Below are 55,536 nucleotides of genomic sequence, written 5' to 3'. Positions count from 1 at the left end.
CCGCGAGGGCAACCGCCTGCGGCGATTGGTGCTGGCCAACACATCGGGGTTGATGGCACCGGCGTCGGCGTGGGATGCGCGCATCGGTCTGGTGCGGGAATCAGGCATGGCACCGTTGGCACAGGCCTCGGTCGCGCGCTGGTTCACCGAGGATTTTGCCGCAACAGCGCCTGATGCCATAGCCTCCGTCCTCGCCATGCTGCGCAGCATCGACCCGCAAGGCTATGCCGGATGCTGCGCAGCGATCCGCGACATGGACATGCGGCGTACGGCCAGCCTGATCGGCACACCAACGCTGGTTATCGGCGGCGCTTTCGATCCGGCCACCCCGCCTGATCACAGCGAGGCGCTTGTCAACGCGATCGCCGGGGCACGACTGGTGATGCTCGATGCCGCGCATTTGTCGAATGTCGAGCAGCCGGAAGCATTTGCGCGCGAAGTTCTGACCGTCCTCTCGGTATAGCCACCGCGGGACGGGTCCATCGCTCCGAATATCGGGGGCAAATGTCAAAATCGGACCGCCAGGCACCGTGCGATCGCGTTGCCGTCAGTGATCGGCCCGCCACGATGTGTCGGCCATGATCCATGGCATACCCGGAAAATACGGGGCCAATTTTGGATTTCTACTGATGACTGATCATGGTTGACTGCGCCCAGCGGCTATTGACTGCAGTCCCCGCCTTTCTGCGATTGGAAGCTTGCTCCTATATCGATGCTTCACAGTCTTCGAATTGAAATCATATCGGTCGGTTTGACGGCGCCGGCATCACCCGGCCAGAGCAGTTTCAATGAATTGCCGGCGCCTTGGCAATCCGATCATTCAGAAAGACGGGGTAGGCCATGGTCGATGTGCGCGATGAGATTGGCGTCTATGAATACAGCGGCGGGATCGTGGGCCCAGGTATCACACCTGCGGCGACGATCCGGAGCGGGGGCACAATCCGAACCGGCACGCCCCCGGGCTGCTGGGGGCCGATGATTACGCCCAAGTTTCAGGGCGGGCACGAAGTGACGCGGCCCGTCATGGTCGAAGGGGCCGACATCGGCGATGCCGTGGCCATCAGGCTCAAGACAGTGCGGGTGACCTCGCTCGCGACGTCATCGGGAGTGATGGAATTCGTTGACGGACGTTATCTCGGCGATCCGTTCGTGGCCAAGTTGTGCCCGGCCTGCGGTACGACCAGCCCGTCCAGCCACATCGAGGGCGTTGGCGACGATGCCGTCCATTGCGATGCGTGCGGCGCGGAAGTCAGCGCATTTCGTTTCAGCAACGGTTATGTCATCGTGCTCGACCGCGAAAACAAGGTGTCCTTGACCGTCGGCAAGGATGTGGCGGAGAGATTGGCACGCGACGCGAAGGCAAATGCCGCCATGCCCGAACATTCGATGCAGCATTCGATCCTGTCGCTGGCGCGGGCAGATATCTCCGGGCTTTCGGCAAGGATGCGGCCATTCCTGGGCAATATCGGAACAATTCCTTCGCGTGATTTGCCGGATTCGCACAATGCAGGGGATTTCGGCTCGTTCCTGATCGATGCGCCACACGGCTACAGTTTCTCGCAGGACGAGCTGAACCGGCACAAGACCGACGGACACATGGACACCAACTCGGTGCGTGAGGGCGCGATCCTGATTTGCCCGGTCAAGGTGCCGGGGGCTGGTATCTACATGGGCGATATGCATGCCCAGCAGGGCAACGGCGAGATTGCCGGCCACGCCACCGACGTCGCCGGCGAGGTCGAATTGCAGGTCGAGGTGGTAAAAGGGCTGGAACTCGACGGGCCGATCCTGCTCCAGACCGTCGAGGACTTGCCGTTTCTCGCCCGGCCGATGAGCGCGGCAGAGCGCGCCGCAGTCGCGGCCCTGGGCGCGAAATATGGTCAGACACAGATCGAGGATAACGCGCCGATCACATTTATCGGCTCTGGAGCCAATCTCAATGACGCCACCAGCAATGGGCTCGACCGCGCGGCCCGGGTGACAGGCCTGCCATATGACGAGATCCTCAACCGGGCCACGATCGCGGGGTCTGTCGAGATCAGCCGCCTGCCCGGCGTGGTCCGCGTCACGTTCCTGTGCCCCACCCCGATCCTCGCGCGCATGGGCATCCTGCATCTGGTCGAGGAACAGTATGGCCCACGGGACAGGTAAATACCTGCGGCATGCGGATAGCAGAATGCGGTGCCGGGATAGCGCGGCGGACCCGCGCACGGGTAAGCTCGGCGGCATCAAAGTTGCGGTGCTGCGGCGGCCCGTGGGGGCTTTGTCCGCGGGCGGGATCAGATTGAGAGGAAGACAGCGATGGCCACTCAGGTAAGTTCGACTGACAAGGCGCCGGGCCGTTGGGCCAGAAAATATCCCGAACTGGGCCAGGAGCCGCTATCTGTCTCGCCTTATGTGGACCCTGAATATTACGCGAGGGAAAAGGCGAAAATATTCAAGAAGCAATGGCTCTATGTGGCGCTCGAGCGCGAGCTTCCCGAGCGCGGATCGTACAAGGTTCGGCGGCTGGATTGCGCCGATACCTCGATAATCATCATTCGCGGCAAGGATGACGTGATCCGGGCATTCCATAACGCCTGTTCGCATCGCGGCAATACGGTGGTCACGGAAACCGGGCAAGAGACTTATGGCCGCAATCGTGCGGGTGTGGTTACCTGCCGGTTTCACGGCTGGGTCTACGATGCGAAGGGCGATCTGGTCAGCGTTCCTCAGGAGGATCGCTTTTACAGCTGCTTCGACAAGAAGGAAAACGGACTAACCGAAGTTCACTGTGACACCTGGGCCGGTTTTGTCTTCGTCAATGTCGATCCGGGTCCGGTTCAGCCGCTCAAGGAATTTCTGGGCGGGTATGCCGATCATTTTGGCGGATTCGATTTTTCTGCCTGTGACTATGGCTTTACCTATCACACGACACTGAACTGCAACTGGAAGGTCGCGTCGGACGCCTTTGCCGAGGCCTATCACGTCGATACGATCCACGCCGGCTCGTTCCCCAATGTGTTCGAGGGGGCAATCGAGGATGTGCAGTTGTTTGGCCCGCACCGAACCTGTTCGGTGCGCCTGCAGGTGGAGAATCTTCCGAAAACCCCGATTGGCGATTTGGCCAACCAGCGCTCGCGCGGTTCGCTGGCGGCGGTCGGCGGGGCATCGACTCTTCCCCCGACGCTCAATCCCGATCGCGAAGAGGACTGGGCGTTCGAGTTGAGCGCGCTGTTTCCCAGTGTTCTGCTGCACGTTTCCGAGGGGATCTGGTTCACGCACCAGTTCTGGCCGATTTCCCATGACAAAACTTTGTGGGAAGGGAAATATTACCTCAAGAAACCCCGCACCTATAGCGAACTTTGGGGCTTTGAGCGTGCAATGGTTTTGCAACGCAATGCCTGGTTGGAAGATACCGCAACAATGGAAGACACCTATCGGGCGATGTTGTCGGGTGCAAAGAAATTCCAGCACCTGCAGGATGAGGAAATACTCATTCGCCACAGTTGCAAGGTCGTAGACCAATACGTTTGTTCCTGAGCGCGGGAGGGAGATTTATATCATGCAAAAAGATGCTACCGTTCCTCCGGGGTTCGAAAATCTGGCGAAGTATTCCAAGTGGTCTTTGCCGACCACGGACCAACGCGCGAAGGCACGCCGAGAGGCCACCAGCGCGGAACTGAGCGAATTCTACGACGAAGTCCTGCCGTATCTCGAGAAAATTCTCGATGAATGCGACAAGTATGAGCTCGGAACGCTTCCCGAAAGCCATCGGGGGATTTATGACATCGCCTTGTCTATGGCCGAGATCGCGCCGCACATCGAATTTTATAAAGGCGCGGTGGGCGTGCCATACGCCTTTGAGGAAGCGCGCTTTCTTGCTGTCCACGGTGCGGACGAAACCTGGCAGGCTTTACCCCCCAACGGCCCGCGTTGATGGTGATCGGCTCGATCGAGCTGCGTTTGCAGCGGCTGGAGGCGGCCGAAGCCATTCGGCAGTTGATCGCAAGGTATGCGGTCGGCGCGGATCGCAAGAACGATCCGGAGATCCTTGGGCCGCTGTTCAGCGCTGATGCCGTCTGGGAAGCGGAGGGGATCGCAAGGCTCGTGGGTCGGGCTGCGATAGCCGACGGGTTGGCCGCGCTTGCCGGAGATTTTGTCACCTGGTCTTTGCATTACATGGTTTCGCCGCACATCGTCGTGGATGATTCCGTGCAATCCGCAACGTGCCGTTGGTATCTCTGGGAACTGTGCACGATGAAGCGGCAAGACGGCACAACTGCCGATACTTGGTATGGTGGCTGGTATGACAGTCGCCTGAGTCTTCACGACGGCACCTGGCTGTTCGACCGTGTGAAGCTCGAAGCCCGACTGGCCAGCCCGAATAGTGTCCCATGGACAGGCAAGGCAGGCGGCACTCCCGACGCGCCCGTGCCTTTGACTATGAATTGAGAAAGAACCGTGCTGTTTACGCTTTGCAAGATTGAAGACGTTCCCGCAGACGAGCCGCTGCGGGTCGAACTGTCTGACGGCCACGTGGTTGCCGTCTATCACTGGGAAGGGGCATTCTATTGTACAGATGACCTGTGTTCGCACGGTGAGGCATCGCTTGCTGATGGCTATGTCGAGGACGGTGCCGTTGTTTGCCCCTATCACATGGGCTCGTTTTGCATCAGGAGCGGAGAGCCCCGCGCAGCGCCGTGCTCGGAACCGATCGCTGCGTATGCCGTCACCATCGCGAATGGAGAGCTCCGGATCGAACGCCGGGCCGATCACGATTGACGCCCGTGAAAGACGCCGAACCCTCAAGAAAGCGCTGATTTTTATAAAATTCATGTAATCGGATTTGCTGGATTCTGCGAAAATTCGGGGAATGGCTTGTGATTATGTGCATCCGTGGAAGGGCTGTCCGGTCGGCGTTCGGCGTAATGGCCTCAATCGCGACGACATGCAGGCGGATTGTCGGCAGATCGACGTCCAGGGTATCGATTTTTGCGATCGCTTTGGGCATGCAGCCTCAGCCGCGTTTGTTGAATGTGGCAGAATTCTGTGGTCTACGACGCCAAGCGCGAGGGATTGCGTTGGGATAACGTCATACTCTGCAGGTAATTTATGGAACTACGGCACCTTCGTTATTTCATTGCGGTTGCCAACGAACGCAACTTCACCCGCGCAGCCGAACTGCTCAACATCGCCCAGCCGCCCCTTAGTCGGCAGATCCGCCAGCTTGAAGACAATGTGGGTTCCGAACTGTTCGATCGTACTTCGCGTCCGCTCAAGCTGACCGAGGTGGGGCGCCTGTTTTACGAACATGCGACGAACGTCCTTGCGGGGCTCGATCAGTTGCAGGCGTTGATGAGTCAGATGGCCGGCGCGGGGCGGCGGCGCTTCGTCATCGGCTTCGTCGGTTCGACGCTTTATGGGCATCTGCCTGCGGTCATTCGCCGCTTTCGCGCCTGTGCCAGCCATGTCGATGTGTCGCTTCTGGAATGCTCGACGGTCGAGCAGATCGCCGCGCTCAAAGAAGGGCGAATTGATGTCGGGTTTGGCCGACTGCGCATCGAAGATCAGGCCATCCGGCGCATTGTTCTGGCCGAAGAGCCTCTCGTCGCGGTCGTTCCGGCGGGACATGCGCTTACCAGGGTGGGGCGGCCTTTGCGCCTTGTGGATTTTCTGTCGGAATCGCTGATTGTCTATCCTCGTCCGGCTCGGCCGAGCTACGCGGATCATATTCTGAGTGTGTTTCATGACCTGGGGCTTGTGCCAGGCCCGCTGACCGAAGTGCGCGAATTGCAGACCGCCATCGGACTCGTTGCGGCCCATGCCGGTCTGAGCATCGTTCCTGAATCGGTGCAGCGCTTGCGTCGTGATGACGTGTGTTACTTGCCCATCGCCGAGCGGGGCGCGCTTTCGCCCATCATGATGATTCATCGTGCAGGAGATATCTCTGGAGAATTGGAAGCGCTGATCGGGATCAGTTGTGAACTCCATGCCGGCGGTGCGCGCGCATGACCAACCCATCGCCATATTGCGCGCATGGCCGGACCGGGAAATGGTGAACGGTCTTCCGCCGGGGCCGGTGTGGTTCGCTCGGGCGCAAGGCTGAAAGCCGATTGCAATACCTCTGAGGTCTAATTAATTGAAGGAAGGGTATTGGACATCACGGGATAATTGAGGCCTATTTGAATCGGCCCCGTTCATTTTCCCGCGCAAATCGGGGCTCGATGCCAGTGGTCCGATTCTGACATTTGCTACCGCTCTCGGCTAGGTGGTGCGCAAATGTCAAAAACGGAAAATCCACTAGGGGCAGCCCGCTTTTTCGCGCAAGAGAGGTTGGTGACACGGCAGTATGAGAGGGGCATTCCCGGTACGGTATCGATGGCGGAGCGAGGCACTGCTGCGCGTGGTTTCTCTCCTTCGCTGTCCAAAAGCGCAAGCGGGGCGCCGTGACGCAGCGGATATCTGACTGCTTGGCGGCTGATTTCTCACAAGGTGATAAGTCAAGATAAGAACAAATCGAATGGGGAAGCGCGATGTTGATGTACGCTCAGACGAACCGCCAATGGGATGGTACTGGCATGCCGCTGCCGCGCATGGCTCGTTTGGTGACCCGGGACATCGATGAAGTGCATCATCACATGTGCAAGATGTTTTGCCCCCATGACTTGCGGATCGAGGGCGGCAATCCCCCCATCGCCTTTCGGCACCATCAGGCCTCTCTTAATTCGGTGACCTTCAATGCCACTGACTACGGCAATCCGTATGGACGCGTGGTTGTCAACATCCCTCCGATGGAGGCGCTTTACCTTATCCAGGTCACGCTTGCCGGGTCTGCTCAAATAACACATCAAGATAAGACGTTTGAGCTGCTGCCGGGATTCTTTTGTGTTCTGGACCCGGAGGCGCGCATTCGCCAGGTTTTCGGTGAGGGGTACAAGCATTTCACGGTCAAGATGCCGAAGGCGGCGGTTGAGGCAGTCTTGTCGCAAGAGCTCGGATTTCGGCCGGGCAAATTGCATTTCGCGGCCCAACCCGTGCCCATGAAGGGGGCCGCGGTAGCTTTTGCGCAACTCATTCGCATGATTTGCGATGACCTTGATAACGGTTCGTCGGCTTTCGGTCATTCGCGTGCCGCAAGCGCGATCGAGCAAACCTTGCAGCGTTTGCTGCTTGCCGCGGTTCCGCACAACCACACCGATCTATTTGATGCCCCTGCATCCACGCCCGCGCCCTATTATGTGCGCAGGGTCGAGGAGTTTATCAACGAGCACGTGCGCGATCCCATCACGCTGGATGAAATGATCAGCGTTTCGGGGATTTCGGCACGTTCGCTCCATGCCGGGTTTCGTCGTTTTCGTGATACGACGCCGATGAACTATCTGAAAAACCGCCGGCTTTCCCTGGCGCATCGCCAATTGCAGGCTGGTGCGGACGCCGAGCTTTCGGTCACCGAGGTCGCGCTTGACTGCGGTTTCACCCATCTTTCAAAATTCGCCAAGGACTATAGTGAGCGGTTCGGAGAGCTTCCATCTGCTACACTGAAACGTACCGGATCGAAATAGTATCCACTGAATCAGGCCGTCTATATACTGCCGTTTTTGGTATTATCCGCGAGGCCGCCGACGATGAGGCCGGAACGCTGGAAGGCGAGCCGGCCCAGGGACTGCGGTTGCTATCAAGGACCAGGGGGCGTCGGCACGTCAGCTCGGGTCGTTGCCATGTAACGCCCGAAAGCGGCGAGGGTCGAAGCTATGGGGGACTTCCGCGCTTCCCTTGTACAGCTCGTGGTGAGGTGCAGCCTCGGCAAATGCGCAGACCAACTGATAAATCCCGTGCAATTCAGGCGGCAACTTGTTCGGCGGATTGTGAGACAGAAGTTCCAGAAATTCGCCCAGTCTGGGCATCATTTTGGAATAGAATTCTTCAAATTCTGAAGCGCTTGCCCCCCAGCGAACCGCACTACGCTGATTTTCGGCTGGAAATGCCCACTTTTCCAACAATGGGGAAAGATCGCTGAATCGCGAAGTAATCGCATCGGATGAAGTTTTGTCCATGATAGTCAGCATCCTCAAGCGTTGATATATTTATCAATATTTTGAGATATGTGGCGGATCAGAAATTCCTGATCCATGAGCTGCATTTCGGTGATCGCCCCTGACATCAAACCTTTGAAAGTGTCTTCCATGGTGGCGGTGTCTTCGAGCCAGGCATTCCGATGCAGCGCGCTCACGTGGATCTGCGCCGCCTTTTCGGCCGCAGTGGCGGGCGGGCGGAAATAATTGGTCCCCTCCCACAGGGTTTTTCCGTGCGCCATCGGCCAGAACTGGTGCGTGAAAAAGCTCAGCCCCGGATAGCCGCAGCCGGCGCCAAGGTGAATGATCAGGTTGGGAAAGATGGTCGGCAGTTCGAACTGAAAATCGGGCCTGCCTGTTGGATTGATCGCTTTTGGTAGTTGATCCGGCCTGGGACGGTGTGCGGCCGAACCGTGCAATACGGCCGCAAAGGCGCTTGTCGCAGGCGTGGTGTCCATTCCCCCCGCAAAGATCGTCGACGAGGCGTGCGGCGACATGACCTTGAACTCTGCGTGATCGGCCCCACGAAACCCCGGCAGTGAACCTGCATGGATGGTCGGCACGTGATAGCCTTCGCTGAAGGCATAGAGGGCCACCTTCCAGTTGCAGTCCAGCACGGTGCTGTAGCGATAGGCCTGGGTCGATTCCGCATAGGGATAGCCGCCAAACACCACGCTTAGTCCGTCGAGGTAATCGGCGAGTGTCTGACTTGGTTCGGGCTCCATGTTTATGAAGACGAAATCCTGCCATACATCGCAGGCAACCTCCCTGAGCCGCGCACAGGCGGTGTCCAGTTCGCCGAAGTGATCCTGCGCCGGTACGGATTTCAGGGTTCCGTCCGTGGAAAACACCCAGCCATGAAAGCGGCAGGTGAGCACGTTGGCGCGCGCCCGAACATAAGTCTCGGTGTCGGTTTCCGGTATGATCTTGTTTCCGCGATGTGTGCATACATTATGAAATGCGCGGATTTTTCCGTCGCGACCTCGTGTTATCACGAGTGATGTATCAAGAACTGGAAGATCCTTGACTTTGCAATCGCCGATTTCAGGAATCTCCCACGTTGTGGCAACCTTGAGCCAGGTCTTGCGGAAGATCTTCTCTTTCTCAAGATCATAAATTGCGGGATTGCAAATCGATTCGGTTGACACGGGCGCAACGCCGAAGCGATCGCGCAGTTCTTGCGTCGATGAAATCCTCGGTGAAGCGGATTTTTGTTCGGAGATGCTGTCGCCGGTGTCATTCGTTATCATAGGAAACCTCAATGTATTGGATGCGATATGAAAGTGGTAATTTGGCATTGATATTAACCAATATCACCATAATCTATACGTCGTCAAAACTGGCGGGCTTTTTAGTCCATCCTTGGGCATAATGAGAAATAACTTCAGCATGAAGCTCAAGATATTTGAACTGCCATCTCTCACTATCGGGATCGCGGAGAACGTGTGAGGTATAGTGCGCACCGATCCAATAGGCTCGATCGCGAACCGAAGTCGTAATTCCCCAAAAATAAAATGTCGCATCGGCCGACGTTGCATTTTCGTTCAACGTCGTTTTTGGGGGGAGAAAGTAGTGTAATCCCCACTTGAATCCGCGACCGGAATTGGCGGAAACGCCGATGGCTATTTCCTTTCCTCCGATAAGTTTGTCAAATTGGTCAATTACAAAAACTGCATCGTCCGTAAATAGGGGGATAAGCAAATCTCTCGATGGTCCGGCGTCAAAAGCCAGCGCCAGGTCAGTGACGAGATCGTTGATGGCAAAGCGTGCCTCAAGTCGCGCCAGTCGATTGGAATCGATCATTGTGTGCGCATCCTCAAATCCATGCGCGACCGAAGACATGCTCCGGCCGCGCAATTCGGGTTAGAACTTCCGCTTGATCTTGAGGTACCATTCGCTTGGGCGGCCGTAAGCGGCCTCGACGATGCCGGTAACAGGCATGTCCCAGAAACCGGATTCGATGTAGGCTTTGTTCAAGACGTTCTGTCCGCCGGCCGACACAGTCCAGAGTTTGTCCGGTGAGTGATACGTCAGCGCCAGGTTGAGTATTCCATAACCGTCCTGATGAAGCAGGATATGATTGAGCGCGTCATTTTCAACCGATGAACGGTATGACCAGTCAATTCTCGGTGAAATAGTGCCCCATTTGAACTGCATATCGTAGCTTGCAGACAGCGCGTAAGTCCATTTCGGCGTGTCAACAAGCTTGTTGCCGAGGGCAAGACCAGCGTCGATCGCCGCCTGGTCCAGATGTTTATAGGCCGCATCCAGATAGCCCGTGCTCGCCTCCAGATGCAATCCGTCAACAGGGGTGGCCTGCGCTTCGAGTTCGAACCCCTTGATCGTGGCTGCGGCGGCATTTTCCGTAATTGGAGCAATGCCTGCAAGAGTATTTACCTGAAGATTTTTGTAATCAGTGTAAAATGCGGCGCCATTCACCTGAAGTCTGTGACCGAACGCGGCAGATTTGAAACCCACTTCGTAGACATTGGCGGTCTCCGGCGCGAAGGAGGGGGTGGCGGGAAGCGGAGGAAAGACGCGCTGCGTGAAGCCGCCGCCCTTGTACCCCTTGGAGTAGCTGGCGTAGGTCATCACATCCGGCGTCCATTTATAGGACAGATTTACGTAAGGGGTCCATTCTCGCGCCGTTGTTTCGACTTGAGTATTTGGCAGCAAGGGCGTTCCGGCAGGAATGCCGAGCCCCAGGTCCTGGACGATATACTGGTCTGGTGTGAACCGTTTGGTATCGTCCGTCCAGCGGACGCCCGCCGTCAAGCTGAGCTTGCTGGTGATTTCGTACGTTTCTTGTGTATAGACGGCGACGCTGTCGTTTTTGACAGATCCACCGCTGAGCGCGACGAACAGATCGACATCCAGAAAGTCGCGATGGGTGCCGGTCTCGTGGTCATAGAATGCCCCGATCAGCCACTTCAACCGATCGTCGAAACCCTTGCCCGACAGTTGCAGTTCCTGGGTAAATTCCTTGTCGATGAAGCGATTGAGCACTTGTTCAACTTGAAGCGGCGAGTGGTCTGTATCGCGAGGATAGACTGCATTTACGCTCCGAAAGGCAGTGATCGACTTCAGTTTGGCAGCGCCAAAATCATAGCCGATGGTGCCGCTTACGCCGTAAATGTCAGCGTTGGATTGCGGCGCAAACGGCGCTCCAAGCACGGACTGGGCAAAGGCCTCGGACACCGGGTTCGAGGTCAGATAGGTACTGTAGGTCCTGTAAGGGCCCGCCACATAGTAGGAGGAGAAGCACGCCGGGTTGGACGAGGCTGCGGCGGTTACACAGGTGCCGCCCACTTTGGCGTTGTAGGATGAAACCAGCAGCGCATTCGGATTGACAGCGATGAGTACGTTTGGCGACGTTTCGTCTCGTTGCTGTGTATAGTCCGCGGCGAGGTCAATCGACAGACGATCCGTCGGCGTGTAGGACAATTGTCCGCGCATCGACCATGAATTGCGCCCACCCTCGTCGGGCCCGCCAGGCAGCATGTTCTTTACGTAGCCGTCTTCCTTCAGGCGCTCTGCAGATACGGCCACGAGCAGGTTTTCAGCGATCGGGCCACTTACGCGGGCCGAGAAGTCAAGGCGATTGTACGAACCGGTGGTGACCTGTCCATAGCCTGTCCAGGTGGACGATGGCTTTTGCGAGGTGATGCTGATTGCGCCGCCGATTGTGTTGCGGCCAAACAGCGTACCTTGCGGACCGCGCAGAACTTCTATCCGCTCCGGGTCCAGCAGGTCGAGCAGGCCACCGATGGAGCGCGGGACGTAAACGCCATCCACATACAGACCCACGCCGGGATCAACATTGAGAAGAAAATCGCTTTGGCCGATTCCGCGAATGAAAAACGAAGCTGATGTATTGTTTCCGGACGTGGAAACAGAACTTTTTATGGTCAGATTCGGGACTGATTGGGCGATTTGGTCAATCTGGGTGATGTTTCGCGATTCCAGACCCTTCGCTGAAAAGGCCGAAATTGAAATCGGAGTTTCCTGAAGCTTTTCTTCGCGCTTGCGGGCCGTCACGGTGATCGTTTCGACCGTCGAGTGCGCGGGCGCAGAGGCGTTCGGATTGGGCTGGGGCTGCTCCTCGGCAAACGCCTTGTGAGACCAGGTCACGCTCGCGATACCAGCCAGCAGCATTGCTCTCCAGAGCGGTTTGCGATGCTTGTTATTGCTCATATTGCTCCCCTATTTATATTGAATTTTAAATTGGAAATATTGACACAGAACTTTATTATTTGATGCGTAATGAGGGGCCGAGATTGCCCGCATCTCACGGTCCGGACGTCACCATGAACCAGTCAAGGCGGCTATCCCACTGCCGCGCCGAATAGCCCTGTAGCGTGATGAAGGTGTTGTCAGAGCGAAAGGGTGCAGTCGGACCCGAATTGCCGTTTGGGCTGCCACACTCCCGGTGTATCGAAATGGGGTTTCGGGCAAAAAGCCGGGCCGATTACGCTTGACAGTGCGGGTGTTGCGCCCACCACTGGGGCGAGGGAGGGGGTATGTCGCCGGACACGCAAACACAGGTCAGGTGGGGCGTTGCGGCTTGCGTCGTTGCGATGCTTGCGGTGGCTGTCATTGCCTTCGTGCCTGATCCGCTGTTTCGCTATCGCACCGTAACTACCACACTCGACAATGTTGCAGGCATCGATGCGGGCACGCCCGTATCCTTTCGCGGCGCGGTTGTCGGCGAAGTGCGCTCGGTCGCTCTTGATCCGGCCAGCCGGACCTTTCGCGTCGGTCTTAATGTGCGGCGCGACTGGCGTCCGTCGGCTTGCACGTACGTCAGTGCCGCCGCCGCCAACCCGTTCACCCCGCCGACGATCGATCTTGTCGCGATAGAGCCGAGCCTTGCGGCAAACCCGGCGCAGTGTCTTGCCGCGATGGATGCTCAGGATTGCAGTCCCGTGCCACGACTGGATAGCGGCCCCGCGGCAATCCCGGGATGCAGGAGATCCCCCGATCTGATCACCTCTGCCGCCGTGGCGGTGCGCGAGGCGGCAAACGTTGCGCGTTCAGCCAATCAAATGGCGCAGCGCCTGCAGACCATGATGGGAAGCGGGGGCGATGGCGCCAACATGGCGCAAGTCGCAGACAGCGCTACCAAGACGTTGGCTGCGCTCAATTCGCTCAGCGACCGGCTCGATCGCAGCTTCAGGCCGGGGCAGGGCGACCTGGCCGTTTCGCTCGGCAATGTGCGGCAGATCACCGGAAAACTCGCCAGGGTCAATGTCCGCCAGGTCGATACCATCCTGCAGAACACCAATGGCGTTGTTGTCGACAATCGCGCCAATCTGGCCATTTTGATCGATCAGGCCGCCAGGAGCTCGAGCCGCGCCAACCAGATGCTGGAGGGGGCTTCCGCCTCGATGGTCGAAGCGACGGCAAACCTCAAGCGCATGACTGCCAACCTCGATGCGCTGTCCGAACGGCTTGCCGCGGATCCCACTTTTGCGATTCGCGGTCAAAACTACAAGGATCCGCCCGGTCTGAAACCAAACCTGGAACCAAAGCCATGAAATCCAATCTGGCAACGCTTGGCGCCCTGGCGATAGTGGTCATGCTGGGAATCGGTGGCTGCGGCGTGATGGGCAAGGCCGACGCGCCCATCACCTTGCGAATTGCCCCGGTATTCCCGGCCGCTGGAAAACTCGATTCACGCAGCGTTGCGGTCGCCGCCGTTGATGCCGTGGGCGAGGCAGCGAAGTCGCGCTATGCCTATGTCGATCCCGCACGTCCCGGCGAAATCAATCAGGCCAAAAGCCTGTTCTGGGAGCAGCCCCCGCCACATGTGGTTGAGCGTGCGCTCGTCACAGGGCTGCGCACGCGTTTTGCCAGCGTCACCGGGCCCGAGGTGGCCGCGCCGGCGAACATCCGGGTCCTTGCCATGCTTGACCGGTTCGAGGAATTGTCGGCCGAGCCGGGCCAGGCGGTGATCGCGTTTGAGGCAACGGTGATCGACCACGGCAAAGTGGCGAGGACGGGGAAATGGTGTGCAAGCGCGCCTTTTGCCGGGCCAGGCCCCAGCGATCGGGCGCGTGCTTTCGAGGTGGCGCTGATCGCGGCGGTGACCGCCTTTGCTCAGGATCTGGCGACAGGCGCGCCTGCGCGGTCAGACGGTTCCTGCTGAACGAGCCGTCCGCGCGACAGGCGGAAAACCCGGTCGCACAGTCGCGCGGCAACTCCGGCGTCTTGCGTCATCAGGAGCAGGCTGCGTCCGCGCGGTACGATCTGGCGACGAACTTGCGCCTCGATCGCCTCGCCGCTCGCGCGCAACCCGTCGAGCGGTTCGTCGAGAATGACCAGTTCGGGATCGCGCAGAAATGTTCGCGCGAGTTCCACGCGTTGCCGCTCGCCGGTCGACAGATCGCCGGCGCGCAAGTTTGCGGCATATTCGATGCCGAATTCGTACAGCACACGGTCGAGCCGCCGGCGCACGCGCGCGCGCGCCGAGGCAACGGTGCCGAGCGCCAGCCACATGTTGTCTTCAACGCTGAGCCCGGCCAGCAGCGACCCGCCCTGCAGGGCGAGACCGCATCGCGAACGCAGGATCCGGCGCTTTGTCGCATCGGCCCCGGATAGATCTTCGCCAAACAGCGCGATCCGTCCCGCCAGCGGATCGGTCATGCCGCAGGCCAGCCGCAGGAGTACCGACTTGCCGGTGCCGCTTTTGCCCACAACGGCCACGCGTTCGCCGCGCTGAAGGACAAGGTCGACGCCGTCCATCAGCCGCACACCCCCCAGCACAAGCGAAACCCCCGCCAATTGAAGAACCGGTGGCTCGCTCATGTCAGTATGGTCCATAGCGCTGCGGCAAAAAAGATTGCCAGCAGCCCGATGACAAAGGCGCGCCCGGCATGACGGCCAATGGCCGTCGGCACGCGGACCGGCGCGGCACCGACCGCAGCGCCCACGCCAAAGGCAATCACCGCAAAGACAATCACTTTGGCCATGCCGGTCAGCAGCGCATGGCCGGCGGCGTTCGAAAGCGCGATATTGGCCATTTCGCGCCACGATACATGGGCGGCAAGATGGATTGGCGCCATGGTGCCCGCAATTGCCGCCAGCGCCACTGCCAGCATGTGCACCGGGCTGGCGAGCAAGACTGCGAGCAGGGCAGGCCCCAGAACCCGGGGCACCGGATCATGGCCCATCGCCTCGATCGCCTCGATCTCGCGCGCCAACGACATCGCGCCCAATTGCGAGGCCAGTTCGACCGACACACTGCCCGAGGCAAACACGCCGACGATCAGCGGCAGCACATCGCGCAACAGCACTGCATCGAGCGCGCCAAGGACCAGCAGCGGCGCATCATAGGACTGCAACAACCGGCCCACCGACACGCCGGCGATCAGGCCCGTCATCGCCGCCAGCGCCATCAGGGTCGCCAAAGGCCCCCAGGTAAAGCGGGCCAGCGCCTCGGCCATGCCGTGCTCGACCAGCGGATCGCCGGTCCACAGCGGCTCCCACACGCCGGTCAGCGCCCGCCAGATCAGCCAGGCCGCAGTACCGATGCCGCGTGGCGCTGCGCTGATCCGCGTCAGCCAAGCCACGGCGCGGTCCTGATGAGCCCCTTGGCCGAAATCCGCACCGTCGGGTAGGGCACATTGTCTGCGGTTTCATCCAGAATCACCAGGTCTGCCCCGGCGAGGACCGCCTCGCGGACATTTGCAGGAGTTGCGACCCCGACAATGCTGTCCGCGCGTGCCAGCATGCCTCGCGCAATGGCCTGTTCCGCCGCATCAAGTCCTTCGATCAGGCGCCCGGCATGGCCGGGAACAACCAGCCGCACACGTTCGCCGGCAGCCGCCATGGCCTTGCGCGCCGCCGCGTGGCCCAGCGATCCCGCAATGATCACAACCCGGTCGGGCCATTGCGTCGCAACGGTGGCAAGCAGACCCGGCAAACCTGCGGCAATTTCCCCACGGACGCCGGGTTCGATCGCCACCGTCAAGACACGCAACGTGCGTTCATTGCCAGCCGCCAGCAACCGCGTCATGACCCGCACCTGTTCGCGATCAAGATCCTTCACCCGCTCGGACAGCGCGTCATAAGGCACGATATCGGGGTGAAGCCGCAGCCGGTCATCACGTTGCGGCCCATGAATCCACCCATCCGATATTTTCGCGGCCATCCAGCGGTCGTGTTCTGCGCGGGCCATGTCCTCCAGTTCATCGGGATCAAGACGCAAGGGCGGACCGCGATCGGGAACGATCCGCGCGCCGATATCGCGCAGTTTGAGCTTGTAGCAGTCGGCCACCAGACGGTTGTCGTCGCGAAAGCTTTCGGCAAGATCGTCCCATTCCTTCATCGAACCGCGAGCGCCGATCCGATCGCCTTCGGCGAAGCGGCCTTCGAGGTAGAAATCGTGGATCGATCGGGCCAGCGCGTCGTGCTGTTCCTGGGTCAGAAGATCGGGTTCGGTAAATTCCTCCAGTCCGCCAAATGCGTGGATCATGGCGGGGGCGGGCGGGGTGTCATCGGCGTCGACGCGCAGATGCACCGGCGGCGTGGCGTGGTCCTGTGTCCGGTAATGCCGGTCGACCGCCTCTGCGACAGCTCGTGAAACGACGGGATCACCGGTGTCGACCAGCACCGCGACCGGATCGCCATGGCGCGCGAGCAGATCGGCGACCGCGCGCGAGGCCTGAGCGAAATCCACGGTTTCGAACACGATCGGAGAAAGCGCGTCGGCACCGGCATGGTGGCTGCGAAACTGCTCCGCAGCGGCAGCGGCGGCGGGTGCCGCAATCAGGATGTCTGGCCGCACCCCGTCGCGGAAATGGTTGCCCGCCAATACCCGCAGCACATAGCTTTCGATCACCGGCGAAAATCCGAAAGCGATGATCCGGCGCTCGGTCTCACCGGCGCGGCGAAAGCAATCCAGCGGCCAGTCGAGACACAGCTTGCGCGCAGCGAGGCCAGCCATCGAGGCGAAGCGAAGCCGCACAATCGCCTTGCTGATCACATCAGCCTCGGCATCGAGCCGGGCCTGCATCGCGCGATCGTCGATTTGCGCGATCACGGCCAGCGGATCGCCCGCAAACCGCACCCGCGCCGCTTCCCGCAAGACCTGCTCGGCAAGATCGGCATTGTCCTGCGCCCCATCGCACAGCAGCAACACGCTGCGCGCTTTGGCAAGGCCCAGTTCGGCGACCGTCCGCGCCGGATCGCCACGCCTGACCTGGACTGCCCCCCTGCGCAAGGCCGGGCCCACCCAATCCGGGGCACGCCGGGGCGCACCGTCATCGACGCGCCACAGCAGGACCGCGCCGCCCCGGTCCAGTTCATGCGTGGCGGCGATTCGCGCCAGCGCGCCTTGGCCGACAATGACCAGGTGATCCCCCCGCAATCGCATCAGCCGCAGCCGCACCGGCCCGCGCACCAGGGTCCAGGCCAGTGCCGCAAACAGCGCCAGTTCGAGTACCGGCATCGCCAGAGCCGCGAACGCGAGCAGCGCCGGAGGGGCCGCGTCATCCGGCATGGCAGGCAGGCGCCCCAGCATCAGCCCCGCAACAGGCTCTATGCCGCCCCCGGCGTGCGCGAGGAACAGGCCTGCCATTCCGGCACACCCGGCACATGCCAGCGCCACCGCGACCGACCACACCGGCCTGCGCACGGCTGCGGCAAACAGGCCGGATGTCTTGGCGTTCATGAAACCGCCGCTCAGCCCTGAGTGAGGAGGCGCAGCGCCACAGCCGCAACCGTTCCGGGCGGGGCCTGCGTCAATCGGGCGCGCAGGCCGGACAGGAATTGGCGCTCTGTGGCATAGTCTTCCAGCTCTGACCCGAACAGGGGTTCGGCCGACGCGATGGCGATGATCATTTCGGCGCCAAACGGCCCCCCGACCTGAAATTGCAGATGACCGGATCCGCCGGTGCCGATTTCGACGTGCTGGCGCCCGCGCCGGTCGGGCGTCGGCTGACCATGGTAAAGCGTCACCGCGCCGCCATCGGCCTGAAGATAGATCACGCTCAGCCAGGGGCGGTCCGCCGTGGTTTGCGCGCTGAAGCCGAATTTTTCACCAGCCTTCATCACGATGGGATCGCCCGTGCGCGGCATGCCGGTTTCGCTTTGCGCAACGAACTGGATTCCTCCGACGCGCAATGCCGCGGCCAGCGTCATTTCGGCCTCGCATTGCGGCCAGGGGTGATAGTCCATCGACCATTTTGCCTTGGGGTCGAGCGCAAGCAGCGCCTTGTGCAGACTGTCAAGCGCGTCCTCGCTGCCGGCAAAACCGGCAAGGGTCGGATGCGTATGGCCTTCTTCCAGCCGGGCAGTGCCACAGGGAAGATTGGCAATCCGGGCTTCGAGCGCCTGGCGCGGGGTCAGATTGTCCTCACCGACCGGCTTTGCCGTGGCATCGGCGGCGCTTTGCAACGCATAGGCTTCACCAGCCAGTCGTTTGAAGGTGTCATAACCGATCCAGGCATAACCCGCATCGCCCCAGGTGGTGCCCCAACTGTTGATGGCACGAAAGGCTTGCCGGTCTTCGTCATAGCCGACCAGCGCCATGGCATGCCAGTTGCTGCTTTCAGCACTGGCATGGGTATAGATTCCAGGCCCCGTGAAAGCCATGAAGTCGTCGGCTGCCGGCATCGCGAACACCACGGGTTGCTGGCGGAACAAGGCGCCCTTGATATCATCGATCACCACCGGGCTGTGCCAGTCGCCGGACTTTTCCCGATCGATCGCCCGCCAGTCGCCAAGTTTTTGTCCAGAGTCGGCGTTCACCATGGAATGCGCCACAGGGCTGCCGCAAAGGCCGGGATTGTCGGGAAACTGGGCCAGAGACACGGTCCCCTCGGATTTCAACAGAGCAAGCGCATCGACAATGCGGGTCGCAACGGCACAACTGGATCCGTTTGGTCGCAAGCGATTGTAGACATAGGCGGGACTTGGCTCTTCGGCGGCCATTTGCGGGCGATGGCCGAGCGACAGTCCGTGCAGATAGCCAAGCCCGGAATACGTCGTTGCCCAGGCGGTACAATCGGGCTTGGGCGCCTGGTTTCCCGGCAGCGGAAACATGGCCGACAGGTCGACATGCCTGGGCAACCAGGCGCGAAACGCTCCCAGCTTGGGCAGCCGGGCGTATTCTTCTGGCGCGATCGGCGTGGCGCCGGTCGGAAACCGTGGAGCAGGCTTTGCCGCAGGCGCACCCGCCTGCGGGTCTGCGCCGGGCTGCTGCGCTTGTGCGATGCGTGTCGTTCCCGAAAGGCCCAGCGCCATCAGCGCCATGCCGAGCCAAAGTCGCATCTTGCCTCTCCTCCGCTGTAATGCCGGTGTCGATCGCAGCAATTTCAAAAGCGATAGCCCAGAGTCACCGTTCCCGCGTCGTAGCCGCTGTGCGGCAGGAACGACAGGTTGCTGTGCGTATAGAGTAACCCCACGCGCAGTTGTTCAAAACGGTTTTTCTGTTCGGCTTCGCGCGTGCGCACGCCAAAGCTCAGGCCAAATTCGTGCTCATGTTTGTAGACCACCGGGTCGGTTGTCGTGATCGTGAAAACATAGCTTGCCCGCAGTGACGTCTGACGACCAAACATACGGCTTTTTAGCGGTAACTGATACGCAAGACCGTTGCGAAACACCCAATTGACCGTCGGAGCAAAGAATTGCTGCGACGTGATGAGCTTGGCCGAATGGGTATAGGCGATGGAATTGCCGATAACCAGATCGCCGCGACCGATCTGCCGGATCTGGTAGCGGCTGGTCAGCGATCCGGTAAGCAATTCACCATTGCCGCCAAAATAGTCGCCGGCCGCGGCAACCCCGTATGACACGCGCGGAGTCACGATCCAGTTCGATTTGGCCGGCAGCTCCAGTCCGACGCTGACAGTTCCCAGAGTTGCCGTATCACCTTTCTCGGTGCCGAATGGCGAGGTGATCGTACCGGCGTGCAGGACATTGACCGGCACGTCGATGACAAGCCGGGCGCGGCTGCCTTTGAACACGCGGCGGGCATGCTGGTAATGCGCGTCATAGCGTTCGCCGGTCTGGCCGGGCACGCCCCAATATGTCAGCGCGCCCCCGATCGTGTCTGAATCGCCTTCCGGGCCCATGCGGTCCGCACCTTCGGGTTCGACGCTTTCAAGATCAAGTGCGGCCTTGACCGCCTGAAACTGGATGCTGTTGGGGCTGCCATACGTGGGGTAATAGGCCCCGCCGTAAGTCTGCGCCCGCACGCTGCCGGGCAAAAGCGCCAATCCGACAATGGCCGCCATGGTCTTTTTCATCGCACGCTCCCCTGTGGTTTTTATGGCATGCGGTGCCTTTGCAGGCCCGCCTGGTTCATTGTATGATCTCGTCGGGCCGCAGATCGCGGACAACGCGCAGCCCCATGTCGTCGCGCTTGTGTCCGCCTGGGATCGCCAGCCGGCTGGCCGAGCGCAATTCATCCGGCGCGCTTTCAAACGAGCCTCCGCGCGCGATCCGGCTTTTGCAGGCCGTATCGCCGCACCCGTCCGACCATTCCCGGACATTGCCGTTCATCTGATAGAGGCCAAACGCATTCGCCGGATAGGCGTTCACCGCCTCGGGATAGCCGCGATAGGGCGCGGTGGGGGATTTGCGATAGCTTGCGGTCTGGTCATAATTGGCATCACCGGGGGTGATCGTATCGCCCCACGGGAATGCGCTCGCCGCGCCGGCGCGGTCGGCATATTCCCATTCCTGTTCGGTCGGCAGGCGATAGGGCAATCCCGATTGGACCGACAACCAGGCGACAAACCCTTGCGCGTCGGTAAAACCGATCCCTGTCGCCGGGATCAGCGGATTGGGATTTTCCTTTGACCAGTCGGCAATCGGGCGGCACGCCTTGTCGCGCACACATGCCGCCCATTCCGCAATCGTGATTTCATAGACGCCCATGGCAAAGGCATGATCGATCCGCTCGTCATGCTGCAAGGGCTCGTCACGACTGCGACCGGCTTCTGACGGGGGCGATCCGATCGGGCCCGTTCCCGCCGGAACGATCCGCATGAAGGGGCAATTGGCGCAATCGTAGAAACGCCCGGCGCCGGCCGCATCGCACGTGATGAAACAGGGCGGTTCACCCTGCAGGCCATAATCGAACGTCGGCTTCTGGAAATTCGTACCGGCCCTGGCGGCATTCATCGCCACCCGGTCCGATGTTCGTTTGAGCGCGGTCGCGATGTTCTGCTGCGGACGGCGGATCTCTTCGGCCAGAACGCGCGAAAAGGTGCCGTCGTCAAACGCGACCTGGTCTGCGCTCGTCGAAAAGGCGACAAGATACCCCTGATCGGGGCGCAGCAGCGTGTCGGACTGCCGCACCAGACGACGAAGACCCTTGGTGCCATCGGGGCCGGTTTCGGCGATCATGGGCGTGTTTCCGGGGGCCGTATCCGCAATGGGCACGGGTGGCTCGGTGAGAACGTTGCGGCACATATCGAGGATGATGAGCACGTTTTTCGCGCCCGAACCGAGCAGGGAGCGAGTAAGCGCCGCGCGTGTCAGCCCGGTCGATTGCGCGGTCAAGGTGCGTCCGGCGTCAACCGGCAAGAGCATGACATCGCCATAGGTGCTGAGCGCGGCACCATGCCCGGAATAGTACAGCACGCCAAAGGCGTCGGGCCCTGCGGCCTTGAGCTGTTCGCGAAACGTGGTCAGCGCCGCCTGCATCTGGTCCAGCGTCAGGTCGTGCCGCACTGTTACGGGGCCGGTGCCCGACGCGTCCTTGAACCCCCCGACGGTCAGCGCGGCGGCCACCCGGCTGCCGTCCTCGCCGGTCGCGCGCAGCGGGTCGAAATTCTGATAGGCGCCGTTGGTGATGACCAGCGCGATCCTGGGTTCGCGCGCCATCGCCACCCCCGGCAGGACACCGGACAGCATGGTTGCGGCAAGCAGCAGCAGCGCGATCCGGGCGAACAGGCGCGCCGACGCTGTCCTGCCGGGCATGGTCACAGCGCCGCCCTGGGCTTGAATTCGACCTGGGTCACCACGCCGACAAGGCCGTCGACGTGGAACACCGCGTCATAGCCATCGGCTGCGCCATAGGCGTTGCGAGGTCCGCCGCCGAACAGGCCGCGCAGGAAAGAGAAGAATCCCCGGCTGTCCTGGCAATATGTGTCGACCGAGACGATCCCGCCCGATGTCTTCACTTCGCCCAGCCACGGCGCGAGGTCGACCGGCGTGCTGCTGCTGACCGAGAAGGGCTCGGCTATATCAACGATCACCGGCCCGGATTTGCGGGCAAGGCGGTCGCGCAACGCCGTGCGGAAGTTGCCGGACCCGCCAAGCGTGACATCGGTATGGGCAAATGGCCGGTCACAGGTCTTTACGACCGGCGCCGGAAGCGGCGGCGGGGTTGGGGTGGAAATCGGGGTCGGGGTGGAAATCGGGGTCGGGGTGGAAACCGGGGCTGGCGTCGGTGTCTGATCGGAGGTCGAAATGCCCGAGGGTCGCAGCACGATGACCCCCCGCGTTCCGACTGCCTGGTCGGGCGAGATTGTCCCCTGCTGCCCCGCAGGCGTCTGGCTCCACGCCGCCTGTGTATGCAAAATTGCTGTAAGGAAAGGCGAAAGTACAAGAACTGCGCCCGTAAGCGTCCGATGACGGTGTAGCATCCCGGCCCATCCCCCCAAGGCATTGCTTTACCCTTTTCGAAGAGTAGTATGTCGACAGGGTGCGGGCAACAGGCAAATGGCCTGTAACCGGCGTCGGAATGACTTTCGGGAAAGGGCTGCGTCATGAAACGGGGTGCCCTTGCGCATGAAATTGCGCATGCAGTTGTGCGCGCAACGCTTGCGCTCATGGCCATGGTTTGCGCGCCGCAACCGGCGCTGGCAGAAACCCGCGCGCTGCTGGCCGGTGTCTGGACATTCAATTCGCCGATGTTTCCCAATCTCAAAGGGCCGGAAAACGACCTTGCCGCGATGGAGGCGGTAGTGCGTGGCGAGGGCGCGAGGGACGTTACCGTGCTTCGCAATGCAGAAGTCACCCGCACCAGCGTCGAGACCGCGCTGCATGCGCTGGGCCTGCGCTCCAGACCGGGCGACTGGATCGTGTTCTACTACTCGGGCCATGGTGCAGAGGCAGACGCTGCGATCAAGGGCACGGCCGATGGTGATTTCGACCAGTTCATCCCGCTGGCCGGGTTTGACGAAGATCGTCAGGACACGGAAAAATTCATTGTCGACAAGGATTTCTACACCTGGATGGCGCGCTATGTTCCGCCGGACGTGCATATCCTGATGATTGCCGACACCTGCCATTCGGGCACGCTGAACCGCTCGATCGATCCGGCCTCGTTCCGGTTTGTGGCGCGCACGGCGTTTCGCGGCGATCGCGGGCAATTCGTCCTGATCCCGCGTCCGGGGCCCCGTTTCCCCGCAGTCACCGCCGGGGCCGGCGAGGCCGTGGGTGCCGCTGGAAATGGCGCGGCGGCCCGCGCGGTTGCCCGCCCTGTTGCCCGTCCTGTCGATCGTCCAGACCTTGCCAATCTGGTCTATATCGGCGGGGCACAGGATGATCAGCTTGCACTTGAAGCCGCCATGCCGGTCGGTGGCGCGCCAGCGCGCGGTGTGATGACCTGGTCGCTGGAACAGGGCCTGACCACACCCGGCGCCAACGGTGCGGGGCTTGCCGCCGATCTCAACCACGATGGCAGGATTACGCCGAGCGAACTGGGCATTTATCTTGGCAGTCAGGTCCGTGCGCTTACCGGCCAACGGCAGGAACCGCGCATCACTTATACCGGAGCATCAGGCGATCTGCCGCTGTTCGGCAATGGCGTGCCGGTGCCGCCGCCGGCGCGGCAAGTGCTGCCGGGGTTGTTTGTCCTGAACGGCGGGGCTGTGCAGGCCATTCATGGGGCCGATGTGCCCTGGCAAGAGGTCGGGCACCGCGAGGATGCCGATTTCATCTGGGATTCGACAAAAGGCAAAGTGTTCCATCGTTCGGGCGACGTGGTGGCGGAAGGGGTTACAACCGTCGCGGGCTTGCGCGGAGTGATTGAAAAATGGAATACGGTCGAAGCGCTTCGGCCGTTGATGAATGAAAGTACGGTGCGGATCGAGGTCGGACCCAGGCCCAACGGTGTCCGCTATGCCCAAGGTGCAAAGGTTGCGATTGATCTGCGCACCACCGGTGGCGGGGCAAACGCAGCGCCGGGCTACGCGACCATTTTCAACATTGCCTCGGATGGAACCATACAGCGCCTTTTTCCGCTGACCGATGAAGACGGTGATGGGCAACTGGGGCCGGGCGGCAAGCTGCCACTGGTCGAAAATCGCGTTGTAGCGCCCTATGGCACCGACCACGTTGTCGCGGTCGTCGTGGCGAAGCCGCCGGTTGCGCTGCGCGCGTTGCTGCGCAGCATTGACGGGCAGCGTCTCGCGGTGCGTGTCGCCGGACCGATCAAGGATCTGTTGGCAAGCGGGGGCGGATTTTCGATCGGCGAAATCTATACCGGCCAATGACGCGAAAAATGCCATGGAATGGTCTGCATCAATTGCTCAGGACGACGGTCTGGCTCGATTGTTCGCTCTTGTTCTGGATATCGACGCGAAAGCGGGCGTCGACGGTCGGTGTAAGCTGGCAGACGGGGGCATAATCCCCATGATCGTCAAGGCAGACAGTCTTGCCGAACTGATCGAGCATGCGCATCAACAGGGCTGTGCCCGGCGCGCCGATCGCACCAAGCCGCAGTCGTTCGCCCCCTTTGGCATTGACCACGAATTGATAGGCGGCGCGCGGGCTGACCATGAGCACGCGCCGCACCAGCCCACTGCCGAACGCCGAGGACAGCACCCCGCGCGCACTGTTGGATTCGGCGACAGTAATCTGCTGAAGCAAGAGGTCATTGCCATCGGCCAGCGTGCGAGCCTCGGCATAGAGTGCTTTGGGGGTAAAACCGGCATCGCCCTGATCGCCGCTGACGGGGACTTCGCCCAACATCCTCGCCGCAGTCAACATGGCCAGAGGGTCGTGGTTGCGACGGGCATAATCGGCCGTGGCGCGCGCTGCCATGGCCTGTTCGAACGGGTCGGCAGCGGCAGATGGCTGGAGTGCGGCCGTTGCGTCGGCCGGGGGCGCGGTTTGTGCGGTCGCCGGAGCAATTGCAAAAATGGTTGCCGTGACCGCAAGGCGTGCTGCTAGGTATCGGACCATGGCGCACAACTCCACTCAAACGGGAAACGTTTCACGCGGAGATAGCGCATCTGTCCCCGGCAATCCACTTGCATCGCTGGGCACGCGGATCGCCGGGATGGCGACAGGCGTTGCCGGGGCGTTCGCTCCGCGCGAATTTGCTGCTTTCATCAGTTACAGCCATCATGACATCGGCACTGCCCGCTGGCTGCACCGCGCCGTCGAAAACTTCCGCGTGCCGCGCGCTCTGGTGGGGCTTGAGGGCGAATATGGCGCTGTCCCGCCACGGTTGCGTCCTGTGTTTCGTGACGAAGATGAGCTTGCGGGCGCGACTGCGCTCGGCCCTCGGCTGGAAGAGGCGCTGGCGCGGTCGCGCGCCTTGCTGGTGATCTGTTCGCCTGCTGCCCGCAGGTCGCAATGGGTCGACAGCGAAATCCGCACCTTCAAGCGGCTCTATCCCGATCGACCGGTTTTTGCGGTCATCGCCAGCGGCACACCGGGGGAGGGAGAGCAGGCCTGCTTTCCCGATGCGCTGCTGTGGGAAAGCGATGCGCAAGGACAATCCGACCGCACCCGACCGATGGAACCACTCGCGCCGGATATGCAAACCCTTGAACGGCGGTTGGTTGCGCTCAAGCTGATCGCCGGGCTTTTGGGCGTGCCTTACGACCGGCTGTACGATCGCGAACAGCGCCGCCGCCGTACTTTCGCCGCGATCTACAGCAGTGCGTCGCTTATCATGATTCTGGTGCTCAGCGGTTTGACGCTGGCCGCGTTCAGCTATGCCCGCCTTGCGCTGCACGAGCGCAACGCCGCCGAAACAGCGCAAAAAATCGCCATCAAGGAACGCAATGATGCGATCGCTGCGCGAGACTTCGCGGAACGGCGAACCTGGCTTGCCCAGCAGGCCGCCGAACAGATCCGCAATTTCGTGGGGCAGGATTGCCCGCCCGCCCCACACAGGGGCCATCCGCGCAAGCCGCGCTGACAACCGCGGATCTGCTAGTGGTCCGATTCTGACATTTGCGACCGTGCTATCCGGATGGCGGGATGCAAATGTCAAAAACAATCCACTAGCGGCGAATGGCCCCTGGCGCCGCCTTGGCAGAATTGTCGTTGTCGGCGCATGTATGCGGCCGCCGCAATGGCGGCAACATGGGCACGGCTTGCCGAAAAGCGGATGAACAATGTGTCAATTGAAGCAGTCGCTCAGCCCTTTGCAAGCATCAGGGATTTGGGACTGCGGAAATTCGATGAAGGCACCCACGGCAGCGTCTTGTCGATACGGCTGAATTCCGGAATGGCGGCGAGGAATTCCTCGAACACGATCTGGCAGGCGACGCGCGCCAGCATCGAGCCGAGGCAGGAATGTACGCCGCCGCCAAAGCCGAGATGGCGCTTGGGCCGCCGGGTGATGTCATAGACATCGGGATCGGCAAACATGCGTTCGTCGCGGTTGGCCGAGCCATAGGCGAGCATCACGAAATCGCCTGCCTTCATGGTCTGGCCGTGAAGCGCGATGTCCTGCGTGACACAGCGCTTGAACCGCTGCGCCGAGGTGTTGAAGCGCAGCGATTCTTCCATCGCATCGGGGATCAGCGCCGGGTCTGCCGCGAGCGCCCGGCGGGCGTCGGGATAATCGGCGAGGTTGAGCGCAAACATGCCCATGAAGCCCGACAGGCTCTCGATTCCGGCCATGATCAGTGTCGTGACGGTCAGCTGAACTTCGCGGTCGAGCAGCTTTTCACCATCGACTTCGGCGGTGATGAAATTGGACAGCAGGTCATCGCCGGGATGCTTCTTGCGATCGGCAACCAGGCGCTCGGCATAGTCGGCCATCCAGCGAAAGGCGGCAAGGTGCGCCTCGGTCTTCTGGCGGGTAACCGGGTCGGTCTGCACCATCAGCACGGCATTTTCGCGGACCTGTTCGGCGCCCTCGCGCGGCAGCGCAAAGAGGTAGAACAGCAGGTCCACCGTCACTTTCGAGCCGAGGTCGTTGACGAAATCAAAGCTGTCGCCAGCCTTGACCGCCGCAAGGTGGGCGCGGATCGAGGCGCGCGCGGGGTCGAGCACATGATCGAGCGCGCGCTTGGTCATGGCCGACTGGATCAGCGCGCGCAAGCGGTCGTGGCGTGGCGGATCGGAACTGCCGAGCGTCGCTCCGGCGCGGCCGGGGAACTCGTCGATCAGATTGCCGTTGGCAGAGGAATAGAGTTTCCAGTTGGTCAGCGCGGCAAGGATGTCGTCATAGCGCGACAGCACCCACATGCCGGCTTCTTCGCTCCAGAAACACGGGTGTTCGTCGCGCAGCACCTTGTAGGCGGGGAAAGGATCGGCATCGATCAGCGGCGAATAAGGGTCGAAACGGAATGTCATGGCCTCTCCTTGGCTTATGGGCATCGTCATGCGTGAAAATCCGACGTTCGCCGATACCGATTTCGCGCAAAGAATTGGACTTTTCGATCAATCGGCACGATACTTCCCAAAGTATGACGGCTGCTGGATCTGTTACGCGTTATGCGCTTTATGGGGAGGGGAGCGGGGATCTCCGCCCCGAATTTCTGCATATCGAAACGATCTCGGCACGCTCTCGCCTGCACGAATGGACTATCGCCCCCCACGCACATCCTGGCATTTTTCAATTACTTCTGTTGGAGCGCGGAGCGGGCGAACTGGCGTATGACGGTCGGCGGTGCGACCTGGCCCCGGTTTCTCTGGTGATATTGCCCAGCGGATGCATCCATGCGTTCCGCTTTGACGATGATGCCGAGGGCTGGGTGCTGTCGCTGGCTCACGACTTGCTGCACGATCCGCGCATCGCCTGGGTTTTCGATGCCGCGCCGCTCGGCAGCGCGGTGAGCATGCAATGTCTGGGCGCGGGTGAGGGCGGGGTCGATCGGCGGGCAAGTCGTTTGAGCGCGCTGTTTGCCGACCTTGCGCAGGAAAGCGGGGACGCATGGTCGGGGCCGCTGTCGGCTTGCCTTGCCGCGCACCTGGGCCTTGTCCTGGCGCTGGCTGGTGCTGCGATGGCCGGTTCCGAGGGCGCGGCGCAGGCCAATGGGCGATCCGAAGCGCTGGCGTTGCGGTTTCGCGGACTGGTCGACCGCACGTTTCGACAAGGCTGGAGCGTCGATCGCTATGCGGACCAGTTGGGTACGACGGTGCCGACGCTGACCCGTGCCTGCCGGACCGTGTTGCTGAAGGCGCCCGGTGAAGTGGTGCGTGATCGGCTCTTGCTGGAAGCGATGCGGTCGCTGACTTACACGTCGGCCGGTATCGGCCAGATCGCGGAGCATCTGGGGTTTGCAGATCCGGCCTATTTCTCGCGCTTTTTCAAGCAGCGCGTCGGGATGACGGCCAGTGCCTTCCGGCGCGACAATGCCTGGTTCCAGACCTCGGCGTAAAGCCATGCGGCGCATCTTTCCCATGTTGAAGCGCCGGAGCGCGACATGGACGCTGTGGTGGACTTTCTGGCGGAATGACGTCATCCCGTGTTCGGGATCGACGCGCCGACGCGGGACGAGAGGGATGGCTGGCCGGATCATCGCACCTTGGTATCAGACGGATAATCAGGCAGAAACGGCTGCGGATCGGTGATACCTTGCGACTGCTTCCCCTTGGTCCCACACACGGAAAGTCATGACATGAAGCACTATAAGGTCGGCTACCTCATCGGCAGCCTCGCGCGGGAATCGATCAATCGCAAGCTTGCCGGGGCGCTCATTCGACTGGCCCCCGAAAACCTCACGTTCTCTGAAATATCGTTCGCGGAGTTGCCGCTCTACAGCTATGATTGATTACGACGCCGATTTTCCGCAGTCGGCAAGGGCATTCAAAGATGCGCTCAAGGCTGTCGATGCACTGCTGTTCGTCACACCCGAATATAATCGCTCCATTCCCGGCGGGCTGAAAAACGCGATCGACTGGGCGAGTCGGCCTTATGGCACCAACAGCTTCGCCAACAAGCCGTCGGCCGTTATCGGCGCGTCGCCCGGTGCGATCGGCACCGCAGTTGCGCAGCAGAGCCTGCGCAGCGTACTTGGCTTTTGCAACTCACCCCAGATGAACGCGCCCGAGGCCTATATCCACTTCACGCCTGGCCTGATCAACGACGCGGGCGAGGTCACCGTCGCCTCGACCGAAACGTTTCTGCGGCATTATATGGAGGCGTTTCACACGTTCGTCGCCAGAGTGGTATCGACTCTGCCGAAGGACGCGTAAACAGCAGGGGCATGTTCCATGAGCATTTCTCAGGCTGGCCTCTTGACGCGGCATCGGCAAAACCGGCGTCGCGGGCCTGTTACGCAACGGTCGCCGGCATGGAACGCGGCCGCATGACGCGTTTTGGACTTTCTTCCGATGACGATTGAGGCCCCGGCTGCGCGTGAGCTATTGGGAACGTTGGTTACCGCCCTGGACCTTGGGGGCACATTCGCCTTTGCGCTCAGCGGGGCGATGGCCGGTGTGAGGCGGCGGCTCGATATCTTCGGTATTCTTGTCCTGTCCTTTGCGGCCGCCACTTTTGGCGGGATCACGCGCGATTTGCTGATCGGCGCCGTGCCGCCCGCCGCGCTGAAGGATTGGCGCTATCTTGCGGTATCGATATCGGCGGGTGTGCTGTGTTTCTTCTGGTCGTCGGTGATCGAGAAATTGCGCAATCCGGTTCGCATGCTCGATGCTGCAGGCTTGGCCCTGTTCGCCGTCGCGGGGACGGAGAAGGCGATGTCATATGGCTTGAGCCCGGTCATGGCTGCGCTGCTGGGGATGTTGACCGGCATTGGCGGCGGTGTTGCGCGCGACGTGCTTCTCGCTGAAGTTCCGGCCGTGCTTCGTTCGGATCTTTATGCGGTTGCGGCTCTGGCCGGCGCGGCGGTCGTGGTGGGCGGCAGCCGGCTGCACCTTCCCGTCGTCATCATCGCACTTGCGGGAGGACTGGTCTGCTTTGGTCTGCGGGTGATGGCGATCCGCCGGGGATGGCATCTGCCGGTCGCGCATGGACGCGATTTGCCGGCATCTCCCGATGGGGAATGAGGCGGTCCCGCCTTCTGATTGCCCGATCCGGTCTCGAAGGCAGGGAGACAGGCGCAATCGTACTTCGGGGATCGCCAGAGGCGCTCGATGAAGATGGCGTCCATCCAGCGCTCTTGGCCATCCATACCGATGCGGACTTCGGCGTCGCGCAGCGTGCTGGCAAAGGCCCTGGTCCAGAAGCGCCCTGCAGCAGGCAGGGCGCTTCTGTCGGATTAGCCGTTCAATTTGTCCTTCACGGCCTTGGCGGGCGCGAATGTCAGCTTCTTCGAAGCCGCAATCTGGATGGTCGCCCCGGTCGACGGATTGCGACCTTCGCGGGCCTCGGTCGCCTTCACCTTGAACTTGCCGAAGCCGTTCAGGCTGATTTCATCGCCTTTGGCTGCTGCTTCGGCAATCTCGGCAAACACGCTGTCGACGAGCTTGCGCGCATCGGCCTTGGTCAGCCCGTGTGCGGCCGCAATGGTATCGGCAAGGTCATTGTTGTTCATCGCTTGAAACTTCCCTGGATAGAGGAACAGACACCGCTAGCGGCAAAGCGCGCGAAAATCCACGCACCGATAGCCCGGACACCCGGCAATATCCTGGTGATATCAACCGCAGGGCGCTGGGCTAGTGTCAATCGCCCGCCGCCTGAAGGTGCATGCATCAAATACCGCACATCGCGGCGATGGTTTCGGGCCGAATCATCGCTGTCGATGCGGCAAGGGCCACCAGCAGGAGGCCGGCGGCGATCTGGATGCCCGGATGCCGGGCCAGGGGGCGCAGCGATCCGGCGGCGATGGTCCCGACGGCGAGCAGGGGGACCGTGCCAAGGCCGAATCCCGCCATGAGCCGGGCGGCGGCGAGGGGCGAGCCGGTTGCCATCGCAAAAAACAGCGCGCCATAGACCATGCCGCAAGGCACGAATCCCCACGCCATGCCCGACAGCAAGGCCGCCGACCGCGATCCGAAGGGCAATCGGCGCTGCAGCTTGCCCATGTTTTCCGAAATGGCGAGGAAGGCGTTGTCGAGCGGCCGGATGCGCGGCGCCAGCCCGGTCATCGACAGGCCCATCCAGCCCAGCGCCAGCGCCGCCGCCGATCGCAACACGCGGTACAGCAACGGGTGATCGAGATGCCCCAGCGCGCCCGCCCCCAGCGCGCCGACCAGGCAACCGGCCAGCGTATAGGACAACACCCGACCGGCCTGGGCACTGGCTGTCAATTCGATCCGGCGCGCCAGGCCCTTGTCCGGATCCAGCGACAGGACGATGGCGGTCGAGATGCCGCCGCACATGCCGATGCAATGCAGGCTGCTGACCAGGCCCATGACGAACCCACCTGCAAAACTCAGATTTGTGAGCATGGCGACAGGCGCGTTGCGGCGCGTTGGCTCTGAAGGCGGGGGTGGCGTTGCTGATTCACGAGGTTTTACCTGGCACCAAGTTGCCCGTGATGCCAGGTGAACTTTTGCACTGCGCGGCAAGCTCCCTGTCGGAATGCCCATGGCTGCGCTGGAAAAGATCCCCCACGTGGGCTAGGTTCCGGCGATGACCAAACCGTTCGAAAGACATCGGCAGCCCTGGACTGCCGACGAGATCCAGAAGCTGCATGCTTTGGCGAAGAAGGGCATGGCGCTCAAGGCGATTGCCAAGGCCCTGACGCGCAGTGAGGAATCCGTCAAAGACCGTGCCAAGGCCGATCAATTGGGCATAGCGAAGCTGCGCTGAACGGGGCCAAGCTGCGCTGAACAGAGTCAGTCGCGGAAAAGGAGCGGCAGATCGGTCTGGCCCGACGATGCGGGCGCGGGCTGTGTCACGGCGAAAACCGCGTTTAGCGCGTCGCTGTCTTGCGGGTCTGGCCAGGCCATTGCGCCTTTGCCGCACAAGGCGTCGAGGCCGGGCGATGGCGCACCCGTCGAGCGCGCAAAGACGGGCACGAACCGCAACGTGTCAAGCTGCTCCACGGCGCCGGCCCAGGTGCCGCCCTTGTTCGGATCGGCACTGATCACCAGCGCTGCATCGGCCAGCGCATAGATCAGCTTGTTGCGCTGCATGGCGTTGCCGACGGCGAATCCGGCGCTCGGGTCATAAGGTGACAGCAGCAGCAGGCGCCCTTCGCGCAAGGGGCCGCGACAGGCGCGGTTCATGGCCGTTTTTTCCAGACTGTCGGCCAGAATGCCAAGCGCCCTGCCACCGGCTTCGAGCGCGCCGTGCATCGCGGCCTGATCGATCCCTTTGGCCCCCCCCGAAACGATCGTCCGCTCGGCGCCCGCCGCCAGCCCGCCGACCGCCGTCGTATAGCCGATCAAGGCCTCGTCCACATGGCGCGATCCGACCACGGCCAGCCCGCCCGTTTCGATCAGCGCCTTGTTGCCGCAGCCATAGAGGATGGTCGGGGCATCCTCGCGCAGACGCGCTTTCAGCCGCCGGGGATATTCCGGATCGGCGCGGCTGATCACCCAGATGGCGCGGGCTTGCCAATGCTCGACAACCTGCCCGAGCAGAAAGCCGCGCTCCAAAAGGCGTCGCAGGCGCGCTTCGTCGATCACCGCACGGCAGGCCCGCAGCAGGTCCGCCGCGTCGGGCGCGATGAGGTCCGCGGGCTGGCGTTGCAGATCGCGCAAATGACGGGCGAGGCGATTGTATTCTCCGGGTGTCAGCAGGTCCGATGACGATTTGCTGCGCCCAAGCATCAGCGGGGCGGTGAGCAGCAGGATGGCCTGGGTATTGGGGGACAATGCGCCGGTCATTGATCATGTCCCGTCTGCGCGAGCGCCACGGGCCAGACCGCGCCGCTGCCGCCCTGACGCAACAGCCAGGCGGCGACGGTCAAAGTCCAGCGGGAATCGACCAGATCGTCGATCAGGATGACCGGCCCGCCCGGCAGCGGAGGCCCTGCGAGCGCGAGCGAACCGTCGAGGTTGCGCGCCTGTTGCGTGCTGTTGGCCATGGTCTTCTGTTCGGGCCTGGGATCGGTCCTGACGATGGCCGGATGAAACGGCAGGCCCAGTGCCGCCGCCAGCCGCGCGGCAAAATCGGGAACGAGGACGGGATGGCGCAGCGATGGAACGCAGGTCACCCAGCTTGGCCGGGGCTGGGGGTTCCATTCGCGGATCATCGTCGCACAGGCCTGAACCAGATCATCGGCAAACCGGGCGTCATGAATTTTGCCTTGGCGGACAAGGCTGCCCCAACCGGCATCGCCCCAAAAGCACAGGGCTTTTCCCGGCATCGCCTGTCGCCCTGCGGCAATCGCTCCGTTGATGCGGTATTGCGGCATGCCGCCGACCGGCCATTTCTTGCGCGGCTCGACCGGCAGGCTGGTCCGGCGCAAAAAGGCGATGGCATCCTGCGTGATGGCGGCGCTGATCGCGGTCGGCAGCGGCGGGAGCGTCGGCGCGGTGACCAGGCCGGGATCGCCATCGAGCGCGCGGATCAGAAAGCCCATGTGTTCGCCAAAGGCCAGGGCGACATAGTCCTGCATCTGCCGGTTTTCATCATGCCGCAATTGCGTCAGCCGTTCGGCGCGCGCCCAGAATCCGTCGCTCAGTTCGGCTGCGGTCAATTGCCACCGGGTGCCCTGCTTGGCGATCGGCGCGGGCGATTCGAGCGCAAGCAGGGCGATCGTCTTGTCGATGCGCCCCATGCTCAGATTGACGCGGCCAAGCAGTTCGGGGATCGACAGACCATTGTCCGCTTGCTCAAGCGCGTGCAGCACTTCGGCGACTTCGGCGCGCGTGGGAAAGGCGCTGCGGATGAACCAGGCGTTGATGTCCGCTTCTTCCTGACCGCTGAGCAGCACGCCATAGGCTGCAGGCAGCGCGCGCCCGGCGCGTCCGACTTGCTGGTAATAGGCGACCACCGAGCCCGGCATCTGGTAATGGATGACAAAGGCCAGATCGGGCTTGTCATAGCCCATGCCCAGCGCGGTCGTGGCCACCAGCGCCTTGACCCGATTGGCGATCAGCGCGTCTTCGAGGTCTTCGCGAAGTGCGCCCGATTGTCCGGTATAGGCCTCGACGGCAAAGCCCCGGGTCTTGAGCCAGTCGGCGACCAGATGGGCATCGCGCACGGTCAACGTATAGATGATCCCGTGCCCCGGCAGCGTGGCCAGGCGTTCGGCCAGCCAGGCAAGACGCTCGGCCTGGCTCGGCAGGCGGATCGTCTGCAGCGAAAGCGAGGCCCGGTTCAGGTCGCCGCGTGAAACGGCAAGGTTTGGCCCGAGCACATCGGCAAGATCGCCCATCACGCGGTCATTCGCGGTCGCTGTCGTGGCGAGCAGGCGCAAATTGGGCGGAAGCGTTTTGACGATCCGTTCGAGCAGGCGGTAATGCGGGCGAAAATCGTGGCCCCAGTCGGAAATGCAATGCGCCTCGTCGATGACCAGCATGGCGATGCGCGCGGCCATCCCGGCCAGAACATGCGCGCGGAACCGCTCGTTAGCCAGTCGCTCTGGCGAAATCAGCAGGATGTCGATATCGCCGCTTGCCAGCCGGGCCTCGACATCGCGCCATTCGTCGACATTGTCCGAATTGATCGTGGCGGCGCGAACGCCCATGCGTTCGGCTGCGGCAATCTGGTTCCGCATCAGCGACAGCAACGGCGAAATCAACAGCGCCGGGCCACTGCCCGCCTTGCGCAGCAATTTCGTGGCAATGAAATAGACGAAACTTTTGCCCCACCCGGTCTTTTGCACGACCAACAGCCGCCCGCGCCCTTCGACAACATGCCGGATCGCGTCTTCCTGCCCGTCGCGAAACGTCGCATCGGCCCGACCGGAGCCGATCCGAAGCAATTCCAGCGCGCGTTGCGGATCATAGGTCATCGCTGGGCTCACTATGCCGTCTGCGCTCCGAAAGCGAGCGCGACTCTGTGTAAGGCGTTTGTCGGGAGTGCAACTTGCTGGTAGAGTTCATAACCGGATTAACGTATTCTTCCGGATCGACTAATTTCCTGCATCCCATGCCTGACAAAGGTGACGTTGGCTGCGGTCAAGCCAGGGATACGTGAGCGATGAGTGTGAAGGCATATTATCTAGCTCCCATCGCTCAGTTTTGCGCCGATAATGATGATCGAATATTGGGCGTTCTAACTAGCCATCACCATCATGCTCTTGATATACAGCAACGCTTTGCATGGTCTGAGCAAATAAATATTTTGAAGTACGCATTGTCGACGTTCGCTGGAACGCTACTTTTGGAGTGTTACGTTCCGCGCATGGGTAAACGCGCCGATGCGGTCGCTCTGATTGGCGGGGTGGTTTTTGTTCTCGAGTTCAAAGTTGGTGCGCAAGACTATGGGCGCGAGGCTCTGGCTCAAGTCGAGGACTATGCGCTCGATCTCAAGAATTTCCATGAAGGCAGCCACTTATTGCCGATTGCGCCGGTTTTGATCGCCACGAATGCGTTGTCGTCGGAGCGTCAGCGACTTGAATTCGCAGATGACATGGTAGCAGCCCCGCTACGGACGAATGCAGCGGGCATTGAGCACCTTGTGCGCGATGTTTTGGAGGGCCAAGCGTTTGCGGCGATTGACGAACAGGGTTGGTTGGATGCGGGGTACAAGCCAACCCCCACGATTATCGAGGCAGCTCAAACGCTGTATCGCACGCATAGTGTTGTCGATATTGCCCGTTCCGACGCCAGCGCGAAGAATCTGCAAGAGACCAGTGCCAGCGTAAGCGCGGTGATCGACAAGGCGCGGAGCTTGGGGCAAAAGGCGATTTGTTTTGTCACTGGCGTTCCTGGCTCTGGAAAAACGTTAGCGGGACTCAATATCGCTACCCGGCGATCTGAAGAACATTTGGACGAACATGCCGTGTTTCTTTCGGGCAATGGGCCTTTGGTGGATGTGCTGCGCGAAGCACTGGCGCGCGATAAAGCTGTCCGCGAAGGCGTTTCAAAGGCCCAAGCAGAACGTGCCGTGCGCAGTTTTGTCCAGAACATCCATCATTTTCGTGATCACTACGTTGGCAATGCCGACGTACCTACAGAAAAAGTTGTGGTGTTCGATGAAGCTCAGCGAGCGTGGACGCGTGAGCAGGCGTCTTCGTTCATGCAGCGCAAGCGCGGACAGTCAGATTTTGATGTGTCAGAGCCCGAGTTTCTCATCAGCGTCATGGATCGGCATCCGGATTGGTGTGCGATCGTTTGCTTGGTTGGTGGCGGGCAAGAGATTAACACGGGCGAAGCTGGAATTTCAGAGTGGATTCATGCCATTGAGGCCCGCTTTCCGCATTGGACCGTGCATGTTTCGCCGCGCATTACGCTTCCGGATTATAGTGCGGGGACTGATGTCCGCCAATTCCTGGCTTCATCGCGCGTACGTCAAGATGTGCATTTACACCTCGCGGTGTCGATGCGCTCCTTTCGCGCAGAAGCTTTGTCCGATTTTGTTGGTTACATCGTAGACAATGATCCCGATGCCGCACGATCGGCGTATGATCAGATCCGTGAAACCTACCCGATCTATCTGACCCGGGAGCTGGGCGTGGCGCGGGCGTGGCTACGTCAACAAGCGCGCGGCACAGAGCGCTTTGGCTTAGTCGCATCATCTGGCGCACAGCGCCTTCGGCCGATCGGGGTTTACGTCAAAGCCGCGATCGATCCACCCAATTGGTTTCTCAATGATGCTATGGACGTGCGCTCTTCCTTTTATCTGGAAGAAGTTGCGAGTGAATTCGACGTCCAGGGACTGGAACTCGATTGGATGGGCGTGTGTTGGGATGGCGATTTCCATCACAATGGCGATGAGTGGGTTTGCCAAGCTTTCAAAGGTCGTAAGTGGCAGTCAGTGAGAGAAATGAATCGGCGGCTCTATTTGAAAAATGCCTACCGCGTGATCCTGACGCGCGCGCGGCAAGGGATGATTATCGTCGTTCCAGACGGTGATGCAGACGATTGGACGCGGCCAGGCTGTTTTTATGACGGGACATTCGGCTTCTTGAAGCGTTGTGGGCTGCCAGCGCTCGATTGAACGCAGTTGTTGGTCAGGAATGTGGCGTCCTCGCAAACTGAGGTGAGCCAATATTGCGACGGCGCTCTGCCGACAGTGCCCCCTCGCCCGCGGCGGTGCGGTTTTTCGCTGATACTGGTCGAAAGCACCATTGCGGGCGGCGCGGGTTTGTGTCCTTGTTTGGCGGCACGGTGAGGGGGTGTGAAATGGGTTTCCGAGAACATCCGTTGCGTCGGCAGGTGGTGGGCGAGATGCATTTGCGTCGCTGGCCGGCGCTGCGTGCGCCGATGGTGGTGATTCAGGTGTTGCGACTGGTCGATGAACCGACGCGCCTCGCGGAGCGCGCGGTGTTGGGCAATGGGGTTGCGACGCTCGAACCTTCGGATAATCCGCGCCATTGCCAGGGCGTGATCGCCGGTGTGCCGTTCGTGTGGGAAGCCCATAGCGAAGCCAGCGGGTTGACGCTGTTTGTCGATTCTCTCGCGATTGGGCCGGATTTCGACAGGCATCCGGCGCTCGACTGGGCGGCGGCGTTTCCGGGCGAGACCTTGCGCGCAACGCGGATCGCGATTGTCGGCAGCGAGGCCGAGGCCGAGGCGATGCTGCCGACCATCGGCTTCGTCGACAGCGACATGGTCAGTTGCCACCTGGGTGATCAGGCGATCGGTCGGGTCCGGATCTGGTCGGATTTCCGCATTGGCGCGGGGGGCTTTGGCCATTTGCTGATTGCCGCGCCCGACCTTGCGCCGGGGGATCTGTCGCGGCTGGTGCAGCGGTTGCAGGAATTGGGCAATTATCGCAATCTGGCGCTGATGGGGCTGCCGGTGGCGCAAGCGGCCTGGGGCGAACTCGGGGGGATCGAGCAGGCGCTCAGCGAACTGGCGAATGAAGTGGCGCGGCCCGATGTAACCGACGACATGCTGCTCGATCATGTTTCGGCGCTGTCGCTCGATCTGATGGCGCTGTCGACGCGCGGCGGGTTTCGGATGAGCGCGACCCAGGCCTATGCGCGGCTGGTGGAGGAACGGCTCGACGATTGCGCGCCGCGCGCGATTGCGGGCTATCCCTCGCTGACCGATTTTACGCAGCGGCGCCTTTTGCCCGCGGTGCGCACGTGTTCGGCGCATGTCCGGAGGGTCGACGAACTGTCGCAGCGCGCCGACCGGTTTGCCGCTTTGTTGCGCACGCGGATCGAGACGCGGATCGAAAACCAGAATGCGCGCCTGCTCGAATCGATGGAACGTTCATCAAGCCTGCAATTGCGCCTGCAACAACTGGTCGAGGGGCTGTCGGTGGTGGCGCTGAGCTATTACGGCATCGGCCTGATCGGCACTATGCTCAAGGCGGCCGAACATGCCAATCCCCGGATCGATGCGGCGCTGTGGATCGGCGGTCTGGTCCCGGTGGTGACAGGTGGCATGTGGTGGGGTCTGCACCGCATGAAGCACCGGTTGCTCGGCAGGCATTGATCGCGCAATGGGCCGGATTATCCGTCGATACGCGGCAGCAGGGCGGCTTCGATGGCCGGATAGAAATGGCTGACGCTGCGTTGCAGTTCATAGCGCGCGGCGGCCATCGCGGCGAACCGCGCCGGGATCGGCATGTCGCCCGCCTCGGTCATGTCGAGCCCTTGCGCCGCCGCCTGATGCAGCGCGCCATCGAGCCAGGTCAGCCAGTCGCGCGTCTGGGCAATCGCGCTGCCGTCGCGATCGACCGGGCCGTGCCCCGGCACCAACAAACCGTGTGGAATGGCGCTGAGCTGATCGAGCGAGGCGCGCCATTGCGCGAGGTCGGCATGCGGCGTCGCAGGCGCACGGTCATGAAACACCAGATCTCCGGCGAGCAACACGCCGCTTTGCTCATCCTTGACCACCAGGTCGCAGCCGCTGTGTCCGCGCATGGCATAAAGCGTCAGGCGCCGCCCGCCGATCGTCAGCGCGCCGGGCGCGAGGCGCCGCCCCGGCAGGACCAGCCGCGTATCGCGCATCCAGTCGGCGAGCATGCGGAACATCGCATCCGACATGCCGGGCTCGTCGCGTTCGATGTCTGCAATCGTGCCGGGCAAGGCGCCGACCAGCGCGGGATCGAATGCAGAGGCACCCAGCGCGTGATCGGGGTGAAGATGACTGATCAGGACGAGTGCGGGCGCTTTTCCGGTCAGGCGCCGCGCCAGCGCGGACAGGTCCGCGCCATAGCGTTGCGAGGGGCCGCAATCGAACAGGATCGGCCCGGCTTCGCTTGCCAGAATGACGCTGTTGGCAATCGCCCCGCCATTGTCGAAGCCGATCGGCGCATCGCTGCCGCGCACCACCCAGACGCCGTCGGCCAGCAGGTCTGCCTGCGGTTGGTAATGCCCGGCAAAGCGTTCTGCGCGCGCGGTTCCGCACAGTGCGGCGGCGCCCAGCGCGCCCAGGGCATGCCGCCGCGACCACAGCGTCATGGCAGGCGGCCTGAAAATTCACGCCCGTTGCTGTCGCGCATGGCGATCGCGATCGGTCGCATCTCGTTCGCGGGCAGCAGCAGCGTGAACGCCGGATCTTCCGAGACAGAGCCCGACACGGTCAAGCGCGCGATGTCTTCGCCGCCTGCGGTAATGCGCACGGTTTCGAGATTGTAGGCGGGGATATTGTCGACCAGCCCGGTATCCATCGGATGACGCACCGAAAAACGCAGCCGGGTCGCCTCTGCCGTATGCCAGACCGCGCCGCGCACTTCGCCCAGATGATCGGCCCAATCGCCGCGCGCGCGGCTGGCGGGCGGGGCCGAGCAGCCGCCGCCTGCCGCATCGACCCAGACCCCGGTGACATGCCAGACGCCATCATCGGTTTGCGCGGCGACGCGAACCGGCGTGCGCTGATCGAGCTTGATGCGCAAGGCCAGCCAGGGCGCGGCCTTGCCCGGCGCGAAATCGATCGGCACCGGAATCGGATCGAGATCGACCAGCACGACGATGCGCCGGACATGGGGCAGGGCGCGCGCGTCGAGCGTCAGGGGAAAGACATGCTGGTTTTCCGCCAGCATCGGCACGGACATCCGCACGCGCGGATCGAAGGTGACGGTGTCGTGGCCAAACAGCCGTTCGGCCTGCATGTCCCACATCGGGGAATGCAGCGGATCGGGCGGGGTGGCCGCATGCGCGACACCCGCCAGGAGCGCGATCAGCGCCGAGCCTGTTTTCCATCCTCTCATACCAAGAGCCTATGTAGACTGTGTCGCGACCTTGTAAAATAGGTCCAAGGGAGAAGGCATGAGCGATTTGCACAAGACCGGGCTGAGCCGACGTGCCGTCATCGCGGGGGCGGCCCTGCTGGCTGTCCTTGCGCGGGATGCGTGCGCCCGGGACGCGCTGTTCGATGCTGAGGGCTATCGCTGCGCGCGCTATCGCGCCGTGATCGACCGGTTGCCGGACCCGGCGGCGCGCATGGCCATGGCGACGGCGCTGGCGTTGGGCGCGGATGGCCTGTTCCTCGATGTCCTGCCTGCCGAAGGTGCGGTGCGCGATGCCGATGGTCACTGGTCTCTGGCCGAGCCGCACGAGACGATTCCGGGCGCCTTGTGGTTCCCCGAAACCGGACGCGTGCCGGTCGATCCCGCGTTGTGGCGCGCGCTGGCGGAGCATGTCGCGGCATGGCGGCGCGATCATCCGCATGGGCCGATCGTGGTGTTTTGCCGCGCCGATTGCTGGATGAGCTGGAATGCCGCGCGGCGATTGGCCCGCGCGGGCGTGGCGGGTGTCTTTTGGCTGCCCGAAGGGATCGACGGCTGGCACGACGCGGGCCGCGCGCTCGTCGGTGTCACTCCGCAATCGTCCTGATCGCCCTCGTTCCAAGGTACAATTGGCGCCTGCAGTGGGCCCGCGCAAATTGGCGTGGTGTATCGCGCCCGTCGGGAATGCTGCGACGGCGCATGGTTCAGGAGAGTTCGATGCTGCAAGAGGCCTTGGCCAAGTTCGCCGGCAAGTCGCTGATCAAGGAGCGCTTTGACCATTTCATCGGCGGTCGCTGGGTCGCCCCGGTGCGCGGGCAATATTTTGACAATCTGTCGCCCGTGACCGGAAAGCCGGTGTGTCAGGTGGCGCGCGGTACGGCCGAAGACATCGAGGCCGCGCTCGATGCTGCGCACAAGGCGAGCCCCGGATGGGGCAGCACCGCGCCCGGCGAACGCTCGAATGTCATGTTGCGGATTGCCGACCGGCTGGAGGCCAATCTCGATCTGCTCGCGCTGGTCGAAACGATCGACAACGGCAAGCCGATCCGTGAAACCATGGCCGCCGACATTCCGCTCGCGATCGACCATTTCCGCTATTTCGCCGGCTGCATCCGCGCGCAGGAAGGCTCGATTTCGGAAATCGATGTCGATACCGTCGGTTATCACTTTCACGAACCGCTCGGCGTTGTCGGGCAGATCATTCCGTGGAACTTTCCGATCCTGATGGCCGCGTGGAAGCTGGCTCCGGCGATTGCGGCGGGCAACTGTGTCGTGCTCAAGCCCGCCGAACAGACGCCGATGTCGATCCTCGTGCTGGCCGAACTGATTGCCGACATTCTGCCTGAAGGCGTGCTCAACATCGTCAACGGCTTTGGCCTCGAAGCGGGCAAGCCGCTTGCCACCAGCAAGCGCATTGCCAAGATCGCATTTACCGGCGAAACCTCGACCGGTCGGCTGATCATGCAATATGCCAGCGAAAATCTCATTCCGGTGACGCTGGAACTGGGCGGCAAGAGCCCGAACATCTTCTTTGCCGACGTCGCCGCGCATGACGACGATTTCTTCGACAAGGCGCTCGAAGGCTTTGCCATGTTCGCGCTCAACCAGGGCGAAGTCTGCACGTGCCCGAGCCGCGCGCTGATCCATGAATCGATCTATGACCGCTTTATGGAGCGGGCCATCGCGCGGGTCGAGGCGATCAAGATGGGCAATCCGCTCGATCCCTCGACGATGATCGGCGCGCAGGCTTCGAACGAGCAGCTGCAAAAGATCCTCTCGTATATCGACATCGGGCGCGGTGAAGGTGCGCAAGTGCTGACCGGCGGCGCGCGCGCGGTCCATGGCGGCGATCTGGCCGAGGGCTATTACGTTACCCCGACCGTGCTCAAGGGGCACAACAAGATGCGGATTTTCCAGGAGGAAATCTTTGGTCCCGTCCTCTCGGTGACCACTTTCCGCACCGAGGAAGAAGCGCTGGCCATCGCCAACGACACGGCCTTTGGCCTTGGCGCCGGGGTGTGGAGCCGCGACGCCAACACCTGCTATCGCTTTGGCCGGGCGATCCAGGCCGGGCGGGTGTGGACCAATTGCTATCATGCCTATCCCGCCCACGCCGCGTTCGGCGGGTACAAGCAATCGGGCATCGGGCGCGAAACGCACAAGATGATGCTTGACCATTATCAGCAGACGAAGAACATGCTGGTCAGCTACAGCCCGAAAAAGCTCGGGTTCTTCTGATCCCCATGCGGCGCGGATCGGGGGAAGGCCCGTTTCGCGCCGCCAAGCCTGTCGGGAGAAAACGATGTCTGATGCAACCGGTGCGGTCGTGGTGACCGTGCTCTATAACGAACCCAGCGATCCGGCGGCGTTCGAAGCCTATTACGAACAGACGCACATGCCGCTGGTCGGTAAAGTCAAGGGCATCGACCGCGCGGTGCTGATCAAGGGGCTGCCCGGGCCCGATGGGTCAAAACCGGCGTATTACCGCGTGGCGCAACTGTTCTTTACCGATGCTGCGGCCATGGCTGCCTCGCTCGGATCGCCCGAAGGTCAGGCGACGACTGCCGACATTGCCAACTTTGCCGATGGCGGGGTCACGGTGCTGGTCGGTGCGGTTGGCTGAGCCGGACCGGACCCTCGCGCCGCCGCGCGTCGTTGCGACGCCGGCGGCCGAGGCGCTGATTGCTGCGCTGATTGCGCGGCATGGGCCGATCATGTTGCATCAGTCTAGCGGATGTTGCGACGGATCGGCGCCGATGTGTTTCCTGCGTGGTGAATTTCGCGTTGGCGCGGGTGATGTCCTGCTGGGGTGCATTGCGGGTGATACGCCGGTCTGGATCGGCGAGGCGCAGTTTGCCTGTTGGCGTTACAGCCAATTGGTCCTCGATGCCGCGCCGGGGCGCGCGGCGGGGATGAGTCTGGAAACGAGCGAAGACATGCGCTTTATCGCCCGCGCGCGCCTGTTCGACGATGCCGAAGTCGACCTTCTTGTCAGCGCGGGAGAGCCGCCGCGCGGATCGGACGCCTGAGCGCACTGTTCCCGTTCCCCAGAGCCCGCTGTTCCATTGCCGAGACAGCCTGACATAGGCATTTGTCCGCCTGGCCTATCAAGCGGCGTTTTCCGGGGCTAAGGCTGGCATCGCCCATGATGCAATCCGCCAAAGAGCGGGCAGGGGCGATCAAGGCGGCAACAAGTCGCAAGCTGCGGGAGAGGATAGCTTGGCAAAGTCCTGCGTGGACGACGATCTGATCGTCATAACGTCGCGCTGCGGTGATGCGGATGCGGTGGCTCGTGATCTGGCCCGAGGGCTGGACGGGCGCGCACTCGCGGGCGCTATCGTATTCTGTTCGCATCGTTTTGTTCGACAGCCGCTTGCCGGTGCGATTGCGCGCGCGGTCGGGGATGTGCCCTTGGTGGGCTGCACGAGTGCGGGCGAACTCAGCGATCGCGGCTATGACGAGGATTGCGTCGTGTTCATCGGCTTTCCGGCGGAAAGCTTTCGCATGGCGGTGCATTGCTTCGACGATCTCGACCATTTCGACCCGGCAAGCGGGGCGCGCGCCATTCGCGCCATGGCGGGCCTGATCAATCGCGATGCGCTGGCGGTCGACGGCTTTGCCAATCAGGCCGCGCTGTTCCTGGTCGACGGCCTGTCGCATCGCGAGGAATTGCTGGCGATGACCGTGCAGGAAGCGCTGGGCCAGACTCTGCTGGTCGGCGGATCTTCGGGCGATGGCATGCTGTTTCGCGAAACCGGGATTCTTGTCGGCGACCGCTTCCTGACCGATGCGGCGGTGGTGGTCATGCTGGCCAGCCGCCGCCCCTTGCATGCGTTCAGCGCGCAGCATTATGTGCCCGGCGCGGAAAAGATGGTGGTGACTGCGGCCGATCCCAATGCCCGCGTCGTCCATGAAATCAATGCCCGCCCTGCCGCAGACGAATACCGCCGCGTCGCCGGTGGCACGTCGCCGGGTTTTGTCGGCGAGCCGCTGAATTCCGCCTTTTTCGCGGCGCATCCGCCGATGGTCCGCGCCGGCGGCGGCCATTATGTGCGCGCGATCCAGTCGGTCAATCCCGATGGCAGCCTGACCTTCTATTGCGCGATCGACAGCGGCGTGGTGCTGACCGTGGGGCAGCCGCTCGATCGGCTGAGCCAGTTGGAAACGCTGTTCGACCAGATCGACAGCGATGTCGGCGGGATCGATCATGTCATCGCGTTCGATTGCGTGCTCAACCGCATCGATGCCGAAAGTCGGCAGTTGTCGGGCGCCGTGTCGCAACTTTACAGCCGACGCGGGGTCGTCGGGTTCAACACCTATGGCGAACAGTTTCGTGCCGCGCATATCAACCAGACGCTGAGCGGGCTCGCCATCGGACGATGAGCGCGCCCGCCGGCCTGCTTTCCGCAACGGATGAGGTGACCGCGCTCAAGGCGCGGGTCGAACAGCTTGAAGTGATCAATGCCGCGCTGATCGATCGGGTCGAGCGGGCGAGTTCCTTTGAGGGCAGTGCCTTTTCGATGTTCGAGACCGCGATCACGCTCGAAGCGCTGGTGCGCGACCGGACGATGGCACTCGAAGCGGCGCTTGCACAATTGTCGCGCGCCAATGCCGATATTGCCGAGGCCCACAGCGCGGCGGAATCGATGCGCACGCGTTTGCGCGATGCGATCGAATCGCTGACCGACGGGTTTGCGCTCTATGATGCCGACGACCGGCTGGTCATGTCGAACACCGCGTTTCGCAAGCTATGGCCCGAACTCGCCGATCTCGACGACGATGCGCGCTTCAGCGAGCTGGCGCAGGCCGTCGCGCGCGGGCGGCGCACGATCGGTTCGATGGTGTCGCCCGATCGCTGGGTGGCAGAGCGGCTCGCGCGGCATACCCATGCGCGCGGCATACATATTCAGGCGCTGGCCGACGGTCGCTGGTTTCAGATCAACGAGATGCGCACCTCGGAAGGCGGCGTTGTCGGGATCTATACCGACATTACCGGGGTCAAAGTCGAAGAAGCGCGCCAGCATGCCCGCCAATTGGCCGAACACAACCTCGCGCTTCAGGCAACGCTCGATACCCTGTCAGAGGGCGTGTGCCTCTATGACCGTGAAGGCGCGCTTCAGGTTTATAACGGCGGGCTTGCGCTCCTTTTGGGGCTGCCGACGGACGATCACGGCGCGATTGCGCTGCACGACGGACTGGTCACGCATTGCAGCGCGATGGGGCTCGATGAAGACATCCTGTGCTGGCGTGCCGGGCCGGGGGACCGCCGCGCGGCGACGGGGCGGCTGGGCGATCGGGTGGTCGAGATCCGTTCCACTCCGATCCAGTCGGGGGGCATGGCCTACAGCTTTGACGATGTGACTGATCGCGCGCTTTACGAACGCACTTTGCGCGAGGCGGCCGAAACGCTCGAACGGCGGGTTGCCGAACGCACCCGCGCGCTTGAGGCCGAAGTGGCCGAGCGTCGTGTGGTCGAGGGACAGTTGCTCGCGGCCAAGACCGCTGCCGAAGTCGCCAACCGCTCAAAGACCAGCTTTCTGGCGGCGGCGAGCCACGACCTGCTGCAGCCGCTCAACGCCGCGCGGCTGTTTGTCGCGGCGTTGAGCGAGCGACGGCTGGCTTTGCCGACGCGGGCGCTCGTGCGCCAGACCGGGGTTGCCCTGGATTCGGTCGAGGAATTGCTGGAAGCGTTGTTTGAAATTTCGCGGCTCGATGCCGGTGCGGTCAAGCCCGAGATCGGCTCGATCGAAATCGACCGCATGCTCGGTGCGCTGCGCATCGAATTTGCCACGCCTGCCAAACAGGCGGGGCTGAATTTGCGCATTCCCGACAGCGGGCTGTGGGTGCGCTCCGACGTGCGCATGCTGCGCCGCATCCTGCAGAATTTCGTATCGAATGCGCTGCGCTATACGCGCCAGGGCGAAGTCGTCGTCGAAGTCACCGCGCACGACGGCTTTGCGCGGATCGCGGTCAGCGATACCGGGCGAGGGATCGCGCCTGAACATTTCGTCACGATCTTTGAAGAATTCCGCCGCCTTTCGCATGATCGGGGCCCGGCCGGAAACGGCCTCGGCCTCGCCATCGTCAAGCGCGCCAGCGAAGCGCTGGGGCACAGGGTCGAAGTGTCATCCGTGCCGGGCGAGGGGTCGCAATTCGCGGTGTGGGTGCCGCTGGGCGAGCGCTTGCGCGAAGCATCGCCGGTGGCGCGTGGCCGCGAACGCCACGAAGACGTCGGTGGCGGCGGCAGCGTGTTGATCCTCGATAACGATCCGGCCATTCTTCAGGGGATGGAGGCGCTGCTCGAACGCTGGTCCTATCGCGTGCTGACCGCGCCTTCGCTCGACGCGCTGACAGCCCGCATCGCGCAGGGTCAGATTGCGCAGGGCCAGATCGCGCAGGGCCAGATCGCGCAGGGGGGGGCTCCGCCCGCGTCATGGCCGCCGGCGTTGATCATCGCCGACTATCATCTCGATGACGGTCAATTGGGCGATGACGCTATCGCTGCGCTGCGCGATCGTCTGGGCACGCGCACGCCCGCGCTGATCATTTCCGCCGATCGCAGCGAAGAAGTGAAAGCGAAAGTGCAGGGCGCGGGCCTTGCCATGTTGCACAAGCCGGTCAAACCGGCGCAATTGCGCGCGCTGATGCGAACGTTGATGAGCTGATTGCGTCCGACGTTCAGTGAAAACCGACCCGGTTCGCCAGGATCACCGCCTGGGTACGCGAATAGGCGCTCAGTTTTTGCAGGATCGCCGAGACATGCGCCTTGACCGTGGTCATCGAGACATCGAGTTCATAGGCGATCTGCTTGTTGAGCTTGCCATTGACGAGATGGCGCAGCACGACTTTCTGTTGCGGGGTCAGCGCTTCGATGCGGCCGAGGATCGAGGCTTCTTCGCGCGCGGCGTCGTTATCCTGATCGAGCACGCTGGGGATATAGATCTCCCCTTCGAGCACTTGCTTGAGCGCTTCGATGATCTCGTTGCGTTTCAAGGATTTGGGAATGAACCCGGCGGCCCCTGCGGCCAGCGCCTCGCGCACGGTGTTGCGGTCCAGCGCGCCTGAAACCATCACCACGGGAATGCTGGGAAAGGCATCGCGCAGCGTATTGAGCCCGGAAAAGCGCGAGACGTCGGGAATGTTGAGGTCGAGCAGGACCATGTCCACTTCGCCTGCGGTCTGCAGCGCGGCTACCGCCTCGGCCAGCGCACCGGCCTCCAGAATATCGCAGTCGGGAAAGCTGATTTCGAGCAGGCTGCGCAATCCGTCGCGCACCAGCGAATGATCGTCGACAATCAGTACCCGCTCCATCGGCACGCCCGTCATCCTGTCGTTGAACGCGCTGAGCATAGCCTGTGTTTCCACGTAAGCATCGTGCAAAAAAGTGGGAACCGGTTTTTTGCGATAAACGATGCGACAGCAAAAGTGCGTCGTTACCCGCTCTCCCGGTCGGGAGAGCGGGCGCGCGACTTTTTTAGTGCTTGGGCAGTTTGAACACCCAGAGCGAACCGCCCTGGCTGATTTCCTTGAATGTCTTGGCAACTTCGCCGCCCCACAGCGGCACCGCGCCGCCCCAGCCGGACATGACCGCGACGTATTGTTCGCCGTCCTGTTCCCAGGTGATCGGCGAGCCGACGACGCCCGAACCGGTCTGGAATTTCCACAGTTCCTGGCCCGTCCTGGCGTCAAACGCCTTCAGATAGCCTTCGGGCGTGCCGGTGAACACGAGATTGCCGGCGGTGGTCAACACGCCGCCCCACAGCGGGGCCTTGTTCTTGTATTCCCACACGATCTTGCCGGTCGTCGGGTCCATCGCGCGCAGCGCGCCGATGTGATCGGGCGCGATCGGCTTGATCGTGAATTCCGCGCCGAGATAGGCCGCACCCTTTTTATAGGTGATCGGCTCGTTCCAGATGTCCATGCCCCAGTCGTTCGACGGGATGTAGAACAGCCCGGTCGCTTGCGAATAGGCCATCGGCATCCAGTTCTTGCCGCCCAGGAAGCTGGGCGAGGCAAACACCGACTTGCCCTTTTCGGCGCCGTTGGGCGCGCCCGGACGGTTATCGTCGATGAAGTTGGGGCGCCCGGTCTTGGGATTGTAGCCATTGGCCCAGGTCGTCTGCATGACGAACTTGTTGGCGCTGACGAACTTGCCGTTGGTCCGGTCGAGCACGAAGAAATAGCCGTTGCGGTCGGCCTTGGCGCCAAGCTTCATCGGCTTGCCGTTGATCGTCGCGTCAAACGGGATGAATTCGTTGACGCCGTCAAAGTCCCAGCCGTCGTGCGGGGTGGTCTGGTAATGCCACTTGATCGTGCCGGTATCGGGATCGATCGCCAGCGTCGAGGCGGTATAGAGATTGTCGCCGGGGCGCATGTTGCTGTTCCACGGGCCCGGATTGCCGGTGCCCATGTAGATCAGGTTGGTGCCCGGATCATAGGTGCCGCCCAGCCAGGTGGCGCCGCCGCCGGTCTTCCACATGTCGCCGGGCCAGGTGGCATTGAGCTTGCCGGTGATCCCGTTGTCCTGGCCATGGAGCGTGCCCATGTTGCCTTCGACCGTGGGGCGCGACCAGATCAGCTCGCCGGTGTTGACATCGCGCGCTTCGGCGCGGCCGACAATGCCGAACTCGCCGCCGGAATTGCCGTAGATCACCATGTCCTTGACGATCATCGGCGCGGCGGTGGCCGAATAGCCCGCCTGATAATCGGCGATGGTCTTGTTCCAGATGACTTTGCCGGTGTGGCGATTGAGCGCGATCAGATGGGCATCGAGCGTGGCGAAAATGATCTTGTCGCCATGGATCGCAGCGCCCCGGTTGACCACGTCGCAGCACGGCATGATTCCGTCGGGCAGGCGCGCGTCGTATTCCCACTTCTTTTCGCCGGTGCGCGAATCAAAGGCAAAGACGCGTGAGTAAGAGCCGGTGACATAGATCGTGCCGTCATAGACGATCGGCTGCGATTCCTGGCCGCGCTGCTTTTCCCCGCCCAGCGACGAGGCAAACACGGGCACGAGCCCCTTGACGTTGTCCGAATTGAGCTGCGTCATCGGGCTGAAGCGCTGTGCCCATGGCCCCATGCCATAGCTGAGCACGTCGCCGGTCGATTGCGCGTCGTTGAGGATGTCCTGGCTGGTCGGGCCGTCGGCGGCGATTGCCGGTGCCGAGAGCGCAATCGCGCATGTCATTGTCAGGCTGCCGAGGGCCAGACCGCCGAGGCCGCGCTTCAATCTCGATTTCATGCAAGCTCTCCTGTGACTTTGCCGCCCCCTTGATGTTGCGGCTAAAGATGACGCAAGGCGCGGGACTGCCCCCCTGATCGCCTTATGGACCGACCCTATGCGAAGTGACGGGGTCAGCAATTGAACCTTAGACCTATCAGGCAGCGATGGCCGCATGCCATTCGACGCCGTGGCCGCCAAACAGCGACGCCATCTCGCCGCTCCTGATCATGTCGGCGACGATCGTTTCGAGCGCGTCGCCCAGAGTCCGGCTGTTGTCCTTGACCGCCATGGCAATGTCCCATCCGGGCGAAACCATCGCCGGGATCGGCCCCTTGCGCCGATGCAAGTCCTTGCCGGGATAGTCGTGCAGCACGGATTCGACTTGCGCCCGCGTGGCAAGCGCGGCGTCGGCATCGCCCTTGGCCACGGCCTCGGCCGCTTCGTAACCGCCCTGATAATGATGCACGTTGCTGCGCAGCAGGCCGCCGAATCCGCCGACCAGATAGGCGTCGGATACAGACGCGGTTTCTGCCGCGAGCCTGCGCCCGTGAAGCTGCGGGGGCAGAATTTCGCAATCGCTCTGTTCGTTGCCGCAGACCATGGCGAAACCTTCGCGATAATAGGGCGCGACGATCGCCACCTGGTCGTTTTTCATCATCAGATCATGATCGAACGGGACATGGAGCATCACGTCGCAGACCTGAAACCCGAGCAGCCCGCCGCGCCAGACCGTGTTGCGGAAATCGGCGCCGAGATCATCGCCGGGCATGAAGGCGACGACATCGGCGCGCACGCCCAGCTTCGTCGCCAGCGCGCGACCGAGATCGGCATCGATTCCGCGCACCGTGCCGTGATCGTCCCACGACCAGGGGCGATTATCGGCATAGACCGCGATGCGCAGGGCGCCGATTTCGCGCACTTTGGCAAGCGGCGCCGCTGCAACCCGCGCGGGCAGCAGCGAAGCGCCGCCCAGCGCCAGCGCGCCGCCGAGCAGCGCGCGACGGGAAAGGATGTCACTCATCGGTGTGCTTGGTTTCGAGCCAGGCGCGGATCGCCCAGCCGGCCTTTTGGCCGAGGATTTCGCCCATCGGCGGCATATAGACTTTGCCGTCATGGCTCGATCCGTGGTGATAGCGCTGCACGAACCATTCGTCGCCGCTGTCGCCGAGTTCGAGATAGCGCAGATCGGGCGCGATCCCGCCGGAAATGGCGCCAAGCCCATGACACCGTGCGCAATTCTGGGCAAATGCGGATTCGCCGATCTCGATTGCCTTGGCATTGCCGCGATAGGGATTGTGCGTCAGCCAGGTGTCGTTATCGGGCTGAATGTCGGGCAGGGCGCTGGTATCGACCGGCTGCGGCGTGACATTGCCGTGGGCCAGCAACTGGCTGCTGATGCCGATCGTGGCAACCGCCATGGCGCTGGCCAGAATCAGACGCGCCGACGCCCGAAACGACAACTTGGGCGGCGTAAACTTGCGGATCATTTCAGGTTCCTCCATGGGCGCGCCGCCGGGGCCGGGCGCGGCGCCGCCGTCAGACATCGCATGCTTGCTGTTATCCGCGATACTGCACGGGCCATATACTAACCCATTGTACCTTAGTACGGTATGCCCGTCTGGCCGGTAAGTGGATAACGATTGGCATGTCCGTTTTGTGCACCCTTTCGCTCCGCCCGGTTTGCAGCATGGTGTTGAGCAGCGTGTTGGCGCTCGGTGTCGGGGGCGCGGCTCTTGCGCAGAGTGGGGGCGCGGGCACGGCCTATGTCTCCAACGAGCGCGGTAACAGCGTCACGGTGATCGACCTTGCCGCCGACAAGGTCGTTGCGACCTGGCCGGTGGGGCAGCGCCCGCGCGGCATCGCCCTGTCGCGCGATGGCACCAAAGTCCTTGTCGCGGTCGGCACCGACAACGCGGTCGAAGTGCGCGACCGGCAGAGCGGGCGGTTGATCGCCTCGCTGCCTTCGGGGCAAGACCCGGAACAATTCTGGCCCTCGCGCGACGGGCGCATGCTTTATGTGTCCAATGAGGACGATGCCGCCGTCACCGCGATCGACCTCGCCAAAGGCGAAGTCGCCTGGCAAGTGCCGGTCGGGCGCGAACCCGAGGGCGTAACCGAAAGCCCCGACGGAAAATGGCTGGTGGTGACGAGCGAAGACCAGCATTTCGTGTCCTGGATCGACATCGCCACGCGCAAGGCGATCGACCAGACGCCCACCGCACACCGCCCGCGCCATGTCGAATTCACCCCCGATGGACGGGATTTGTGGGTCGCCGACGAAACCGGGCAAGTGGTTCAGATCATCGATGTCGCAACACGCAAAGTCACCGCGACATTGTCGTTCGCCTCGCCCGAAACGCAAAGCTACAAAGTCATGCCCTGCGGCATCCGCTTTACCGACGGCGGGCGCCTTGCGGTGATCGCGCTGGGCCGGGCCAACCAGATTGCGCTGGTCGATGTGCAAAGCCGGACGGTTACGGGCTATGTCCGCGTCGGCGGGCGGCCCTGGCACCTGGCGATCACCCCCGACGGCAAGCACGCGATCGTCGCCAACGGCATGACCGACAATGTCAGCGTGGTCGATCTCGCAGCGCGCAGCGTGATTGCGACCGTTCCGGCGGGCGGATCGCCGTGGGGTGTGGCGATCGCGCCCTAAGCTATTGGTCCAAAGTATCAGGGCCCAAAGTCCAATTCCGACCCTCGCCGTGCCGACGCATTGTGCGCAGCAATCCAGCACAGATCGTGCGGAAGAAGTGAGGGGATACCAATGTCTGCGAAACGGATTTTCGGTGGCTGTGCCGCCGCGATGGCGCTTTGCCTGGTGGCGACGAGCGCGCATGCCGGCACCAGCGAGGCCTTGCTCAAGCGCCTGCATGACAAGGGCATTCTGTCCGACGACGACTATGCCGACCTGATGAAGGAAGAACAGGCCGAGGAGGCCAAGGCCGCCGCGCCCGCGCCCGCCCCTGTGGCAACCGCGGCGCCTGTCGCCGAATCTGCATCGGGCCGATTGATCAAGGCATCCGACAGCGGCATCGGCTTTGAAGTCGGCGGCGCCACGGTCAAGTTTTCGGGCTCGGTCAACGGGTTCTATGTCCATGACGCCACCCAGACGCCGGGCGCCCACACTTCCGTCGTCGGCGGCGTCGCCGATGTCGGCAGCAATGGCGTCAGCTCGGTGCGCAACGGCCTGTTGCCGGGCTTCCTCAAGATCGATGTGACCACCAAACAGGGCGGTTGGGACGTCGGCGCGCATTTCGGCATGTATCCGGGGATCAACAGCGCCAACTATGGCGCGCTCGGCGCCAACAACGGCGGACAACCGACTGCGCTCGCCACATCGGGGATCGATTTCCGCCAGACTTACCTGACATTCGCGCGTCCCGATTTCGGCGAAGTGAAAATCGGCCGCGACATCGGCCTGTTTGGCTCAGACGCCATTCTCAATGACATCACGCTGCTCGCCTCGGGCTCGCCCGGCGGCAATGTCGCGCCCGCCAACACCACGCTCGGCCGCATCGGCGTGGGCTATATCTACACCGATTTCCAGCCGCAGATCACCTATACGACGCCGGGTCTTGCCGGTCTGCATCTGTCGGTCGGCGTGTTTCAGCCGCTGGAATCGCTGTCCGGCCCCGCCCAGGCCAACAGTCAGCCCGGTTTTCAGGGCAAGCTGACCTGGGACGGCAAAGTGGGCGGCGTGGGCCTGCACACCTGGGTTTCGGGCATTACGCAAAAGCACGATGTCGTGACCGGCGGTTCGTACACCGGGCAGGGGCTCGATTTCGGCGGCAAGGCCACGGCGGGCCCGGTGCAGTTGCTGGGCTATTACTACACAGCGACCGGCCTCGGGACGACCGTGCTCAACTTGTTTGACACCGATACCTTTGGCAACCGCCGCGGCAGCGACGGCTATTATTTCCAGGCGCTGGTCACACTGGGCAAGTTCACCGCCGCAGGCAGCTATGGCGCCAGCCTGCTGCACTATGCCAACGACGCCGACGCGATTGCCAATCCGACGCTGGTCGACAAGAACGCCAGCGCGGTCGGCCAGTTGCGCTATGGCCTGACCAGTTGGGTCACGCTGATCGGCGAATACACCCACACCACCGCCACCGCCCACAACGGCAACGAAGCCAAGAGCGACGCCCTCGCGCTGGGCGGCATCCTGTTCTTCTGATCAAGGCGAATTCAAAACAACGGGGCCGGTGGCGCAAGCTGCCGGTCCCTTCGCTTGCAATTGCACCGCGTGGCCAATTTTCCCTCGATTTCAGTCGTTGCGGACACTGGGTGCTTTGGCCGATACCGGTCGGCCATTCATGGATCAGCGATAAACCGCCTTCGGCTGGTTTACGGTTGCCGCCAACCTTCGTCCACGCAGTCATGTTGCCAGGCAAAGTCGAACCTGTTGTCGGTAACGGTCTCCCGCCCGTGCTGGCCTTCGATCCAGGGGCCGGCGGTATGATCTATATAGACCACAAAACGCGCGGGCGTTCCAAATCCAGTCGACACGTCATGTGCCAGAACCTTGCCGCATATCTGGCCTGTTCGACTATCGCCGACCACCTGCACATCAGAAAAGCGGGCGGAAGCGTCGCCGATATCAGCGCGGATTTGTACCATACCATCGGCGGCAGCGGCCTGCTTCCAATCTCCCGATCGGCACGCTGCAAGGACTATGGTTGCAAGGACAAGGCTCTGCCGCATGACCGGATACATGTTTGAAATCCCCCGAAAGCTCCATCAAAAAACACAAACATCTGTACGTTAGTATCCGGCCAATTGCGCCAACAAGTCGGTCATTTGGGTAGCAAAGCGAGAGCCTCACGAGCTGCCTTTCATACACGGCCTTCTCAACGAGCTTCCCCTCCTGGAATATCGCGGGTTTCGAAATTATTCACATTTATCGATTGTCAAATAATGTACGTTTGGAGAGTGATCTGCTAGTCTTCGAATCATGGACGCAACGAACACACCAATAGACTTGGACCGCCTAGCGGCTTGCTTTACGGTAGAATTGCATATCGACGCCATTCCACTGGCAGCAGTTGTCCGCGAGGCATTACGCGATGCCTACCAGAGCGGACTGAGCGGGGCACACCTCCGCTGGCAGCTTGCTGACGCGATTGAAGATGGCCTTGGGTTTCTTGGCGATGGCCTTGACCGGCATCTCAATGATGCGGCGCGCGCGAATTGGCGTCGCGACTGTGGTTTGGCCTTCGACAAAGCGCTCAGAAGAGTTTCCTGAGCTATTTCGCCTAAAATCAAAATCGGTCGATCAGGAGAAGGGAAGCGGCAGCTCGCGGCCTCGCCGCTCTTCAAAGCTGCCGTTCCGGATCGTCCGACGTTGCCGACTTATTCCGGGCAGGGGGCGGGGCGCAAAAAGAGGCCGCACCGGAGGTCCGGCACGGCCTTGATCGGCGGTGTACGCTGCGATCAGTGCTGGGTCTTGAGCCAGGCGATCACTTCGGCGCGTTTGGCGGGGTCTTTGAGGCCGGGGAAGGACATCAGGGTGCCGGGGACCATTTGCATCGGGCCGGTCAGCCACTTGTCGAGCGTGGCATCGTTCCAGGTCAGCTTGGCCGATTTGAGCGCGGCGGAATAGGTGAAGCTGCTGCTGGCGGCCTTTTTGCCATAGACGCCCCACAGATTGGGGCCGATCTTGGCGGGGGCGCCCTTTTCGGCATTATGACAGACGGCGCAGCGGGCAAAGGTCGCGGGCGGCGGCGCGGCATGCGCTGCGGCGCCAAAGGCAACCAGGCTGCCGGCGAGCGCGAGCGACTTGATCAAGGGCATGCGAATTCTCCCGAAAAGGACAGACCGAAATCGGCTGTCCCCCGCGTGGCACGCGGCGGCATCGGGTGAAATTGCACTTTGGGCCGGTTATCCCAAGGTGCATTGATCAGAACTTTTCAAGTCCCTCCCCTGAAGGGGATGGGGCATTCACACATTTCACTTTTGTT

At 62.2% G+C, this 55,536-nt stretch carries 53 protein-coding genes (1 of these 53 only partly in view); 28 read left to right on the top strand and 25 right to left on the bottom strand.

All coding sequences use genetic code 11. The annotated features are described in order from the left end of the window. The 8 genes from pcaD to AQZ50_RS07440 form a co-directional block, all read left to right on the top strand. Positions 1–463 carry the 3' portion of a 3-oxoadipate enol-lactonase gene (gene pcaD, locus AQZ50_RS07475; RefSeq protein ID WP_067744906.1) on the top strand. It extends 326 nt beyond the left edge of the window, so only the last 463 of its 789 coding nucleotides appear in the window; the start codon falls outside the window, past its left edge; it ends in the stop codon at positions 461–463. Between the two features lie 377 nt (positions 464–840). Next, positions 841–2,151: an acetamidase/formamidase family protein gene (locus AQZ50_RS07470; RefSeq protein WP_067744903.1), complete on the top strand. Its 1,311-nt coding sequence runs from the start codon at positions 841–843 to the stop codon at positions 2,149–2,151. A gap of 150 nt (positions 2,152–2,301) precedes the next feature. After that, on the top strand, positions 2,302–3,522 hold the full coding sequence (locus tag AQZ50_RS07465) for an aromatic ring-hydroxylating oxygenase subunit alpha (RefSeq protein ID WP_067744900.1): 1,221 nt from the start codon (positions 2,302–2,304) through the stop codon (positions 3,520–3,522). 22 nt (positions 3,523–3,544) lie between these two features. Continuing rightward, positions 3,545–3,919: a hypothetical protein gene (locus AQZ50_RS07460; RefSeq protein WP_067744897.1), complete on the top strand. Its 375-nt coding sequence runs from the start codon at positions 3,545–3,547 to the stop codon at positions 3,917–3,919. After that, positions 3,919–4,434: a nuclear transport factor 2 family protein gene (locus AQZ50_RS07455; protein WP_067744894.1), complete on the top strand. Its 516-nt coding sequence runs from the start codon at positions 3,919–3,921 to the stop codon at positions 4,432–4,434. Before AQZ50_RS07460 ends, AQZ50_RS07455 begins: the two co-directional genes overlap by 1 nt. A gap of 9 nt (positions 4,435–4,443) precedes the next feature. Next, on the top strand, positions 4,444–4,764 hold the full coding sequence (locus AQZ50_RS07450; protein ID WP_067744891.1) for a non-heme iron oxygenase ferredoxin subunit: 321 nt from the start codon (positions 4,444–4,446) through the stop codon (positions 4,762–4,764). A gap of 330 nt (positions 4,765–5,094) precedes the next feature. Next, positions 5,095–5,994 carry a LysR family transcriptional regulator gene (locus AQZ50_RS07445; RefSeq protein WP_067744888.1) on the top strand — a complete coding sequence of 300 codons (900 nt, stop codon included), beginning with the start codon at positions 5,095–5,097 and terminating at the stop codon, positions 5,992–5,994. Positions 5,995–6,560: 566 nt separating this feature from the next. Continuing rightward, positions 6,561–7,544 (top strand): AraC family transcriptional regulator, encoded by a 984-nt coding sequence (locus AQZ50_RS07440; RefSeq protein WP_231730158.1) that lies wholly within the window; start codon positions 6,561–6,563, stop codon positions 7,542–7,544. 138 nt (positions 7,545–7,682) lie between these two features. Here AQZ50_RS07440 and AQZ50_RS07435 read toward each other — a convergent pair whose 3' ends face one another. From AQZ50_RS07435 to AQZ50_RS07420, 4 genes are all read right to left on the bottom strand, one after another. Next, positions 7,683–8,036 carry a hypothetical protein gene (locus tag AQZ50_RS07435; protein ID WP_231730157.1) on the bottom strand — a complete coding sequence of 118 codons (354 nt, stop codon included), beginning with the start codon at positions 8,034–8,036 and terminating at the stop codon, positions 7,683–7,685. A gap of 14 nt (positions 8,037–8,050) precedes the next feature. Further along, positions 8,051–9,304, bottom strand: a complete 1,254-nt coding sequence (locus AQZ50_RS07430; protein ID WP_082703491.1) for an aromatic ring-hydroxylating oxygenase subunit alpha — start codon at positions 9,302–9,304, stop codon at positions 8,051–8,053. A gap of 73 nt (positions 9,305–9,377) precedes the next feature. Beyond that, positions 9,378–9,857, bottom strand: a complete 480-nt coding sequence (locus tag AQZ50_RS07425; protein ID WP_067745367.1) for a nuclear transport factor 2 family protein — start codon at positions 9,855–9,857, stop codon at positions 9,378–9,380. A gap of 60 nt (positions 9,858–9,917) precedes the next feature. Beyond that, positions 9,918–12,248, bottom strand: coding sequence for a TonB-dependent receptor (locus tag AQZ50_RS07420; protein WP_082703490.1), 2,331 nt, complete (start codon positions 12,246–12,248; stop codon positions 9,918–9,920). Between the two features lie 383 nt (positions 12,249–12,631). On the opposite strand from AQZ50_RS07420, the gene AQZ50_RS07415 reads away from it, so the two are divergent. Beyond that, the gene (locus AQZ50_RS07415) at positions 12,632–13,591 is read left to right on the top strand and encodes an MlaD family protein (protein ID WP_231730177.1); all 960 of its coding nucleotides are present in this window, start codon (positions 12,632–12,634) and stop codon (positions 13,589–13,591) included. Beyond that, on the top strand, positions 13,588–14,202 hold the full coding sequence (locus AQZ50_RS07410; protein ID WP_067744873.1) for an ABC-type transport auxiliary lipoprotein family protein: 615 nt from the start codon (positions 13,588–13,590) through the stop codon (positions 14,200–14,202). The genes AQZ50_RS07415 and AQZ50_RS07410 overlap by 4 nt, the downstream gene beginning before the upstream one ends. Here the strand turns inward: AQZ50_RS07410 and AQZ50_RS07405 are convergent. The 7 genes from AQZ50_RS07405 to AQZ50_RS20010 are packed head-to-tail and all read right to left on the bottom strand — an operon-like array spanning position 14,154 to position 22,498. Continuing rightward, positions 14,154–14,861, bottom strand: coding sequence for an ABC transporter ATP-binding protein (locus AQZ50_RS07405; RefSeq protein WP_067744870.1), 708 nt, complete (start codon positions 14,859–14,861; stop codon positions 14,154–14,156). The genes AQZ50_RS07410 and AQZ50_RS07405 overlap by 49 nt on opposite strands. Continuing rightward, positions 14,858–15,625, bottom strand: a complete 768-nt coding sequence (locus tag AQZ50_RS07400) for an ABC transporter permease (protein WP_067744867.1) — start codon at positions 15,623–15,625, stop codon at positions 14,858–14,860. The genes AQZ50_RS07405 and AQZ50_RS07400 overlap by 4 nt, the downstream gene beginning before the upstream one ends. Continuing rightward, complete coding sequence (locus tag AQZ50_RS07395; protein WP_067744864.1) at positions 15,613–17,727, bottom strand: RyR domain-containing protein; 2,115 nt, start codon at positions 17,725–17,727, stop codon at positions 15,613–15,615. Before AQZ50_RS07395 ends, AQZ50_RS07400 begins: the two co-directional genes overlap by 13 nt. 11 nt (positions 17,728–17,738) lie before the next feature. Beyond that, the gene (locus AQZ50_RS07390) at positions 17,739–19,328 is read right to left on the bottom strand and encodes a C1 family peptidase (protein WP_156427270.1); all 1,590 of its coding nucleotides are present in this window, start codon (positions 19,326–19,328) and stop codon (positions 17,739–17,741) included. A gap of 44 nt (positions 19,329–19,372) precedes the next feature. Further along, positions 19,373–20,305 carry a hypothetical protein gene (locus tag AQZ50_RS07385; protein ID WP_082703489.1) on the bottom strand — a complete coding sequence of 311 codons (933 nt, stop codon included), beginning with the start codon at positions 20,303–20,305 and terminating at the stop codon, positions 19,373–19,375. Between the two features lie 55 nt (positions 20,306–20,360). Then, the gene (locus AQZ50_RS07380; RefSeq protein WP_067744860.1) at positions 20,361–21,986 is read right to left on the bottom strand and encodes an SUMF1/EgtB/PvdO family nonheme iron enzyme; all 1,626 of its coding nucleotides are present in this window, start codon (positions 21,984–21,986) and stop codon (positions 20,361–20,363) included. 2 nt (positions 21,987–21,988) lie between these two features. Next, complete coding sequence (locus AQZ50_RS20010; protein ID WP_156427269.1) at positions 21,989–22,498, bottom strand: hypothetical protein; 510 nt, start codon at positions 22,496–22,498, stop codon at positions 21,989–21,991. A 279-nt stretch (positions 22,499–22,777) separates the two neighbouring features. Here AQZ50_RS20010 and AQZ50_RS07370 point away from each other — a divergent pair, with 279 nt between their 5' ends. Continuing rightward, entirely contained in the window at positions 22,778–24,508 is a 1,731-nt protein-coding gene (locus tag AQZ50_RS07370; protein ID WP_231730156.1) for a caspase family protein, read from the top strand. A gap of 28 nt (positions 24,509–24,536) precedes the next feature. Here the strand turns inward: AQZ50_RS07370 and AQZ50_RS07365 are convergent, their stop codons facing one another. Then, a complete protein-coding gene (locus AQZ50_RS07365) occupies positions 24,537–25,199 on the bottom strand; it encodes a hypothetical protein (RefSeq protein WP_067744856.1) in 663 nt (220 codons plus the stop codon). A gap of 97 nt (positions 25,200–25,296) precedes the next feature. Here AQZ50_RS07365 and AQZ50_RS07360 point away from each other — a divergent pair, with 97 nt between their 5' ends. After that, positions 25,297–26,166 carry a toll/interleukin-1 receptor domain-containing protein gene (locus AQZ50_RS07360; protein WP_231730155.1) on the top strand — a complete coding sequence of 290 codons (870 nt, stop codon included), beginning with the start codon at positions 25,297–25,299 and terminating at the stop codon, positions 26,164–26,166. 221 nt (positions 26,167–26,387) lie between these two features. Here the strand turns inward: AQZ50_RS07360 and AQZ50_RS07355 are convergent, their stop codons facing one another. Then, entirely contained in the window at positions 26,388–27,554 is a 1,167-nt protein-coding gene (locus AQZ50_RS07355; RefSeq protein ID WP_067744854.1) for a cytochrome P450, read from the bottom strand. Between AQZ50_RS07355 and AQZ50_RS20380 the strand changes: the two genes are divergently transcribed. From AQZ50_RS20380 to AQZ50_RS07340, 4 genes are all read left to right on the top strand, one after another. Beyond that, positions 27,548–28,582: a helix-turn-helix domain-containing protein gene (locus AQZ50_RS20380; RefSeq protein ID WP_156427268.1), complete on the top strand. Its 1,035-nt coding sequence runs from the start codon at positions 27,548–27,550 to the stop codon at positions 28,580–28,582. The two genes, AQZ50_RS07355 and AQZ50_RS20380, sit on opposite strands and share 7 nt — an antisense overlap. 240 nt (positions 28,583–28,822) lie before the next feature. Next, a complete protein-coding gene (locus AQZ50_RS20915; RefSeq protein ID WP_231730154.1) occupies positions 28,823–28,975 on the top strand; it encodes an NADPH-dependent FMN reductase family protein in 153 nt (50 codons plus the stop codon). Further along, positions 28,968–29,399: an NADPH-dependent FMN reductase gene (locus AQZ50_RS07345; protein ID WP_231730153.1), complete on the top strand. Its 432-nt coding sequence runs from the start codon at positions 28,968–28,970 to the stop codon at positions 29,397–29,399. Before AQZ50_RS20915 ends, AQZ50_RS07345 begins: the two co-directional genes overlap by 8 nt. A 138-nt stretch (positions 29,400–29,537) precedes the next feature. Continuing rightward, positions 29,538–30,209 carry a trimeric intracellular cation channel family protein gene (locus tag AQZ50_RS07340; protein ID WP_067744848.1) on the top strand — a complete coding sequence of 224 codons (672 nt, stop codon included), beginning with the start codon at positions 29,538–29,540 and terminating at the stop codon, positions 30,207–30,209. 212 nt (positions 30,210–30,421) lie between these two features. Here AQZ50_RS07340 and AQZ50_RS07335 read toward each other — a convergent pair whose 3' ends face one another. After that, entirely contained in the window at positions 30,422–30,697 is a 276-nt protein-coding gene (locus AQZ50_RS07335; protein WP_067744846.1) for an HU family DNA-binding protein, read from the bottom strand. Between the two features lie 157 nt (positions 30,698–30,854). After that, on the bottom strand, positions 30,855–31,553 hold the full coding sequence (locus AQZ50_RS07330) for a sulfite exporter TauE/SafE family protein (RefSeq protein WP_197412411.1): 699 nt from the start codon (positions 31,551–31,553) through the stop codon (positions 30,855–30,857). Between the two features lie 184 nt (positions 31,554–31,737). Between AQZ50_RS07330 and AQZ50_RS07325 the strand changes: the two genes are divergently transcribed. Next, complete coding sequence (locus AQZ50_RS07325) at positions 31,738–31,917, top strand: SANT/Myb-like DNA-binding domain-containing protein (protein ID WP_067744841.1); 180 nt, start codon at positions 31,738–31,740, stop codon at positions 31,915–31,917. A 26-nt stretch (positions 31,918–31,943) separates the two neighbouring features. Here AQZ50_RS07325 and AQZ50_RS07320 read toward each other — a convergent pair whose 3' ends face one another. Then, entirely contained in the window at positions 31,944–32,939 is a 996-nt protein-coding gene (locus AQZ50_RS07320; RefSeq protein WP_082703485.1) for a DNA-processing protein DprA, read from the bottom strand. Beyond that, complete coding sequence (locus tag AQZ50_RS07315; protein ID WP_067744839.1) at positions 32,936–35,014, bottom strand: RecQ family ATP-dependent DNA helicase; 2,079 nt, start codon at positions 35,012–35,014, stop codon at positions 32,936–32,938. The genes AQZ50_RS07320 and AQZ50_RS07315 overlap by 4 nt, the downstream gene beginning before the upstream one ends. Before the next feature lie 188 nt (positions 35,015–35,202). Between AQZ50_RS07315 and AQZ50_RS07310 the strand changes: the two genes are divergently transcribed. Together AQZ50_RS07310 and AQZ50_RS07305 are read left to right on the top strand one after the other, a co-directional pair. Beyond that, the gene (locus AQZ50_RS07310; RefSeq protein ID WP_067744835.1) at positions 35,203–37,164 is read left to right on the top strand and encodes a DUF2075 domain-containing protein; all 1,962 of its coding nucleotides are present in this window, start codon (positions 35,203–35,205) and stop codon (positions 37,162–37,164) included. Between the two features lie 185 nt (positions 37,165–37,349). Further along, positions 37,350–38,612, top strand: a complete 1,263-nt coding sequence (locus AQZ50_RS07305; protein ID WP_067744832.1) for a DUF3422 family protein — start codon at positions 37,350–37,352, stop codon at positions 38,610–38,612. Between the two features lie 17 nt (positions 38,613–38,629). On the opposite strand, the gene AQZ50_RS07300 is transcribed toward AQZ50_RS07305, so the two are convergent. Continuing rightward, complete coding sequence (locus tag AQZ50_RS07300) at positions 38,630–39,583, bottom strand: quinoprotein relay system zinc metallohydrolase 1 (protein ID WP_067744830.1); 954 nt, start codon at positions 39,581–39,583, stop codon at positions 38,630–38,632. Beyond that, on the bottom strand, positions 39,580–40,332 hold the full coding sequence (locus AQZ50_RS07295) for a quinoprotein dehydrogenase-associated SoxYZ-like carrier (RefSeq protein WP_067744829.1): 753 nt from the start codon (positions 40,330–40,332) through the stop codon (positions 39,580–39,582). Before AQZ50_RS07295 ends, AQZ50_RS07300 begins: the two co-directional genes overlap by 4 nt. Before the next feature lie 58 nt (positions 40,333–40,390). On the opposite strand from AQZ50_RS07295, the gene AQZ50_RS07290 reads away from it, so the two are divergent. From AQZ50_RS07290 to AQZ50_RS07265, 6 genes are all read left to right on the top strand, one after another. Continuing rightward, positions 40,391–40,957, top strand: a complete 567-nt coding sequence (locus tag AQZ50_RS07290; RefSeq protein ID WP_067744827.1) for a rhodanese-like domain-containing protein — start codon at positions 40,391–40,393, stop codon at positions 40,955–40,957. A 110-nt stretch (positions 40,958–41,067) separates the two neighbouring features. Next, positions 41,068–42,588 carry an aldehyde dehydrogenase gene (gene adh / locus AQZ50_RS07285; protein WP_067745358.1) on the top strand — a complete coding sequence of 507 codons (1,521 nt, stop codon included), beginning with the start codon at positions 41,068–41,070 and terminating at the stop codon, positions 42,586–42,588. A gap of 64 nt (positions 42,589–42,652) precedes the next feature. Next, entirely contained in the window at positions 42,653–42,973 is a 321-nt protein-coding gene (locus AQZ50_RS07280) for an EthD family reductase (protein WP_067744824.1), read from the top strand. Then, complete coding sequence (locus AQZ50_RS07275) at positions 42,936–43,379, top strand: DUF779 domain-containing protein (RefSeq protein ID WP_067744822.1); 444 nt, start codon at positions 42,936–42,938, stop codon at positions 43,377–43,379. The genes AQZ50_RS07280 and AQZ50_RS07275 overlap by 38 nt, the downstream gene beginning before the upstream one ends. Positions 43,380–43,584: 205 nt before the next feature. Then, positions 43,585–44,733, top strand: coding sequence for an FIST N-terminal domain-containing protein (locus tag AQZ50_RS07270; RefSeq protein ID WP_231730152.1), 1,149 nt, complete (start codon positions 43,585–43,587; stop codon positions 44,731–44,733). Continuing rightward, complete coding sequence (locus AQZ50_RS07265; protein ID WP_067744818.1) at positions 44,730–47,015, top strand: hybrid sensor histidine kinase/response regulator; 2,286 nt, start codon at positions 44,730–44,732, stop codon at positions 47,013–47,015. The genes AQZ50_RS07270 and AQZ50_RS07265 overlap by 4 nt, the downstream gene beginning before the upstream one ends. A gap of 13 nt (positions 47,016–47,028) precedes the next feature. On the opposite strand, the gene AQZ50_RS07260 is transcribed toward AQZ50_RS07265, so the two are convergent. From AQZ50_RS07260 to pedF, 4 genes are all read right to left on the bottom strand, one after another. Next, positions 47,029–47,700, bottom strand: coding sequence for a response regulator (locus AQZ50_RS07260; protein ID WP_369801397.1), 672 nt, complete (start codon positions 47,698–47,700; stop codon positions 47,029–47,031). Positions 47,701–47,824: 124 nt separating this feature from the next. Next, on the bottom strand, positions 47,825–49,591 hold the full coding sequence (locus AQZ50_RS07255; protein ID WP_067744816.1) for a methanol/ethanol family PQQ-dependent dehydrogenase: 1,767 nt from the start codon (positions 49,589–49,591) through the stop codon (positions 47,825–47,827). Positions 49,592–49,727: 136 nt separating this feature from the next. Next, complete coding sequence (locus AQZ50_RS07250; RefSeq protein ID WP_369801395.1) at positions 49,728–50,594, bottom strand: substrate-binding periplasmic protein; 867 nt, start codon at positions 50,592–50,594, stop codon at positions 49,728–49,730. Beyond that, complete coding sequence (pedF, locus tag AQZ50_RS07245; RefSeq protein ID WP_231730175.1) at positions 50,587–50,991, bottom strand: cytochrome c-550 PedF; 405 nt, start codon at positions 50,989–50,991, stop codon at positions 50,587–50,589. The genes AQZ50_RS07250 and pedF overlap by 8 nt, the downstream gene beginning before the upstream one ends. Positions 50,992–51,260: 269 nt before the next feature. Between pedF and AQZ50_RS07240 the strand changes: the two genes are divergently transcribed. Further along, positions 51,261–52,229, top strand: coding sequence for a PQQ-dependent catabolism-associated beta-propeller protein (locus AQZ50_RS07240; protein WP_067744815.1), 969 nt, complete (start codon positions 51,261–51,263; stop codon positions 52,227–52,229). 111 nt (positions 52,230–52,340) lie between these two features. Further along, complete coding sequence (locus AQZ50_RS07235; protein ID WP_067744813.1) at positions 52,341–53,753, top strand: hypothetical protein; 1,413 nt, start codon at positions 52,341–52,343, stop codon at positions 53,751–53,753. 170 nt (positions 53,754–53,923) lie between these two features. Here the strand turns inward: AQZ50_RS07235 and AQZ50_RS07230 are convergent, their stop codons facing one another. Further along, positions 53,924–54,292, bottom strand: coding sequence for a hypothetical protein (locus tag AQZ50_RS07230; protein WP_156427267.1), 369 nt, complete (start codon positions 54,290–54,292; stop codon positions 53,924–53,926). Positions 54,293–54,530: 238 nt separating this feature from the next. Between AQZ50_RS07230 and AQZ50_RS20370 the strand changes: the two genes are divergently transcribed. Continuing rightward, positions 54,531–54,821 carry a hypothetical protein gene (locus AQZ50_RS20370; RefSeq protein ID WP_156427266.1) on the top strand — a complete coding sequence of 97 codons (291 nt, stop codon included), beginning with the start codon at positions 54,531–54,533 and terminating at the stop codon, positions 54,819–54,821. Between the two features lie 188 nt (positions 54,822–55,009). Here AQZ50_RS20370 and AQZ50_RS07225 read toward each other — a convergent pair whose 3' ends face one another. Further along, positions 55,010–55,369 (bottom strand): c-type cytochrome, encoded by a 360-nt coding sequence (locus AQZ50_RS07225; RefSeq protein ID WP_067744808.1) that lies wholly within the window; start codon positions 55,367–55,369, stop codon positions 55,010–55,012. Positions 55,370–55,536: the final 167 nt, after the last annotated feature.

Source organism: Novosphingobium sp. Fuku2-ISO-50, from assembly GCF_001519055.1.
In the GTDB taxonomy this organism is placed as follows: domain Bacteria; phylum Pseudomonadota; class Alphaproteobacteria; order Sphingomonadales; family Sphingomonadaceae; genus Novosphingobium.
The sequence above is the reverse complement of the archived record's forward strand: the minus strand, read 5'-3'. Positions and strand labels throughout refer to the sequence as shown.

What these genes read in the sequence shown, in the direction of transcription:
- AQZ50_RS07470 (WP_067744903.1), top strand. Translation starts at nt 841, where the DNA reads ATGGTCGATGTGCGCGATGAGATTGGCGTCTATGAATACAGCGGCGGG.
- AQZ50_RS07465 (WP_067744900.1), top strand. Translation starts at nt 2,302, where the DNA reads ATGGCCACTCAGGTAAGTTCGACTGACAAGGCGCCGGGCCGTTGGGCC.
- AQZ50_RS07460 (WP_067744897.1), top strand. Translation starts at nt 3,545, where the DNA reads ATGCAAAAAGATGCTACCGTTCCTCCGGGGTTCGAAAATCTGGCGAAG.
- AQZ50_RS07455 (WP_067744894.1), top strand. Translation starts at nt 3,919, where the DNA reads ATGGTGATCGGCTCGATCGAGCTGCGTTTGCAGCGGCTGGAGGCGGCC.
- AQZ50_RS07445 (WP_067744888.1), top strand. Translation starts at nt 5,095, where the DNA reads ATGGAACTACGGCACCTTCGTTATTTCATTGCGGTTGCCAACGAACGC.
- AQZ50_RS07440 (WP_231730158.1), top strand. Translation starts at nt 6,561, where the DNA reads ATGCCGCTGCCGCGCATGGCTCGTTTGGTGACCCGGGACATCGATGAA.
- AQZ50_RS07435 (WP_231730157.1), bottom strand. Translation starts at nt 8,036, where the DNA reads ATGGACAAAACTTCATCCGATGCGATTACTTCGCGATTCAGCGATCTT.
- AQZ50_RS07430 (WP_082703491.1), bottom strand. Translation starts at nt 9,304, where the DNA reads ATGATAACGAATGACACCGGCGACAGCATCTCCGAACAAAAATCCGCT.
- AQZ50_RS07425 (WP_067745367.1), bottom strand. Translation starts at nt 9,857, where the DNA reads ATGATCGATTCCAATCGACTGGCGCGACTTGAGGCACGCTTTGCCATC.
- AQZ50_RS07420 (WP_082703490.1), bottom strand. Translation starts at nt 12,248, where the DNA reads ATGAGCAATAACAAGCATCGCAAACCGCTCTGGAGAGCAATGCTGCTG.
- AQZ50_RS07415 (WP_231730177.1), top strand. Translation starts at nt 12,632, where the DNA reads ATGCTTGCGGTGGCTGTCATTGCCTTCGTGCCTGATCCGCTGTTTCGC.
- AQZ50_RS07410 (WP_067744873.1), top strand. Translation starts at nt 13,588, where the DNA reads ATGAAATCCAATCTGGCAACGCTTGGCGCCCTGGCGATAGTGGTCATG.
- AQZ50_RS07405 (WP_067744870.1), bottom strand. Translation starts at nt 14,861, where the DNA reads ATGAGCGAGCCACCGGTTCTTCAATTGGCGGGGGTTTCGCTTGTGCTG.
- AQZ50_RS07395 (WP_067744864.1), bottom strand. Translation starts at nt 17,727, where the DNA reads ATGAACGCCAAGACATCCGGCCTGTTTGCCGCAGCCGTGCGCAGGCCG.
- AQZ50_RS07390 (WP_156427270.1), bottom strand. Translation starts at nt 19,328, where the DNA reads ATGCGACTTTGGCTCGGCATGGCGCTGATGGCGCTGGGCCTTTCGGGA.
- AQZ50_RS07385 (WP_082703489.1), bottom strand. Translation starts at nt 20,305, where the DNA reads ATGAAAAAGACCATGGCGGCCATTGTCGGATTGGCGCTTTTGCCCGGC.
- AQZ50_RS07380 (WP_067744860.1), bottom strand. Translation starts at nt 21,986, where the DNA reads ATGCCCGGCAGGACAGCGTCGGCGCGCCTGTTCGCCCGGATCGCGCTG.
- AQZ50_RS07370 (WP_231730156.1), top strand. Translation starts at nt 22,778, where the DNA reads ATGAAACGGGGTGCCCTTGCGCATGAAATTGCGCATGCAGTTGTGCGC.
- AQZ50_RS07365 (WP_067744856.1), bottom strand. Translation starts at nt 25,199, where the DNA reads ATGGTCCGATACCTAGCAGCACGCCTTGCGGTCACGGCAACCATTTTT.
- AQZ50_RS07360 (WP_231730155.1), top strand. Translation starts at nt 25,297, where the DNA reads ATGGCGACAGGCGTTGCCGGGGCGTTCGCTCCGCGCGAATTTGCTGCT.
- AQZ50_RS20380 (WP_156427268.1), top strand. Translation starts at nt 27,548, where the DNA reads ATGTCATGGCCTCTCCTTGGCTTATGGGCATCGTCATGCGTGAAAATC.
- AQZ50_RS07355 (WP_067744854.1), bottom strand. Translation starts at nt 27,554, where the DNA reads ATGACATTCCGTTTCGACCCTTATTCGCCGCTGATCGATGCCGATCCT.
- AQZ50_RS20915 (WP_231730154.1), top strand. Translation starts at nt 28,823, where the DNA reads ATGAAGCACTATAAGGTCGGCTACCTCATCGGCAGCCTCGCGCGGGAA.
- AQZ50_RS07345 (WP_231730153.1), top strand. Translation starts at nt 28,968, where the DNA reads ATGATTGATTACGACGCCGATTTTCCGCAGTCGGCAAGGGCATTCAAA.
- AQZ50_RS07340 (WP_067744848.1), top strand. Translation starts at nt 29,538, where the DNA reads ATGACGATTGAGGCCCCGGCTGCGCGTGAGCTATTGGGAACGTTGGTT.
- AQZ50_RS07335 (WP_067744846.1), bottom strand. Translation starts at nt 30,697, where the DNA reads ATGAACAACAATGACCTTGCCGATACCATTGCGGCCGCACACGGGCTG.
- AQZ50_RS07330 (WP_197412411.1), bottom strand. Translation starts at nt 31,553, where the DNA reads ATGCTCACAAATCTGAGTTTTGCAGGTGGGTTCGTCATGGGCCTGGTC.
- AQZ50_RS07325 (WP_067744841.1), top strand. Translation starts at nt 31,738, where the DNA reads ATGACCAAACCGTTCGAAAGACATCGGCAGCCCTGGACTGCCGACGAG.
- AQZ50_RS07320 (WP_082703485.1), bottom strand. Translation starts at nt 32,939, where the DNA reads ATGACCGGCGCATTGTCCCCCAATACCCAGGCCATCCTGCTGCTCACC.
- AQZ50_RS07315 (WP_067744839.1), bottom strand. Translation starts at nt 35,014, where the DNA reads ATGACCTATGATCCGCAACGCGCGCTGGAATTGCTTCGGATCGGCTCC.
- AQZ50_RS07310 (WP_067744835.1), top strand. Translation starts at nt 35,203, where the DNA reads ATGAGTGTGAAGGCATATTATCTAGCTCCCATCGCTCAGTTTTGCGCC.
- AQZ50_RS07305 (WP_067744832.1), top strand. Translation starts at nt 37,350, where the DNA reads ATGGGTTTCCGAGAACATCCGTTGCGTCGGCAGGTGGTGGGCGAGATG.
- AQZ50_RS07300 (WP_067744830.1), bottom strand. Translation starts at nt 39,583, where the DNA reads ATGACGCTGTGGTCGCGGCGGCATGCCCTGGGCGCGCTGGGCGCCGCC.
- AQZ50_RS07295 (WP_067744829.1), bottom strand. Translation starts at nt 40,332, where the DNA reads ATGAGAGGATGGAAAACAGGCTCGGCGCTGATCGCGCTCCTGGCGGGT.
- AQZ50_RS07290 (WP_067744827.1), top strand. Translation starts at nt 40,391, where the DNA reads ATGAGCGATTTGCACAAGACCGGGCTGAGCCGACGTGCCGTCATCGCG.
- adh (WP_067745358.1), top strand. Translation starts at nt 41,068, where the DNA reads ATGCTGCAAGAGGCCTTGGCCAAGTTCGCCGGCAAGTCGCTGATCAAG.
- AQZ50_RS07280 (WP_067744824.1), top strand. Translation starts at nt 42,653, where the DNA reads ATGTCTGATGCAACCGGTGCGGTCGTGGTGACCGTGCTCTATAACGAA.
- AQZ50_RS07275 (WP_067744822.1), top strand. Translation starts at nt 42,936, where the DNA reads ATGGCGGGGTCACGGTGCTGGTCGGTGCGGTTGGCTGAGCCGGACCGG.
- AQZ50_RS07265 (WP_067744818.1), top strand. Translation starts at nt 44,730, where the DNA reads ATGAGCGCGCCCGCCGGCCTGCTTTCCGCAACGGATGAGGTGACCGCG.
- AQZ50_RS07260 (WP_369801397.1), bottom strand. Translation starts at nt 47,700, where the DNA reads ATGCTCAGCGCGTTCAACGACAGGATGACGGGCGTGCCGATGGAGCGG.
- AQZ50_RS07255 (WP_067744816.1), bottom strand. Translation starts at nt 49,591, where the DNA reads ATGAAATCGAGATTGAAGCGCGGCCTCGGCGGTCTGGCCCTCGGCAGC.
- AQZ50_RS07250 (WP_369801395.1), bottom strand. Translation starts at nt 50,594, where the DNA reads ATGAGTGACATCCTTTCCCGTCGCGCGCTGCTCGGCGGCGCGCTGGCG.
- pedF (WP_231730175.1), bottom strand. Translation starts at nt 50,991, where the DNA reads ATGGCGGTTGCCACGATCGGCATCAGCAGCCAGTTGCTGGCCCACGGC.
- AQZ50_RS07240 (WP_067744815.1), top strand. Translation starts at nt 51,261, where the DNA reads ATGGTGTTGAGCAGCGTGTTGGCGCTCGGTGTCGGGGGCGCGGCTCTT.
- AQZ50_RS07235 (WP_067744813.1), top strand. Translation starts at nt 52,341, where the DNA reads ATGTCTGCGAAACGGATTTTCGGTGGCTGTGCCGCCGCGATGGCGCTT.
- AQZ50_RS07230 (WP_156427267.1), bottom strand. Translation starts at nt 54,292, where the DNA reads ATGTATCCGGTCATGCGGCAGAGCCTTGTCCTTGCAACCATAGTCCTT.
- AQZ50_RS20370 (WP_156427266.1), top strand. Translation starts at nt 54,531, where the DNA reads ATGGACGCAACGAACACACCAATAGACTTGGACCGCCTAGCGGCTTGC.
- AQZ50_RS07225 (WP_067744808.1), bottom strand. Translation starts at nt 55,369, where the DNA reads ATGCCCTTGATCAAGTCGCTCGCGCTCGCCGGCAGCCTGGTTGCCTTT.